Annotated in this window: 60 protein-coding genes and 2 pseudogenes; 27 read left to right on the forward strand and 35 right to left on the reverse strand. The window is 44.9% G+C overall.

The genetic code is table 11. The annotated features are described in order from the left end of the window. Window positions 1-327: 327 nt before the first annotated feature. The 7 genes and pseudogenes from T458_RS40830 (at window position 328) to T458_RS40860 (ending at window position 6,091) form a co-directional block, all read left to right on the forward strand. The gene (locus tag T458_RS40830; protein ID WP_023556831.1) at window positions 328-762 is read left to right on the forward strand and encodes a hypothetical protein; all 435 of its coding nucleotides are present in this window, start codon (window positions 328-330) and stop codon (window positions 760-762) included. Window positions 763-1,076: 314 nt separating this feature from the next. Beyond that, a complete protein-coding gene (locus tag T458_RS40835) occupies window positions 1,077-2,462 on the forward strand; it encodes a hypothetical protein (RefSeq protein WP_023556832.1) in 1,386 nt (461 codons plus the stop codon). An 88-nt stretch (window positions 2,463-2,550) separates the two neighbouring features. Further along, complete coding sequence (locus tag T458_RS40840) at window positions 2,551-2,874, forward strand: ArsR/SmtB family transcription factor (protein WP_023556833.1); 324 nt, start codon at window positions 2,551-2,553, stop codon at window positions 2,872-2,874. Window positions 2,875-2,895: 21 nt separating this feature from the next. Continuing rightward, window positions 2,896-4,194, forward strand: a complete 1,299-nt coding sequence (locus T458_RS40845) for an arsenic transporter (protein WP_023556834.1) — start codon at window positions 2,896-2,898, stop codon at window positions 4,192-4,194. Between the two features lie 32 nt (window positions 4,195-4,226). Continuing rightward, window positions 4,227-4,652, forward strand: coding sequence for an arsenate reductase (thioredoxin) (gene arsC, locus T458_RS40850; RefSeq protein WP_023556835.1), 426 nt, complete (start codon window positions 4,227-4,229; stop codon window positions 4,650-4,652). Window positions 4,653-4,714: 62 nt separating this feature from the next. Then, a pseudogene (locus T458_RS57600) lies at window positions 4,715-4,857 on the forward strand (ArsI/CadI family heavy metal resistance metalloenzyme); the annotation flags it as partial. A gap of 110 nt (window positions 4,858-4,967) precedes the next feature. Further along, a protein-coding gene (locus T458_RS40860; RefSeq protein WP_144083851.1) for an IS3 family transposase occupies window positions 4,968-6,091 on the forward strand; the annotation gives its coding sequence in 2 pieces (ribosomal slippage) (window positions 4,968-5,217 and window positions 5,217-6,091; 1,125 coding nt in all). 114 nt (window positions 6,092-6,205) lie between these two features. Here the strand turns inward: T458_RS40860 and T458_RS40865 are convergent. The 5 genes from T458_RS40865 to T458_RS40880 form a co-directional block, all read right to left on the reverse strand. Further along, the gene (locus T458_RS40865) at window positions 6,206-7,252 is read right to left on the reverse strand and encodes a flavin-containing monooxygenase (protein ID WP_023556838.1); all 1,047 of its coding nucleotides are present in this window, start codon (window positions 7,250-7,252) and stop codon (window positions 6,206-6,208) included. Window positions 7,253-7,318: 66 nt separating this feature from the next. After that, complete coding sequence (locus T458_RS40870) at window positions 7,319-7,606, reverse strand: ArsR/SmtB family transcription factor (protein WP_023556839.1); 288 nt, start codon at window positions 7,604-7,606, stop codon at window positions 7,319-7,321. A 418-nt stretch (window positions 7,607-8,024) separates the two neighbouring features. Beyond that, the gene (locus tag T458_RS40875) at window positions 8,025-9,215 is read right to left on the reverse strand and encodes a M28 family metallopeptidase (protein WP_171819384.1); all 1,191 of its coding nucleotides are present in this window, start codon (window positions 9,213-9,215) and stop codon (window positions 8,025-8,027) included. Between the two features lie 44 nt (window positions 9,216-9,259). Then, complete coding sequence (locus T458_RS57195; RefSeq protein ID WP_023556841.1) at window positions 9,260-9,433, reverse strand: hypothetical protein; 174 nt, start codon at window positions 9,431-9,433, stop codon at window positions 9,260-9,262. Between the two features lie 73 nt (window positions 9,434-9,506). Continuing rightward, the gene (locus T458_RS40880) at window positions 9,507-9,836 is read right to left on the reverse strand and encodes an ArsR/SmtB family transcription factor (protein WP_023556842.1); all 330 of its coding nucleotides are present in this window, start codon (window positions 9,834-9,836) and stop codon (window positions 9,507-9,509) included. Between the two features lie 365 nt (window positions 9,837-10,201). On the opposite strand from T458_RS40880, the gene T458_RS40885 reads away from it, so the two are divergent. The 5 genes from T458_RS40885 to T458_RS40905 all read left to right on the forward strand — a co-directional run bounded on the left by T458_RS40885 (window position 10,202) and on the right by T458_RS40905 (window position 16,062). Further along, complete coding sequence (locus tag T458_RS40885; RefSeq protein WP_252989851.1) at window positions 10,202-10,666, forward strand: MarR family winged helix-turn-helix transcriptional regulator; 465 nt, start codon at window positions 10,202-10,204, stop codon at window positions 10,664-10,666. Between the two features lie 67 nt (window positions 10,667-10,733). Then, on the forward strand, window positions 10,734-12,134 hold the full coding sequence (locus T458_RS40890; protein ID WP_023556844.1) for an NAD(P)-binding domain-containing protein: 1,401 nt from the start codon (window positions 10,734-10,736) through the stop codon (window positions 12,132-12,134). A 242-nt stretch (window positions 12,135-12,376) separates the two neighbouring features. Continuing rightward, the gene (locus tag T458_RS40895; protein ID WP_023556845.1) at window positions 12,377-12,868 is read left to right on the forward strand and encodes an arsinothricin resistance N-acetyltransferase ArsN1 family A; all 492 of its coding nucleotides are present in this window, start codon (window positions 12,377-12,379) and stop codon (window positions 12,866-12,868) included. 15 nt (window positions 12,869-12,883) lie between these two features. Then, window positions 12,884-13,093 (forward strand): hypothetical protein, encoded by a 210-nt coding sequence (locus T458_RS40900; protein ID WP_023556846.1) that lies wholly within the window; start codon window positions 12,884-12,886, stop codon window positions 13,091-13,093. A 251-nt stretch (window positions 13,094-13,344) separates the two neighbouring features. After that, a complete protein-coding gene (locus T458_RS40905) occupies window positions 13,345-16,062 on the forward strand; it encodes a TrlF family AAA-like ATPase (protein WP_023556847.1) in 2,718 nt (905 codons plus the stop codon). Window positions 16,063-16,066: 4 nt separating this feature from the next. Here the strand turns inward: T458_RS40905 and T458_RS40910 are convergent, their stop codons facing one another. Continuing rightward, entirely contained in the window at window positions 16,067-16,267 is a 201-nt protein-coding gene (locus T458_RS40910) for a hypothetical protein (RefSeq protein WP_023556848.1), read from the reverse strand. Between the two features lie 612 nt (window positions 16,268-16,879). Between T458_RS40910 and T458_RS40915 the strand changes: the two genes are divergently transcribed. The 5 genes from T458_RS40915 to T458_RS40930 all read left to right on the forward strand — a co-directional run bounded on the left by T458_RS40915 (window position 16,880) and on the right by T458_RS40930 (window position 22,658). Beyond that, entirely contained in the window at window positions 16,880-18,031 is a 1,152-nt protein-coding gene (locus T458_RS40915) for a DEAD/DEAH box helicase (protein WP_023556849.1), read from the forward strand. Between the two features lie 60 nt (window positions 18,032-18,091). Continuing rightward, complete coding sequence (tnpA, locus tag T458_RS58040) at window positions 18,092-18,454, forward strand: IS66 family insertion sequence element accessory protein TnpA (protein ID WP_084567915.1); 363 nt, start codon at window positions 18,092-18,094, stop codon at window positions 18,452-18,454. Beyond that, on the forward strand, window positions 18,444-18,800 hold the full coding sequence (gene tnpB, locus T458_RS40920) for an IS66 family insertion sequence element accessory protein TnpB (protein WP_023554885.1): 357 nt from the start codon (window positions 18,444-18,446) through the stop codon (window positions 18,798-18,800). The genes tnpA and tnpB overlap by 11 nt, the downstream gene beginning before the upstream one ends. Before the next feature lie 96 nt (window positions 18,801-18,896). Further along, the gene (gene tnpC / locus T458_RS40925; RefSeq protein WP_023554886.1) at window positions 18,897-20,432 is read left to right on the forward strand and encodes an IS66 family transposase; all 1,536 of its coding nucleotides are present in this window, start codon (window positions 18,897-18,899) and stop codon (window positions 20,430-20,432) included. Window positions 20,433-20,516: 84 nt separating this feature from the next. Further along, window positions 20,517-22,658 carry a DEAD/DEAH box helicase gene (locus T458_RS40930; protein WP_144083853.1) on the forward strand — a complete coding sequence of 714 codons (2,142 nt, stop codon included), beginning with the start codon at window positions 20,517-20,519 and terminating at the stop codon, window positions 22,656-22,658. Between the two features lie 630 nt (window positions 22,659-23,288). On the opposite strand, the gene T458_RS40935 is transcribed toward T458_RS40930, so the two are convergent. Then, window positions 23,289-23,756 (reverse strand): NUDIX hydrolase, encoded by a 468-nt coding sequence (locus T458_RS40935; RefSeq protein ID WP_023556851.1) that lies wholly within the window; start codon window positions 23,754-23,756, stop codon window positions 23,289-23,291. Window positions 23,757-23,954: 198 nt separating this feature from the next. Here T458_RS40935 and T458_RS57790 point away from each other — a divergent pair, with 198 nt between their 5' ends. The 3 genes from T458_RS57790 to T458_RS40945 all read left to right on the forward strand — a co-directional run bounded on the left by T458_RS57790 (window position 23,955) and on the right by T458_RS40945 (window position 25,533). Beyond that, entirely contained in the window at window positions 23,955-24,077 is a 123-nt protein-coding gene (locus T458_RS57790; RefSeq protein ID WP_023556852.1) for a hypothetical protein, read from the forward strand. A gap of 517 nt (window positions 24,078-24,594) precedes the next feature. Next, the gene (locus T458_RS40940; RefSeq protein ID WP_023556853.1) at window positions 24,595-25,134 is read left to right on the forward strand and encodes a hypothetical protein; all 540 of its coding nucleotides are present in this window, start codon (window positions 24,595-24,597) and stop codon (window positions 25,132-25,134) included. 6 nt (window positions 25,135-25,140) lie between these two features. Further along, window positions 25,141-25,533 (forward strand): hypothetical protein, encoded by a 393-nt coding sequence (locus T458_RS40945; RefSeq protein WP_023556854.1) that lies wholly within the window; start codon window positions 25,141-25,143, stop codon window positions 25,531-25,533. Window positions 25,534-25,639: 106 nt separating this feature from the next. Here the strand turns inward: T458_RS40945 and T458_RS40950 are convergent, their stop codons facing one another. Further along, window positions 25,640-26,992, reverse strand: a complete 1,353-nt coding sequence (locus T458_RS40950) for a sensor histidine kinase (RefSeq protein WP_023556855.1) — start codon at window positions 26,990-26,992, stop codon at window positions 25,640-25,642. Further along, window positions 26,989-27,675, reverse strand: coding sequence for a response regulator transcription factor (locus T458_RS40955; protein ID WP_023556856.1), 687 nt, complete (start codon window positions 27,673-27,675; stop codon window positions 26,989-26,991). Before T458_RS40955 ends, T458_RS40950 begins: the two co-directional genes overlap by 4 nt. A gap of 248 nt (window positions 27,676-27,923) precedes the next feature. On the opposite strand from T458_RS40955, the gene T458_RS40960 reads away from it, so the two are divergent. Next, the gene (locus tag T458_RS40960) at window positions 27,924-28,313 is read left to right on the forward strand and encodes a DUF6220 domain-containing protein (RefSeq protein WP_023556857.1); all 390 of its coding nucleotides are present in this window, start codon (window positions 27,924-27,926) and stop codon (window positions 28,311-28,313) included. Between the two features lie 86 nt (window positions 28,314-28,399). Here T458_RS40960 and deoD read toward each other — a convergent pair whose 3' ends face one another. The 8 genes from deoD to T458_RS41000 form a co-directional block, all read right to left on the reverse strand. Beyond that, window positions 28,400-29,107: a purine-nucleoside phosphorylase gene (deoD, locus tag T458_RS40965; RefSeq protein ID WP_023556858.1), complete on the reverse strand. Its 708-nt coding sequence runs from the start codon at window positions 29,105-29,107 to the stop codon at window positions 28,400-28,402. A 147-nt stretch (window positions 29,108-29,254) separates the two neighbouring features. Further along, window positions 29,255-30,040: a glycosyltransferase family A protein gene (locus T458_RS40970; protein WP_023556859.1), complete on the reverse strand. Its 786-nt coding sequence runs from the start codon at window positions 30,038-30,040 to the stop codon at window positions 29,255-29,257. Continuing rightward, window positions 29,988-30,833 carry a DUF4350 domain-containing protein gene (locus T458_RS40975; RefSeq protein WP_023556860.1) on the reverse strand — a complete coding sequence of 282 codons (846 nt, stop codon included), beginning with the start codon at window positions 30,831-30,833 and terminating at the stop codon, window positions 29,988-29,990. Before T458_RS40975 ends, T458_RS40970 begins: the two co-directional genes overlap by 53 nt. 157 nt (window positions 30,834-30,990) lie before the next feature. Next, a complete protein-coding gene (locus tag T458_RS40980; protein WP_023556861.1) occupies window positions 30,991-32,235 on the reverse strand; it encodes a D-alanyl-D-alanine carboxypeptidase family protein in 1,245 nt (414 codons plus the stop codon). A 74-nt stretch (window positions 32,236-32,309) separates the two neighbouring features. Next, a complete protein-coding gene (locus tag T458_RS40985) occupies window positions 32,310-33,125 on the reverse strand; it encodes a GTP pyrophosphokinase (RefSeq protein ID WP_023556862.1) in 816 nt (271 codons plus the stop codon). Window positions 33,126-33,143: 18 nt separating this feature from the next. Then, window positions 33,144-34,022 (reverse strand): M23 family metallopeptidase, encoded by an 879-nt coding sequence (locus tag T458_RS40990; RefSeq protein WP_023556863.1) that lies wholly within the window; start codon window positions 34,020-34,022, stop codon window positions 33,144-33,146. A gap of 88 nt (window positions 34,023-34,110) precedes the next feature. After that, window positions 34,111-34,368: a hypothetical protein gene (locus T458_RS40995; RefSeq protein ID WP_023556864.1), complete on the reverse strand. Its 258-nt coding sequence runs from the start codon at window positions 34,366-34,368 to the stop codon at window positions 34,111-34,113. Window positions 34,369-34,598: 230 nt separating this feature from the next. Further along, on the reverse strand, window positions 34,599-34,799 hold the full coding sequence (locus tag T458_RS41000) for an alpha/beta-type small acid-soluble spore protein (protein WP_023556865.1): 201 nt from the start codon (window positions 34,797-34,799) through the stop codon (window positions 34,599-34,601). Window positions 34,800-35,049: 250 nt separating this feature from the next. On the opposite strand from T458_RS41000, the gene T458_RS41005 reads away from it, so the two are divergent. Then, entirely contained in the window at window positions 35,050-35,925 is an 876-nt protein-coding gene (locus T458_RS41005) for a 5'-3' exonuclease (protein ID WP_023556866.1), read from the forward strand. Between the two features lie 62 nt (window positions 35,926-35,987). On the opposite strand, the gene T458_RS41010 is transcribed toward T458_RS41005, so the two are convergent. The 4 genes from T458_RS41010 to T458_RS41025 form a co-directional block, all read right to left on the reverse strand. Next, a complete protein-coding gene (locus tag T458_RS41010; protein WP_023556867.1) occupies window positions 35,988-36,401 on the reverse strand; it encodes an NUDIX domain-containing protein in 414 nt (137 codons plus the stop codon). Further along, entirely contained in the window at window positions 36,398-37,561 is a 1,164-nt protein-coding gene (locus tag T458_RS41015; RefSeq protein ID WP_023556868.1) for an MFS transporter, read from the reverse strand. Before T458_RS41015 ends, T458_RS41010 begins: the two co-directional genes overlap by 4 nt. Window positions 37,562-37,677: 116 nt before the next feature. Beyond that, window positions 37,678-39,387, reverse strand: a complete 1,710-nt coding sequence (locus T458_RS41020; RefSeq protein ID WP_023556869.1) for a vWA domain-containing protein — start codon at window positions 39,385-39,387, stop codon at window positions 37,678-37,680. Window positions 39,388-39,399: 12 nt separating this feature from the next. Next, complete coding sequence (locus T458_RS41025) at window positions 39,400-40,707, reverse strand: AAA family ATPase (protein ID WP_031305766.1); 1,308 nt, start codon at window positions 40,705-40,707, stop codon at window positions 39,400-39,402. A 275-nt stretch (window positions 40,708-40,982) separates the two neighbouring features. On the opposite strand from T458_RS41025, the gene T458_RS41030 reads away from it, so the two are divergent. Both T458_RS41030 and T458_RS41035 read left to right on the forward strand, forming a co-directional pair. Further along, complete coding sequence (locus tag T458_RS41030; protein ID WP_023556871.1) at window positions 40,983-42,371, forward strand: membrane protein; 1,389 nt, start codon at window positions 40,983-40,985, stop codon at window positions 42,369-42,371. Between the two features lie 111 nt (window positions 42,372-42,482). Then, complete coding sequence (locus tag T458_RS41035) at window positions 42,483-43,508, forward strand: YkvI family membrane protein (RefSeq protein ID WP_023556872.1); 1,026 nt, start codon at window positions 42,483-42,485, stop codon at window positions 43,506-43,508. Between the two features lie 8 nt (window positions 43,509-43,516). On the opposite strand, the gene T458_RS41040 is transcribed toward T458_RS41035, so the two are convergent. Beyond that, entirely contained in the window at window positions 43,517-43,945 is a 429-nt protein-coding gene (locus T458_RS41040) for a hypothetical protein (RefSeq protein ID WP_023556873.1), read from the reverse strand. On the opposite strand from T458_RS41040, the pseudogene T458_RS41045 reads away from it, so the two are divergent. Further along, window positions 43,931-44,323 (forward strand): annotated as a pseudogene (locus T458_RS41045) (SDR family NAD(P)-dependent oxidoreductase); the annotation flags it as partial. The gene T458_RS41040 and the pseudogene T458_RS41045 overlap by 15 nt on opposite strands. A gap of 290 nt (window positions 44,324-44,613) precedes the next feature. Here the strand turns inward: T458_RS41045 and T458_RS41050 are convergent. The 10 genes from T458_RS41050 to T458_RS41095 all read right to left on the reverse strand — a co-directional run bounded on the left by T458_RS41050 (window position 44,614) and on the right by T458_RS41095 (window position 52,753). Continuing rightward, window positions 44,614-45,339 (reverse strand): hypothetical protein, encoded by a 726-nt coding sequence (locus T458_RS41050; RefSeq protein ID WP_023556875.1) that lies wholly within the window; start codon window positions 45,337-45,339, stop codon window positions 44,614-44,616. A gap of 85 nt (window positions 45,340-45,424) precedes the next feature. Beyond that, entirely contained in the window at window positions 45,425-46,039 is a 615-nt protein-coding gene (locus T458_RS41055; RefSeq protein ID WP_023556876.1) for a hypothetical protein, read from the reverse strand. 16 nt (window positions 46,040-46,055) lie between these two features. After that, complete coding sequence (locus T458_RS41060) at window positions 46,056-46,640, reverse strand: matrixin family metalloprotease (RefSeq protein WP_023556877.1); 585 nt, start codon at window positions 46,638-46,640, stop codon at window positions 46,056-46,058. Between the two features lie 262 nt (window positions 46,641-46,902). Beyond that, complete coding sequence (locus T458_RS41065) at window positions 46,903-47,259, reverse strand: DUF488 domain-containing protein (RefSeq protein ID WP_023556878.1); 357 nt, start codon at window positions 47,257-47,259, stop codon at window positions 46,903-46,905. A 74-nt stretch (window positions 47,260-47,333) separates the two neighbouring features. Beyond that, complete coding sequence (locus tag T458_RS41070) at window positions 47,334-48,050, reverse strand: ABC transporter ATP-binding protein (RefSeq protein ID WP_023556879.1); 717 nt, start codon at window positions 48,048-48,050, stop codon at window positions 47,334-47,336. Further along, a complete protein-coding gene (locus tag T458_RS41075) occupies window positions 48,043-48,813 on the reverse strand; it encodes an ABC transporter ATP-binding protein (RefSeq protein ID WP_023556880.1) in 771 nt (256 codons plus the stop codon). Before T458_RS41075 ends, T458_RS41070 begins: the two co-directional genes overlap by 8 nt. Then, window positions 48,813-49,772 carry a branched-chain amino acid ABC transporter permease gene (locus T458_RS41080; RefSeq protein ID WP_023556881.1) on the reverse strand — a complete coding sequence of 320 codons (960 nt, stop codon included), beginning with the start codon at window positions 49,770-49,772 and terminating at the stop codon, window positions 48,813-48,815. Before T458_RS41080 ends, T458_RS41075 begins: the two co-directional genes overlap by 1 nt. A gap of 18 nt (window positions 49,773-49,790) precedes the next feature. Beyond that, on the reverse strand, window positions 49,791-50,657 hold the full coding sequence (locus tag T458_RS41085; protein WP_023556882.1) for a branched-chain amino acid ABC transporter permease: 867 nt from the start codon (window positions 50,655-50,657) through the stop codon (window positions 49,791-49,793). Window positions 50,658-50,752: 95 nt separating this feature from the next. Then, window positions 50,753-51,937 (reverse strand): ABC transporter substrate-binding protein, encoded by a 1,185-nt coding sequence (locus T458_RS41090; protein ID WP_023556883.1) that lies wholly within the window; start codon window positions 51,935-51,937, stop codon window positions 50,753-50,755. A gap of 177 nt (window positions 51,938-52,114) precedes the next feature. Further along, the gene (locus T458_RS41095; RefSeq protein ID WP_023556884.1) at window positions 52,115-52,753 is read right to left on the reverse strand and encodes an NAD(P)-dependent oxidoreductase; all 639 of its coding nucleotides are present in this window, start codon (window positions 52,751-52,753) and stop codon (window positions 52,115-52,117) included. Window positions 52,754-52,895: 142 nt separating this feature from the next. Here T458_RS41095 and T458_RS41100 point away from each other — a divergent pair, with 142 nt between their 5' ends. Further along, window positions 52,896-53,336 (forward strand): Rrf2 family transcriptional regulator, encoded by a 441-nt coding sequence (locus T458_RS41100; protein WP_023556885.1) that lies wholly within the window; start codon window positions 52,896-52,898, stop codon window positions 53,334-53,336. A gap of 16 nt (window positions 53,337-53,352) precedes the next feature. Here T458_RS41100 and T458_RS41105 read toward each other — a convergent pair whose 3' ends face one another. Next, window positions 53,353-53,913: a pyridoxamine 5'-phosphate oxidase family protein gene (locus T458_RS41105; protein ID WP_023556886.1), complete on the reverse strand. Its 561-nt coding sequence runs from the start codon at window positions 53,911-53,913 to the stop codon at window positions 53,353-53,355. Between the two features lie 114 nt (window positions 53,914-54,027). Next, the gene (locus T458_RS41110) at window positions 54,028-54,945 is read right to left on the reverse strand and encodes a DMT family transporter (RefSeq protein ID WP_023556887.1); all 918 of its coding nucleotides are present in this window, start codon (window positions 54,943-54,945) and stop codon (window positions 54,028-54,030) included. A gap of 159 nt (window positions 54,946-55,104) precedes the next feature. On the opposite strand from T458_RS41110, the gene T458_RS41115 reads away from it, so the two are divergent. After that, window positions 55,105-55,968, forward strand: coding sequence for a TrmB family transcriptional regulator (locus T458_RS41115; protein ID WP_023556888.1), 864 nt, complete (start codon window positions 55,105-55,107; stop codon window positions 55,966-55,968). Between the two features lie 48 nt (window positions 55,969-56,016). Here the strand turns inward: T458_RS41115 and T458_RS41120 are convergent, their stop codons facing one another. Then, the gene (locus T458_RS41120) at window positions 56,017-56,448 is read right to left on the reverse strand and encodes a VOC family protein (RefSeq protein ID WP_023556889.1); all 432 of its coding nucleotides are present in this window, start codon (window positions 56,446-56,448) and stop codon (window positions 56,017-56,019) included. Between the last annotated feature and the right edge of the window lie 110 nt (window positions 56,449-56,558).

The following is a 56,558-nucleotide window of genomic DNA, read 5'->3' on the forward strand; positions in this document are numbered from 1 at the left end:
AGGCATTTTCAGCATCCTTTCCATTCTCCTTCGCTAAGTTGTCCCAAACCTAACGGTAGGAGGAAGTATTGATGCTGACAAGTGCCTTTTTTGTATTTGTGTTGAGCATTTTTACGCTGCAATATTAGTCATTTCTATTGTGCAAAAAACATGGGGTCAAGTAGGGGAGCGGGGAGGACCGTTTTACAGGGGAAGATGTTGTAGATTGGCAGATGAGTTAAGCTAACGGGCAGTAATCTTTAATAAAAGGTGTTTGACTATTGTTTGCTGAATAAACTTAGGTGTGACTGGCAAAGTATGAATTTATCTAAAGATGAGGATGTTTAAATGGCAAAATTAAAGGTGCTAAGTAGTATTGGTCATAATCTAATGCACAGCTATTTGAGTTTGATGAATTCATATGAAAGTGACTATATAGTGAGTCATTTATATCAAATTGCTAAGAAACATAACCATCCAACAATCATAATTGATGTACTTAATAGAAGGATTGAACCAACCTTCTTTTGTGTTGATGTCATTAAACAATCACTAATAGTATTAGAAAGGGATTTCCATCGTTTACTTCAGTCAGATAAGCTAACAATTGATTATATAAAATCAGTCAAAGCAGAAATTAATTTTGACCTATTAAACCCAAAGATTGGGGTTACAGGTCATGAATTAGAAAGATATGCTTGCCTTGTTGAGATTGTTGATTTAAATGGAAAGAGCCATTCAACTAATGTGAAGGAATGGTGGCGTTCAGGTATAAGTGGATAAAAATTAAGAATAAAATATTATTCCGCTAACGGGTTCGTTAGTTCAATGAGGTAGTCTACAACTTTATTATTCGAATTTAACTTATGAAACAATACAATACGACATCGAGTCTAAAACTATTTATAAATATCTTGGCAATTAAAATGACCGGGATTCCTTGATAGATAAGGAGTGCCGGTCTAATACTTTATTATCACTGAACAGCCGGTTGCAAAAAGCAGCCGGCTTTTAATTATTTTCAAAGTATAATGAACACTCTTTTTTGGCAAAAATGAGTTAATAACTTAAATAAATCTTTAATCGGGGGAAATGGGATGTCACTATCAGAGCGAAGAGTCAGTGGACACTATACATGGAACAAAAATTGGGTAGATGAGTATGAGTCACCGTGGGGGATTATCGAAAAATTTCGATACGCAAATAATGTAACATGGAAGGAACTTAATTTACTTTTTCAAAGAAAAGATGTTACTACGAAAGGTGAGCGACTAATGTTTAGTGATTTATCTTCATGGAAGTACGTAGATGAGATAGCTTTAGAAAAGGTCTTTGGCTTTTCGTTAATAAAACACTATTCGAGGCTAATTCTGAATTTGACTCGTGGATTTACTGTATTACCGGATCTCGCACACCAATATTTGAGGGAGAATTTATCCTTTTGCAATATTTGCATAAGTTATGGTTATCATAGCTTGTTTCATCAATTTATATTATTGGATACTTGTCCTTTTCATCTTTGCAAACTATTATACCATTGTCCCTCATGTAACAAGAAACTTGAATATTATCGTTCAACCTTCTCTGAGGGACCGTTTCAATGCAATTGCGGCTACTCATTATTAAAGCATACTACACAAACGGGATTCCCCTGGAGCATTCATATTGTACGAAAAATCGCATTACCTGATCTTAAAAAATGGATCGAACATAAAGAAGGCTCAAAGTTTTTGTATACCCTCTATTTTTTCGAGCCAAATTTTTTAAAAACCGACAATCAAGTGTTAAATAAATTTATATCAGTATTGGATCAAAGAACACAACGATTGGATGAGAGACACGAAGTGTTATCACATCGCTTAATTTCATCGGAGAAGGCTGATATAGGAGCGAAAGATATTCTGGGGAATGAGCTATATTTAGAAACACGACAAATTTTTAAATCTATCGCTAGGTACTATCGAAACACGATTTTATTTAAACATAAGAAATGTATCAAGCGTTTAGTAAAGATGTACCCAGATAACCAGATATGCCCCTTCGCTTATGCATATGTCCATTGGCGCATGAATATCGAAGGTATCCCAAATTATTGGCAGGTTGATAACAGTTTTAGATGTAATAATTCCACAATGTTTGATCATTTCTATTCAAAACCAGATAATACATCGTTATTTACTCTGTTCATGCAGTGGACAAAATCACCTCCCTTTATTAACAATAAAATAGCTATGAAATGGGGGGTTAATCATGTAGCCGTACAATTACTCACTCATCATTTTAACACTTGGTTAAAAATTGCCAATAAGTTTGCTCCCCAAAGAGGTATCATACTTACAAGAGAGCATTCATATAAAAACATGCCGTTTTTTACTATTTCTTATTCAGAAAATGGTTATAAACAAGTTGGATTTCATCTGTGGAAATCACTAGAGGAGGACAATAGGAATACTCTAACGCAATTGAATTGTCCATTTAGGTAAGGTTAATAAAAACTTTACAAACCATCACTTGAAATAACCATATGGTTATAATAGCATGGGGTTATTCAAAAGGAGGCAAAAAAGTGACATGGACACCAAGCAATTAGTCAATACATTAAAAGCACTTGCTGACCCCACCCGATTAAAGATCGTCAGCTTGTTAAATCACCGAAGCTGCTGTGTTTGCGAATTGGTACCCATCTTTGGGATATCGCAGCCCGCCGTGTCTAAGCACATGAGCAAGTTAAAAAGTGCAGACTTGGTGCTTGAATCAAGAAGAGGACAATGGGTGATCTACTCGCTGAATCACGAGCGTTTGGAACAAGTACGCTTTGCTTTAGGAAGTCTTCCCGATTACTCAGACGAGTTTGAAAGGCTAGCGGAACAGGGCCTTCTCGTTACCTGTGAATAGTCAAAGGAATGGAGAGAGAGCATGTTTTCAGTATGGATTGCCTTTCTGATCTTTGCCGTGACGTTGACTTTTGTCATTTGGCAACCAAAAGGACTTAATATTGGTTGGTCGGCAACAGGTGGAGCCATTTTGGCCTTAGTTTTTGGCGTTGTCAGCTTTGCCGACGTTGTGACCGTAACGGGAATCGTTTGGAATGCAACGCTGGCGTTTGTCGCCATTATTTTGATTTCGCTGATCTTGGACGAAATCGGATTTTTTGAGTGGTCAGCCTTGCACATGGCCAGGTTAGCCAGAGGAAATGGCCGACGGATGTTCGTCTATGTGGTCCTGCTGGGAGCAGCTGTAGCTGCTTTCTTTGCAAACGATGGTGCGGCACTCATTTTGACACCGATTGTTCTTGCACAAGTGCGCGCACTGAAGTTCCCGGACAAAATGATTTTGCCTTTTATCATGGCCAGTGGTTTTATCGCGGATACCACGTCGTTGCCATTGATCGTGAGCAACTTGGTCAACATAGTCTCAGCAGACTTTTTTGATATCGGATTTGTTGAATACGCGACCAGAATGATTGTACCTAACTTTTTCTCGCTAGGTGCAAGCTTACTCGTTTTGTATCTATATTTTAAAAATGATATTCCCAAACAGTATGATTTGTCTTCGTTAAAACAGCCTCATGAAGCCCTAAAAGATGTTCGTCTTTTCCGACTCTCCTGGGTCATTTTGGGGGTTCTGCTGACAGGTTATCTTCTGAATGAAGTGATTGCCATTCCGGTATCCGTCACAGCAGGGATTGCTGCCATTATCTTTATCCTAGCTGCACGGAGTAGTAAAGGTATTGAGACAAGAAAAATCATAAAAGAGGCGCCATGGGCAGTCGTGGTCTTTTCCATTGGCATGTATGTGGTTGTTTACGGTCTGCGAAATGTTGGGTTGACCGACATGCTTGGACAATTGATTCAAACACTTGCCGACCAGGGATTATTTGTAGCAACAGTAGGTATGGGATTCCTGGCTGCCATCCTTTCCTCGATCATGAACAACATGCCAACCGTAATGATTGACGCTCTGGCCATCCAGGGAACGGATACCACGGGAATCATCCGAGAGGCGTTAGTCTATGCAAACGTTATCGGAAGCGATTTGGGGCCAAAAATTACACCTATTGGTTCACTTGCAACATTGCTCTGGCTGCATGTCTTGTCACGTAAAAACGTGACTATTACGTGGGGACAATACTTCAAGACAGGGATCATCCTGACCGTCCCTACGTTGCTTATTACTCTAGTTGGCTTGTATCTGTGGCTGCAAATCGTCGCATAAAATCACATTCAACATAAAGGAGACAGAATTACATGGAGAACAAACCACTTGTCTACTTTCTTTGCACCGGGAACTCTTGCCGTAGCCAAATCGCCGATGGTTTTTTGAAAGCGCTGGGTGGCGATCGTTACGAGGTGAAAAGCGCGGGTTTAGAAGCTCACGGTCTGAACCCTCGGGCCGTTCAGGTCATGAAGGAGGCTGGAGTGGACATCAGCACTCATACATCAGATGTGATTGATGCTGAGACATTAAATCGTGCTGATTATGTCATTACGCTTTGTGGGCATGCAGATGAACATTGCCCTGTGATTTCCAATAAAAACGTTGTGAAGTGGCATTGGGGCTTTGACGACCCTGCGAAAGCAACGGGAACCGAAGGAGAGATCATGACTAGTTTCCGTGCCGTTCGTGATTCCATCAAAGAACGTATTGAAAAATTTCTTGCTGAAGGCAAGTAGGTGAATGTAAGTCCTTATGCTAGTGATGAGGAGCGACTGCGGCAGGCAATTTGCGGACCATCGATGAGATAGGCACCACTTGCTGCTACGCTGTTCAAGACAAAGTGTGGGTATACGATCCAGACGGAAGTGCGTGGGAGATCTTTATACAAAGGCCGATTCTGAGTTTGAATCAGCGGGGGAACAACGCGATATCTCCTTATGAGTGCATCGCCTACTAGGCCTGTATCCATTTGAATCGGCTACACTGAATTGGACAGTTCTCTTAAGGTCTAGTAGATTAGAAACAAATCGAAAAAGGACGGAGAGAATGTCATGGCTAAACGTGAACGTCGAACATTTACAGATGAGTTTAAGCAGCAAATGGTTCAACTTTATGAGAACGGCAAATCACGTGCTGATATTTTAAGAGAGTATGATCTGAGTGCATCTGCATTTGATCGTTGGGTAAAACAGAGTAGAACCACCGGTTCGTTCACAGAAAATGATAATCGTACGGATGAACAAAACGAGCTCCTTCAGCTTCGTAAGGAAAATCAACGGCTGAAGATGGAGAACGATATTTTAAAGCAAGCGGCGCTGATCTTCGGACGAAAATAATGGTAATCCAGCAAAATGCTCATAAGTATCCCATATCGGCCATGTGTAAGATCCTCCAGGTCAATCGGAGTACCTATTACTACGAGAATAATGAGCAATCATCTGTCGATGATGAGGTGGAACAAGCAATTATCCGTATTTTTGAAGAGAATCAGCGCGTTTATGGAGCAAGGAAGATCAAAGCAAAACTTCAGGAAGAGGGAATGACGGTTTCCAGACGACGCATTGGGCGTTTGATGAAGAAAAACGGCCTGGTCTCGGTCTATACAGTTGCCCAGTATAAACCATACGTGTCTTCATGTAACGAATCGCTGATCCAAAACGAACTGAATCGCGAGTTTGCGAAAGAAGCACCACTGGAAGCCGTTGTGAGTGACTTGACCTACGTTCGGGTCGCAAACAAATGGCACTATATTTGCCTGCTCGTCGACTTGTTTAATCGGGAGATTATCGGTCACAGCTGCGGAAAATTCAAAGATGCCGCCCTTGTTTACCAAGCATTTGCAAGCGTAAAAGGAGATCTGCGTCAAATCCAGCTTTTTCACACGGATCGTGGCAGTGAGTTTAAAAATCTTACGATTGATGAAGTGATCAAAACATTCAAGATCAGACGTTCTTTGAGTATGAAAGGCTGTCCTTATGACAATGCAGTTGCGGAAGCAACATTTAAATTGGTCAAAGCGGAGTTCGTAAGAAATCGCAAGTTTGAATCGCTAGCTCAGTTAAAGCAAGAACTGGGTACATACATCAGATGGTTTAATGAAACAAGGATTCATTCCACATTAGGATATCTGAGCCCATTAGCGTATAAAGAAGTGGCACTTAAGAAATCTGTCTAGTTTGGTGTTGACAATCCAATTTGGCTCTTGGAAAAAGTAAATTCATCATGTCCCTCGTAAAAGAAAGCGACCATGCATTCGCATGGTCGCTTTGCTTGAGAAAAACCATAACGGTTAGCTATTCTTCATTTGCTTTACTACATACTTCGCATCTCCCCCGACCCCACGGAGTGTAGCCGATGCCAGAGATCGCTGCCAGGGGAGACCAACATAAAACAGTCCGTCTACAACTGTACTGATTCCCTTTTTATGAAGAGGAAATCCATTTTCGTCTAAAGCATGAAGCGAGGAAACGTAATGGACGTTCGGACGATAGCCAGTGGCAAAGATAACAGTATCTACTTGTTCTTGCGTACCGTCTGACCAAACAACGCCTTCTTTCGTAAAATGGGTAAACATTGCTTTTCGATTTGGTTTTTGATGCTCAATGACTTTCTGATATTTCCCTGTATCAAGCACACCTTCAGGTTTTGACTGAAGCAGCCATTTTCCAAAACCGGATTGGTCGATCCCAAGTACTGTGACCCAGAAGTGAACATCCTTACCGAGAAGTACTTGCGGTTTAAAGAGAATGGGCGAGCGTGTGGCAATGGTAACGTCCGCATCTCCTGCCAACTCGACTGCAATTTGGACAGCAGAGTTACCAGCTCCAACGACTATAACGCGTTGATTTTGGTAAGGATATGGGTTTTTATAGTCCTTCGAATGGAGAGTGTTACCTTCAAATTGTTCAATCCCAGGGATAAGAGGGATAAATGGTCTGCTAAATCCACCTGTTGCAGCTATTACGTTTTTTGCTTTTAATACCTCCCCTGATCCAGTGGCAACCAAAAACAAATCGTCTTCTTTTCGAATTTCTGTTACAAAGGTATTGGTTTGAATCGGTAAGTGGAAGTGTTGGGCGTAATGAACTAAATACGATACAACCTCATCACGGCTAGGGTACCGGTTAGGATCTCCCGGAAAGGGGAGACCAGGCAGGGATGAGAAGCGAGCAGGTGAGAACAAGGTTAGGCTGTCATAATACTGTGGCCATGAGCCAGCAGGTTTATCGGTAGCTTCGAGAATGCTAAAATCAAGCCGCTCTTGTTGAAGGTGGTAACCTGCCGCCAAACCTGCCTGACCAGCGCCCACGACAATACAATCAAAAATATGGGTCAAGTTAATCAATCCTCTCGTTAAATCGTTATATAACGATATGTATCGTAAAATGATTGTTGTAAGGATTCACTTACAACAATTGAGTAAATAGGTGTTGAGCTGTTGCATGGTTGCCAGTATCTGCTCTCGATTCGGGGAATAATAAACCTCTTTGCCTTCCTTCCGGGAATAAAGCATACCGGCTCTTTTAAGAATAGCGAGCTGTTCGGATGCAGTTGATTGACCAATCTCAACCAATTGAGCAACTTCGTTAACGGTAAGTTCTTTTCGATCCGAAAACAGAAACATGATCTCCTGTCTTTTTTCACTAGCAAGCGCCTTTAAAAAAGATTGTACTTCACTAAACTGTACCAAAGACGGAACATCCCTTCAGTTCGTTGTATCGACATTTAACGATATAATATTCCTAATCTCAGTTGTTGTCAATTCCAATCATCGTTGAAGATTCACTGTGTGGGATATCCGCCTGTTTCAATGTAATAAAATGCGGGAATGAAATCCTGCATTGCTTTTGTAATGATTGTGGTGATCTACAAAAGCTAAGTTCAACTTAAGCTCATCAGCAGCAAGAAGTACTTATAACTTTAGTATCTGTAGTGCAGCACGAAGAGCTGTTCTCTTGTGCTTCAGTACTGCAGCATGATTCTGCACCTTTTACTTGACTCTGAGCGCTAACCTCCTTGATTTCAACTCCACAGCAATTTCCATTCGCGGAACTATCGTTTACCAATTTTTTGATGAAGTTTGTCATCTTACATTCCTCCTAGTGTTTTTATTTGATCCCCGTAAGTATGGGGGAATCAATGAGTTTATTTACAATCTCATAGGTAACAGCGAATCCTTTTTCAATGGGCTTGAGATGGAGATTATCTGGGTTATCGTTCAAGGTGTGAATACTCGTCGAATCAGGTAATGTTGGTTTTTGACCTAATCCGATCGTGGGTATCCCCTTTTGTATAAAAGCAACAGCGTCATCTCCTCCGGCAATCCATCGAACTTCAATCCCGTGATTCTTGATAACATCAGCAGCCAGTTCGGTTAACCAGTCGGTCGAGGCGCTATGACCGGTTCGAAGTGCAATAAGTTCTTTCTCGAAGCCTAAACAATCGAGATTTATGACTGCTGACAACGGAACGGGTGGGGTTAAGGCAAGCTTCTTTGCACCCCACAACCCAGACTCTTCTCCGGTTAAAAAAGCGACCAAGATGTTGCAGGGAAGGGGGGGTTCACGTTGAGCGAGTTTTCTGGCAACCTCTAGCATGACGGCAACACCGGATGCATTATCAATGGTTCCAGGGAATCGGACTCCCTGTGGATCATCACCAAGGTGATCGTAATGGGCGGTTAATGCAATCGTATACCTTGAATCAATGCCGGGAAGGATTCCAAGCACATTTTGACAAGGACGCGTCTTTATTTCTAAGGGGAGTTCAATGGCAACAGGAAGCCCCCTTTGGTCCGCAAATTTATGTGCAAGGGATCGCCGGATTCGAAGTACCGGCAGTTTGCTTGTCTCAGATCCAAAAACTGTTTTGTGAAACGACTCTGGTTCCCCGGTTTCAATAAGGAGGGCAGCAACGCCCAGACTAGCGGCATATTCTATCGTGCCTTTTACATCGAAATCATTGGGACGTTCAGGGATTAAAACAACTTTTCCAGCCAGATCTTCTGGTAATACGTCATCTCCATCGCGAATGGTGAGTAGATCCCCGGTGACAAATCCACCAGATGAAAATGGAGCGTATTCAGCAAAGTCTATTCGATGCAGCAGTTCGTTACCTACAATGACTAATCGAGCAGGAGAGACAAGTCTGGAAGCAGGTACATCTACATTTGTGAAAAATTCATATTCACCTGCGGGGGAGAAGCCAGCTCGGTTCAACGAGGACGCTAGGAAAACTGCTGCCTTTCGAGCTCCGTCCGTTCCCGAGAGGCGACCTGAAAAATCAACGCTGCTTAGCATGTATATATCTTGTAATATCCGCTCTGTTAATGGGGCCATCATCATTAGCACGTTGCGCACTGATTCTGCTGAACATTGATGCCCGTTGTTTGTTGACGTGGTGCCGCCTGTTTTGCGTCCTCTTCACGACGGAATTGCCAAGCCTTCAGAGAGATGAAATTCAGTTTTCTTTTTTGTTCTTCATAAAGCATCTGAGCCAGCACATCATGCAAGATCATACAAATCAGCTCCTATATCAATAATATTTGATGAATATATCAAAAAAAATTGATTATGTGTTGAAAAAAAGAACTAGCAGCAGCTGTTGCGACGGAAGATGCAGCAAAGTTCTTCAGAGAGAAGGTGGTTCACTTCGTCTGGATTCAAGGAGTAGTAATTCATGGTACCCTCTGTCTCTTTGATAATCAGGTTTGCATCCAAAAGGATCTTCAAGTGGTATGAAAGTTTGGATTGGGCCATTTCGACAATCTCCGTCAAATCACATACGCAAACTTTCCCTTTCTGAGTTAGCTCATACATAATCTGAAGTCGCTTTTTATCTGCAAGAGCTTTGAACTTTGCTTCGTACTTCTCGAAGAGGGCATCGTTATTGGTATGTAGGATTGGCAGCTCTTTTATCATGTTCGTCACCTTCATCAATTTTTCTTGATGGTCATACTATACACCTCGTTTTTCCAAAATACAATGGGCAAAATAAAAAAACATTTTAGTTTCTGGACTTTACTTCGCCGGATTGGAAGGTCAGCGGTCCGTTACTTCTGCTACATTAAGGGGGAGCCAGATACAAAATACGTTGTATAACATGTAGATCATTATCTGAAAAAAAGTATGTAATCATCCTTCAGACAGATAAGGAGATGAAATGATTAATAACATCGAAACATGAACAAATCACGTTTGAGCTCTCTAACGAAAAAGAAATCGAAAAATTTCACAAGACAATAGTTGCATTTATCAATTATTGTCTTGTAAGATGAATTCAGGTGATGATGATGAAACAGTTGGCTCAATACGTTAACGTTAGAGAAATATTTCAGGTATTAGTAAGGCGCTTTGGAGTTTTACAAAAGGATGGGGCACAATGCTGTGGTATTTCCGTTGTCCAAAGTCATATTCTATACGAGCTCCAAAAGAGGCCCAACATTTCCTTGAACGAACTCTCTGACATCTTATCTATCGATACCAGTACACTAAGTCGCCAGGTTCATTTTCTTGTAGAAATGGAGATGGTAAACCGGTTGCCTGATCCGAAAGATAGGCGGTATATTGTACTCTCGCTAACGCAAAAAGGTGAAGAGCAACACAAAGAAATTGCGGAGTACATGGAAACGTACATCTTGAATGTCTTTAATCAAATTCCTGCAGAAAAGCACGATCAGGTGTTAGAAAGTCTTCAATTGGTAAATGAAGCAATGCGGAATAGCGCAGATTGTTGTACCCCTCCTCTATAACCTAGAGGAGTTTACTTAACAGATATAGTTGCAAATATCAATTATTTAAAAAGGGGACTAATGCAAAATGAAATTACCTGTAGCGATTATCGGTGGAGGCCCAGTCGGGTTAGCAGCTGCGACACAACTTATTGATAGGGGAGAGTCATTTGTAATTCTGGAAGCAGGAAGTCAAGTAGGGGCCAGCGTTTTGGAATGGGGACATGTCCGCATGTTTTCGCCTTGGGAATATAACATGGATAGAACTGCTGTTACGCTGCTCTCAAAACATAAATGGGACGCACCGAATCCAGATGACATACCAACAGGGAAGGATCTTGTAGAAAAGTATTTGCAACCACTGGCGGCCCTTCCTGAAATTTCTCCATACATTCATCTCAACAGCAGAGTCATTTCCGTTGGTAAAAAAGACATCGATAAGATGAAAACAAAGGGAAGAGACCAGGTACCTTTCGTAATACATTATGAACAAAATGGTCAGCAGCATACTCTTGAAGCTAGAGCTGTCATCGATGCATCTGGAACATGGAAACATCCTAATCCCGTTGGATCTGGAGGAATTCTCGCTAAGGGTGAAGCAGGGGCATCAAAACGTATTTTTTACGGAATTCCTGACGTATATGGAAAACATCGTGATCGATATGCAGGAAAGAAGGTCTTAGTGGTAGGGAGTGGCCATTCTGCTATCAATACGATTCTCGAGTTGAATCGTTTGAAAAATGAAGTGCCATCCACTGAAATTTTGTGGGCGCTGCGGAAATTAAGCATTCAGGAAACGTACGGTGGAGGCGACGCTGACCAATTGCCAGAACGTGGAGCTCTAGGAACTGCCATTAAGAAATTAGTGGAGAGCGGACGCGTAACCGTATATACACCGGTTCAAATTCAGGAGATATCAATCCAAAGTGACGTTCTTCACATTAAGGGAATGACGAACGGTGAACTGTTCCAATTGGAAGGCATCGATGAAATCATCACAAATACCGGTTCTCGACCTGATACTCAATTCTTACGAGAAATTAGATTCCAAGTAGATCCTGCAATCGAATGCGTTCCTGCATTAGCAGACCTCATTGATCCTAATATTCATAGCTGTGGAACGGTAAGACCACATGGTGAAGCTGAGCTTCGTCAAGCGGAGAAGGATTTCTATATTGTGGGAATGAAGAGTTACGGGCGCGCTCCAACCTTTCTCCTTTCTACAGGCTATGAGCAAGTGAGATCCGTAGTTGCAGCGCTTGTCGGGGATTGGGACGCTGCGAAAAGAGTAGAACTCCAACTACCAGAGACAGGGGTATGTAGCATTAACAATGCCGGGCTAACTTTGCAGGAAGATTCGTCTTGTTGCGCACCAACACCTGTAAAATCGAACAGTTGTTGCGGTGTGGAGCCCCAAAAAGAAAGCGCACAGGAAATAGCATCTAGCTGCACGCCGCAGCCAGTCAAATCGTCGAATTGCTGCGGATAAGTAAGCCAGATCACTCTTTATTGGAACCAAGTCAAATAACTCCCCTGTCTTTACAGATGGGGGATCTTTTATAAGCGAGACACAGGAGGAAGAAATTCGAAAGGGATCAGACATTACAGAGTCATGGTTCATTACTTCTGCAAGGAAAAGGAGTAAACCGGGTCCCAAAGAATGTAAACAGGAAAGTCATTATTACGAGCATTAATTTACCGATAGTAGACTAGCCTGGAGGGAAACAGCTCATGAACCTTTCTATTCGAAAAGCAAACGAAGAAGACCTTGAAACCATCTTATCCATATACAATCAAGGCATCGCAGATCGAATCGCCACTCTGGAATCAGAGGAGAAGGATTACACCTACATCCGAAAATGGTTTGATGAGCATCAGGGACGATACGCGGTACTTGTCGCATCTTTGGGAGACCACGTTATCGGATGGGCTTCCCTTAATCGCTACTCCAACAGAAGTAGCTATGATGGTGTTGCCGACTTATCCATTTATATCGAACGATCTTTCAGAGGAAAAGGAGTTGGGAAGGTTCTTTTAAAGAATCTCGAGGAGGTTGCTCGATCCCAACGATTTTACAAAATCCTATTATTCACTTTCCCATTTAACGGTTTGGGGCAAGGACTTTACAAGAAATGCGGGTATCGGGAAGTTGGTGTGTTTCACAATCAGGGTATCTTGGATGGAAACTTTGTTGATGTGATGGCTATGGAAAAAATACTTTGAGGAGGTGGAGAAGTAATGAAAGTAAATAGGGGGAGTGTGCTTAGTAAGGAATACTTTCTCGCCTACCTAACGCACGTTATGCGTGTTTTTCAATGTAATACGGAAGAGGCGAAGGGGATTACAGTGGAACGCCTTTTTCGAGGGGACTTGAATGCCTTTGGTGGAGGAACACGTGAAAACTTTACAAAAGCTTTTGATGAGTTAGTTGGGAATCCGGATTCTTAAAATTAGCACTAGGAAGGATAACCAAATAGGGCGGGCCTATATTGGCTATCGCCTTTTTTAACTTTAAGAGAATGAATAAGTACATTTTTGTTGTTGGTTATAGCTGTTTCATTAAATTAATACTCAGTACAAAACAAACCAAAGAAAAAGAAAAGGATTGTTCTTTGTATAGGTCTTTAACCTCTGATTAATAGACATAATTACAAAAAAAGGTGTAAGATTTAGGAAATACTGACGAAAGAGGTAACTTTATGGATATTAATGGAGCAAAATGGTGGAAATTTGATTTTCATACGCATACCCCTGCGTCCTTTGATTATGGTAGAGGTGACCACGCTTTAGCAAGCCTTACTCCTAAGCAATGGCTTTTGGAGGTTATGAAAAAAGAAATTGATTGTGTAGCTGTGACTGACCATAATTCTGGTGCCTGGATTGATATTCTAAAATCAGTGCTAAAAGAAATGGAACAATCCCATATTGAAGGCTATAGACCATTAACTATTTTTCCTGGGGTAGAGATTACAGTACATACCGGTATACATTTATTGGCGATATTTGATCCATCTGAAACAAGTGAAACAATTATAGAGCTACTCGGTGCTTGTGATTATGAAGGAAAAAAAGGATATTCCGATGGATGCACAACAAAATCTTTCAATGAAGTAGTTGAAGAAATAACCAAGAGAAAAGGTATTGCAATACCAGCACACGTTGATCAGCCAAGCGGTCTGTTTCTTGTACATGAGGGGAATACTTTACGTAGTAGTCTTCAAGTAAATGGATTATTAGCTCTTCAAGTCTGTGATAAATCATTTACGAAACCACAAATTTATCATGAATCAAATTTAAATTTATCAGAAGTGGCAGGATCAGATAGTCATCATCCAGATCAACTTGGTACATCATACACCTGGGTTAAGATGGAAAAACCAGATATTAATGCTTTAAAACTTGCCCTTCATGACGGAGATGACGGAGTAATCAGGTTTGATAATTGTCCTCATAATCCTAACGATTTAGACAATCGATTTTTCATAAAAACAATTGAAATAAAAAATGCAGCCAAAGCCGGAAGAGGAGGACCACTAAAAATCCCGTTAAGTCCCTGGCTAAATACCATAATAGGGGGGAGAGGTTCAGGTAAATCAAGTATTATCGAATTTTTGCGTTTAGTATTAGATCAAAAGGATACTTTACCAGATAAATTAAAAAACGATTTTGAAAAATTTGCCCAGATATCTGAAGGTCGTGGAAAACAGGGTATGCTTACGGAAGACACAGAAATAAGGGTAGAAATGAAAAAAGATGGACGGGATATTGCTCTTGTTTGGAAAAAAAATTTAATTAAAGAAGAACACAAAAATATGCATGGAGATTGGGAGGAGCAAGAACAGAGTAATATTATCGGAAAAAGATTCCCTGTCCGGATGTTCAGTCAAAAGCAGTTATTTGAACTTACACATGAACCTAAGAGTTTAATGCATCTTGTCGATGGAAAACTCGACAAATTGAGTTGGGAAGAGAAAAGAGAAGAATTGGTTAATCAATGGTTAGAATCACGCAGAAAAGAAAGAGAAATCAATTCAAAATTAAAAAATAAATCAAACATAAAATTACAACTTCAAGATACGCATGCAAAGATTCAAATATTCGAAGCTTCTGGACACAAAGATCTCTTAACAGGATACAGAGAGGTACAAAATATCTCTCATGAAATCGATGAAATGTTGAATAACGTAAAAGAAATTAGAGATTCTGTAACCAGTATTGTCCCTTCATTCGACTTGCCTAATATCTCAGAAGTTTTATGTAAAAGCTTAGATCAAACTTCTCTAATGATTATTAAAAAGAAGTTAAATGAGTTTGCCCAAATAAGAATGAAAATGGAAGCAATTAATCATGAAATAAGTTCGTATGTTGACCAATTTGAAGAAGACCTTAAACAAATTCCTTTTACAGTAAAAAGGAATGAAACAATTCACAAGTATGAAGAATTAGTTCAAAGACTCCAGGAAGCAGGCGAAAAAAATCCCGAAGCATACAGTGAATTAGTGTCGTTAAAAGAAGATTTAGAAGCAAAAATAAAGGAAATAGACACCATTGAAACTGAATACGAATCTCAGAAACATGAATCTAAAAGATTGTACCAAGAGATTGTCCAACATCAAAAAAAGCTTCGTGAAGAAAGGTCAAAAATAATTGAACGCTGGAATGCAAGTAATGAAAATATTAGATTATACCTTGATGAATTGGGTGACATCGTCCATGGTGAGGCTTCATTTAGGGAATTAATTCGACGACCTGGTAAAGAATTTACAAAAGATTTATGTGATCGTGACAAGGATGACAATCCCCAAGGTGGCTTCTTTAATGATCTACTATCAAAACGTGCTGAAGAACGATGGACCTTAAGGGAAACGTTTATCAGACAGATTGTACAAGGAGAAGACGCAACATCAAATTTCAGTAAACCGTTTTTGAAACATATCCAAAACATCTCAACAAATACACCTGAAGACATCGATCGAATATGTACTTGGTTTCCTGAAGATAAGATCATTTTGAAGCTATTTAAGGAAGGACGCGAAGAGGATATAGAAACTGGATCTGCTGGTCAACGAACCGCTGCGATGCTTTCGCTACTTCTTTTGCTGGACGATAGCCCGCTGATAATTGATCAACCTGAAGATGATTTGGATACAAAAAGGATAACGGATTTAGTGGTTAGTGGATTAAGAACATTTAAAGCAAAGCAACAGATAATTGTTGTCACCCACAACCCTAATATCCCTGTAAATGGAGGTGCTGAAAATATTATTCAGATGAATTATGCAAGAGGTTTAATTAGAACATTGGCGCATGGAGCTCTTCAAAAAAACGAGGTTAGAGAAGCAGTATGCGATGTCATGGAGGGAGGGCAGAGAGCATTAAATAATCGTTATTTTAGAATCTCCAAAGCACTACAATAATTTTTCAAATTAACTTATATACTTTGATTGGTGTGGAAAACGCATGTGTTATTTCTAATTTGTCTGGCTTATATGCCAAATAAAGATGAGGCATATCGTTGTAGTAGTTTTTTGCTTTTTCAAAAGTATCCCAAAGGGAAATAAACAGGATTCGCCCATCTTTTCGTAGTAGTTCAAACTTTTCTTTGCTCAAGATTTGAAACATATTTTCACCCTCTCTAATGATTTATTTGATGATATTATGAGATGCCTTTATTTATTACAACCTAGATTTTTTGGGGGTAACAGGAGCTGCTTTGAAGTACAACGTCACAAAACTACTGCCTATGCAAACGTTATTATATCAATGGTTTTACCATAATAAGGACGACAAAATTATACCTCCTTATTATGCATGCGACACAAATATACTTCGATTAAGATACAGCCCGTCACAAAAGTACTTTCTTAATAAGCAGTAGAGACTGTTTGACAAGGTAGGACATTTAAAAATACAAAATCAAGCGATGGCCGATACTCAAGTGTTCATTACAGGGAATCGGCCGTTGAATTTTAAGAGATTAAAAACGATTGAGAGGGTACTTTACTTAGCTCAAGATGAGTTAGAAGTAATCGATTAGGGAATAAGGCTACCTAATTGCCCATTGAAACAGAATGCAACCATTGGAGTGAGATGACGATCTATTTCGGACGTATCACCATAAACATAGTAAAAAATTATAGAATAATGTCAAAATATATAGAATTATGTTATATTCCTCATAAAGACTGGGAAATAAATCTTATATTACATTTATTAAAGAAGAGGTGTACGGAAATGGAAACGATCGAATTAACTCTTCCAGCCATTTACACCATTGATGTCACAATTCATAAAAACAAAATAAGACAACTTTTAGTACCAGAAGAAAAGGGAATATTTCTAGTTAGTAATTACAACGAAAATAGGGTAAAGGGATACCTTTTAACGAACGAAACAGGGGAAAAATTACTGGCAATAACGAATTCTGCTCAAGCTCCTGAATCCTTCGAAAAAGCACTTAAGTTGAATGGTAATTTACCATCACTAGGTAATTTGAAATGGATCAAGCATCCCAGCCTCAATCAAGATATGAACGATCGTAGTATTGACAATTGGGTACACGCCCGAAATTCTTGGGTGGGGAGTTTTCTTTTTAAGAGTGAGTTGAAAGAAAATGGATACATTTATCAAGAGGGCCTTCGACCACCACAAATAGGGGCAATTCACGCTACATTATCCCACTGGATAGTATCAGATAAGCCTGCAACTATTGTCATGCCAACGGGAACCGGAAAGACTGAAACCATGCTGGGTTTACTAGTGGCTAACAAGTGCAGAAAACTGCTCGTCGTGGTCCCTACTGACCCATTAAGAAACCAAATTGCTGAAAAATTTATCGGCTTCGGCGTATTAAAACAGTTCGGTGTAATTTCCGACCATGCTCATTATCCAGTAGTCGGGGTGTTAATGCATAAGCCTAAAACTTTCCACGAAGTTGATGATCTCTTTTCTCTTTGCAATGTAGTGATCACTACGATGAGTATAGCTGGAGGTATCGCAACTGAACTTCAAGATAGGATGGCGTCCCACTGTTCTCATTTATTTATCGACGAGGCCCATCACATTGCAGCTCCAACTTGGGCGAACTTTAGGGGGAAATTCAAGGAAAAGCACATTGTTCAATTTACTGCTACTCCCTTCAGAAATGACGGTAAGCATATCGATGGGAAGGTTATCTTTAACTATCCATTAGAAAAAGCACAAAGGGAGGGTTATTTTAGAAAGATTAATTTTTATCCAGTTCTCGAATTTTCTAGTGAAATGTCTGATAAGACAATTGCGGAACGAGCAGTTGAGCAATTAAGGAATGATTTAAAGAACGGGTATGACCATTTATTAAGTAAGCGTCTAATAAGACAGTGGATAGAAACCTCCCTAAAACTATAGGACAATCCTCTCAAGTAAAGTTTTTAAAGTAAAGTTGAAAAACTTGAAAGGGGTTTAGAGTTGGATACCAGGGAAGTCACTACCCAATATCGTTTCAACCAGTGGACTGAGATCGTCCGTAAATGCCGCAGTAGTGGCCAGACAGTCGCTGTGTGGTGTGCTGAGAATAACATCAAACCATCAAGCTATTATTATTGGTTAAGAAGGATCCGTAAAGCCGCCTGCGAAGCGCTTCCGTCACTTAGTGGAAACAATCCAATCGTTCCAGTACATATTCCAAACCACGCAGTTGAAACTTGCTCTTCGGATCAAGAATCATCGGATATTGTCTTGCGTTTTGGGGCTGTAACACTGGAGATTCGCAACCATGCATCAGCAACATTGATCGAAAACACCCTGAGGGCACTGCAACATGTTCGGTGATATCTCGAAAGCAGATAAAATCTATATTGCTTGTGGGTATACCGACATGCGAAAGTCCATTGATGGACTCGCCGCCATTGTCCAGCAGAACTATCAGTTGAACCCTTTCCAGAACAGTCTGTTTCTCTTTTGTGGTAGGCGACGTGATCGGTTGAAAGCACTCTGTTGGGAGGGAGATGGATTTGTTCTCCTTTACAAGCGATTGGAAAACGGAAGTTTTCAATGGCCAATGAATGCCGAAGCCGTTCGCTCTATCACCTACCAGGAATTTCGCTGGCTTCTCGAAGGCTTATCCATAGACCAACCGAAGGCCGTGAAAAAGATCAATATTACCGCCTGTATGTAACAACAAAAAATCCCGCAAATACGCATGGTTACTGGGCTTTTTCACACTTTTATGCTATAATGGGTAGAAGTAGAAAACGCTAAAGGAACGGGTATGATGAGCGCTGCAGATCAGATAAAAACACTCGAAAAACGCATATCCGATTTGGAGCAGGAAAACAAACGTCTCCATGATTCCGTTGAATATCTGACGCGAAAGCTCTTCGGCAGAAGTACGGAGAAGACATCGTCCCTTTCTTTGGGGCAGATGTCTCTTTTTGATGAAGCAGAAACCCAATCGGATCCGGTAGCAGCAGAGCCCGATCTCAAGCAGGTAGAGAATTACCGACGAAAGAAATTCAAAGGTCAGCGGAAGGAACTCCTGAAGGATATCCCACACGACAAACGCCTCTGTACCCTGGTTAAAGAAGACCGCTTTTGTGAAACATGCAACACCGACCTTGTGTCGGTTGGCGAAGAGTTTGTCCGCACGGAAATCGAGTTCATTCCAGCCCAGGTTAGGGTCATTGACTATTACCGTGAAACCTTTGAGTGCCGCACCTGTCGTAAGGATGGGAAACCCTACATGGAAAAATCACCGATGCCTGATCCGGTGATTCAGCATTCCATGGCATCCGCCTCCACAGTCGCATGGGTGATGCATCAGAAGTTTGTCAACGCCCTTCCCCTTTACCGTCAGGAAAAGGAGTGGAAGTCACTAGGTGTGAACCTAAGTCGTGCCACCATGGCCAACTGGATACTGGCCGCATCCCGCGACTGGTTGATGCCATTGGTGAAGCTCATGCATCAGAAGCTCTTGCAAGAAAACTATTTGCATGCGGATGAAACCACCGTCCAAGTAATGAATGAAGAAGGACGGAAAAATACTACTGACTCCTACATGTGGGTATATAGCAGCGGCCAGCATGGCAAACACCCTATTCGAATCTTCGAGTATCAGCCTGGCAGAAGTGGCAAATACCCTCAGGAATTCCTAAAAGGGTTCAAAGGGTACCTTCATTCGGATGCATACGCGGGGTACAAAAAGATTACAGGTATCAAAAGGTGCCTTTGTTGGACGCATCTTCGGAGGAAATTCGTTGATGCTCTTCCGAAAGATATACATCGGCCGGAAGCCACCCTTCCAAGCCAAGGCATTACATTCTGCAACAACCTCTTCGAGATTGAAAAGAAGCTCGTGAATCTCTCTAGCGAACAACGTAAATCGGAGCGTCTGAAACAGGAAAAACCCGTTTTAGAGGCTTTTTGGGCATGGATCGATTCTACCAGAGGGAAGGTACTACCCAAATCCAAACTAAGCGAGGCTTTGACTTATGCTCTGAACCATAAGGAAGAGTTTATGAATTATCTTGAGGATGGCAACTGCTCCATTTCGAACAACCTTGCTGAAAATAGCATTCGTCCCTTTACCATCGGACGCAAAAATTGGCTTTTTAGCGGAAGCCCGAAAGGAGCTTCGGCGAGTGCAGCTGTTTATAGCATCATCGAAAGTGCCAAGGCAAATGGCCTACATCCATACAAATATCTAAATTTTATCTTTAAAAACTTGCCGGGCGTACAGTTCGGACAGCATCCGGAATTTCTTGAGGATTACCTTCCGTGGAGTCCAGAAGTTCAAGAAGCCTGCAAATAGGGCAAAACTCAGAGAGCAGAACTCAGTTTACACGAGTTTCTGCTCTTTTTCTATCCACCGAGTTATTTGACGCTTACTTTATTAATGGCAAGAGTAAACAACATAAAAAGAACGGAAGAGATTTTCCCTTTTTACTCTAAATATGCTGAGTTTCAACCTGTTATCATTCATAGCCGAATCAAACCAAGTGAGAAAACCCAAATCATTGACAAAATAAAGAGAAAAGAATCAAGAATCATTATTTGTGTAGACATGCTAGGGGAAGGCTTTGATTTACCTGAATTAAAGATCGCAGCATTACACGATATTCATAAAAGTTTGGGTATCACCCTACAATTTACTGGTCGATTCACGAGAACGAAAACCTCCATTGGAGAAGCGACACTTATCGCGAATATTGCGAACCAAGAGGTCAACGATCAGCTGATCAACTTGTATAGTGAGGATGCAGAGTGGAATGTTTTATTGAAAAAAGCAAGTACAGAGGTCATTAACTCTCAACTGGAAAATAACGATTTCTTGAACGGTTTCGCAGAAGGATTGATTGAAGAAATTCCTATACAGAACATTTATCCCAAAATGAGTACTGTCGTGTATAAGACTAAAGCAACAAGATGGTATCCAGAAAGGATAAAGGAAATCTTCCCATTAGATCAGGAGTTGCTCTATACTGTACATTCCGAAAAGAACATCCTTGTTGCGGTTATAAAGAGTATATCACCTGTGAGTTGGGGCGATATTCAAGAGATCACGAATGTATCTTGGGATATTTATATTGCATACTGGAACCAGTCTTCAAACTTGTTATTTATTAATAGTACGATGGGTGGAATACATCGCGAGCTTGCGGAAAGCATAATTGATAGCCCCTTGTTAATTAGTGGTGAAGAGGTCTTTCGATGCTTTTATGGTATCAACCGAACGATTCTCCAAAATGTTGGGTTAAATGATGCTTTTCAGGGACCTGTTCGATTTACCATGTATGCCGGAACGGACATTGAGCAAGGTTTAACAGAGGCTCAAAAGAGAAATACCTTTAAATCTAATATCTTTGGTATTGGATACGAAAACGGAGAAAAAACGAGCATGGGGTGTTCCTATAAGGGGAAAATTTGGTCGAAAAAAATAACGACTCTTTCAGAATGGTTCAAATGGTGTGATGAGATTGGTTCAAAGTTATTAAACAATACAATCAATGTTGACACACTGTTAGAAGGAGTACTTAAGCCCAAAATAATTAAAGACCGACCAAATTTCATGCCAATATCTATTGAATGGCCAATGTCATTTACGATCGATCTCGAATCAAATATATTCATTGTAATCAATGAGGTAGAGTATCCTTTGTACCTGGTAGAATTACAGCTTGAAACTCCTTCAAGCGAAGGAAACCTGAGATTTAAGGTCTGTACCGAAAGCTTTGAAAGTCAGTTTGAGCTTGTATTTCATCCTGATATTGAGGGCAAAAATTATCAATATTCCCATTTTGGTTCTCTGCCTATCGAAATTCATAAAGGTTCAAAAAAGATGCCAGTAACAGAATGGTTTTTAGAAGACCCTCCCATTTTTCGATTTATTGATGGTTCCTATATGGAAAATAACATTTACGTGTCACCACATTCTACCGTCAGTTCTCCTTTTCATTTGGAGAAGATTATTCCTTGGTCGTGGGATTCTGTTGACATAACGAAGGAATCTCAGAAAGAAGAAAAAAGGAAAAACTCCATCCAGTATTTTCTAATCCAAGATTTGATAACGAAAGATTACGATGTAATTTTTGATGATGACAGTGCCGGTGAAGCAGCTGACGTCATCACGATTAAAGTAGAGGACCAGAGGATTAAAGTAGAATTTTATCATTGCAAATATTCGAGTGAGGAGCGAGCTGGTTCTAGAGTTTCAGACTTATATGCGGTTTGTGGACAAACACAAAAAAGCATTCGCTGGAAAGAGAGTATTTACGCTTTACTACGACATATGGAAAAACGCGAGGCGAAAAGAATAAAGGATGACAAGCCGACAAGATTTGAAAAGGGTGACTTGAAAAAAGTAAGTGAGATTCGGAAAATGGCAAAATTCTATCCATATGACCTCGAAATCACAATCGTACAACCAGGCTTATCTAAATCAAAAATGAGTGTAGAGCAAATGGAACTACTTAGCGCTACAGAAAATTACTTGCAAGAAACGTATAAAATTAATATGCGAGTAATTGCTAGTGAATAACTCCAGGAATGTGAAACTGGAAAAAACATACTTTCTGAATAAACACCGTTTCGAACGAAGACGGTGTTTTGTTTATTGGTCCTAATGACTCATTAACCGGACAGGATGTTACATGTCACTAATGGTGACCAAAATAATTATGATGTAAACAAATAAGTCATTCTCTAGTTTCAGTACATGAAAATACTATTTCATGTACTGAAACGAAAATCAAATCCCACTCTAGGAGAGGAACAAATACTATAGGTCTATTCTCAAATAACCACTTTAAATGAAGGGGAAAATTCATTGGTGTTACTCGACATGTGTAGATCTGTTTAGACATATGATTTTACATAAGGTTTTCAACATAATAATCTAACATGTTATAGTAGTATGTTTGTGTCGCAATTAATACGACACAAACATACTACTAAACGCTAAAATCAGAGCCGATTAGAAGTATGTTTGTGTCGCAAAATCATTTGGTAATATGTTTGTGTCGCTGATTGGTAGTATGTTTGCGTCGCCAGACAACACGCACACGTTTCATATCTGTTCATTACTTTTTCGTTTTGTAAGTTTACATAATATATATTATCGGACTCAACGAAAGCGGGCAATTCCAGCAGGGAGCATTACCCCCTGCAGCTAACGAATTACTGGTGTTTTGACACCCTGTATCCAATCCAGGATAAATGGAGCCTGGTGCGGATTTACATTGGACGGAATTTGCGTTTTTGTTAGAAACTCGAGCTGCACAGCTTCTTCATTTGTTTGAATCAATCCTTCATATGCGCTCACGTGAAAGATAATCTGGACGCTGAAGACCTTGTCGCCGTTTGCATATTGGGCAAATCCGTTTTTCCCGGAATAAATCCCGAATAACGCAAACTGCTGGATGCGGAGATTGGTTTCCTCAAAAACTTCACGTTTTACGGTCTCCTCGAAGGTTTCCCCGATTTCCATGATGCCACCTGGAATACCCCATATATCCGGATTTTCTTTTCGCTGCAACAAAATACGCCCTTCCTGATCTTCAATGATGGCGCCGCAGCCTACAGTAAGCAAGGTTTCATGGCCAATCAGCCGTCTCATGGTCGTAATATAGTCATTCATCTTGTCGAACCTCCATTGGTAATACTCTTGGTTTCGATATTGGGGGTAAAACTCCTTTGTGGCGACCTTCAAGATGCATACTATTACTTACATAGAAAATATTTTTAATAATTTTGAAATTTCTGTTTACAACATCCTATTTTTCATATATACTAAAATTAAGATAACTATACTCAAAATATCCCGGAGGTCGTTCCTATGGCAACCGTACAAGCAAAATCGAAAACAAACACGAATACCCTAACGATCAAAAAAAGACGAACCTACGAAGACACGCTCAATAACCTGGCTCACTACCTGGAAAATAATAAAAAGAAGTAAAACGAAAAGAGTGCCAAAAGGCGGCACTCTGCTTCGTCGTGTAACCGAGTAATTTTCAAAAACCTCCTCTATTCACTCCCCGTTGATGCCAGCCGCGGCTATTATTGCAGCGAAAGTCTCCAAGTCCAAGCAGCCTCTCCTGCCGTGTACAAGCCTGGTACCGCGCTTCTGTCGATCTCATCGGTTCGAATTCCGCCCTATCCCGTCGACCTTTTTTTGCAGTCTCCCATCACTTTTTTATCCTTCACGGCAAACATCGAGTCCGCTCACATTCGACATCATCTAATCTACACCACTCATGTATCGTTCACTTTTCCACGAATTGCAGTGCTTCCTTCCCCGCTCGGTCTGCGCGTTGGAACCCTTCCTGGCTCAGATAATATCACGCTAACCGCAAAGGTTCGTCATAAGTTCACAACATTCTTTTGTTACAGTAACAAGCATCCGGAAAATGTATGAGAAAAGGTTATCAGCATCGGCATCACTATTAGTAAGGGGTTAGGAGATGGTTCACTTTATGGCTTATAGACTAAGTCAGAAGAAAAAAAGTTTGCTAATCGCTATACACGTTATTGCCTTGGCAGCGTGGATTGGCGGAACATTGGGGATGCTGCTGCTGGGCATTTATTTGTATAGTGCGGAAAATGCAGCACAGCTTACCTATACACTTGCCAGCATGGAGATCATAGATGAAAACTTGCTTAAGTATCCAGCACTGATGACATTATTGACAGGCATCCTACTCTCCCTATGGACACAATGGGGACTTGTAAAGCATTACTGGGTCTTTGTGAAACTGGGACTTACCATGATTACGATTTTGATTGGAATTTTCTTTCTGAATAAGTGGACCGCCTCTTTGGCGGATTGGGTTGAGGATCTGGGATTTGCAAGCTTGCAGGATGGGGGATTTCATTCGACATGGTTGAATATGGTTACAACATCTAGTTTCAATTTATTTTGTCTATTGTTCATGGTATTCATCACTTATTACAAACCTTTCGGAAAGATCAAGAAAAGACGAGCCGCAAACACGTCAAATAAACTTGGGAGCTGACCTACTATGAAAATCATGGATACGATCCGATCGAACTTCGCATTCATTCTTGGACTAGGTGCACTAGCGCTTATTCGACCGATTATGAAAATAACCGGGGTCATGGACCTCATCGGCCAACAATTCGGGAGCATACTCATGACGCTCCTCATTTCCTTGGCATGGCTGATAATCGTCCTGGTAAGAAGAGTCCCCAATCCTATCGCTATCCTTGTTGGCGCGGGTTTAAGTTATGCGTTATTCGCCATTGTACTTAGCGGCATCTTATCTCCTATCCTCAACGGGGAATTACAAGGTCCTTTGACCAATCCGCTGGCTCTTATAAGCGTCTTTGCGACAAACGCGATATGGGGACTCATTACTGGCTCCATAGCTCAGTTTCTGCGTCGTAAAAGGTGATTACAAATTCATCTGACCGTTGGGATCTCATTCTCCTCCATGCTGCACCGGTTGCACTTACCCCATTTCATCCGCATTGGGTGAAATGGGGTAATTAGGTTTCTATTCAGGAGATCGGCAACTTCACCGTAAAGGTAGTCCCCTTCCCTCGCACGCTGCTCGCCTCTATACTCCCCTCATGCAAACGAACCAGCTCTTGCGAAATGGCTAGTCCAAGACCCATGCCGCCCTTATTGCGCGTACGAGCCTCATCTGTGCGATAAAAGCGGTTGAAAAGCAGCGGCAGTTGATCCGCGTCGATCCCTTCTCCGGTGTCGCTTACCTGTATCAGCAGCTTGCCTGTATCTGTCTCCCCCGCTCCAGTCTCGACTCTGACTTGAACCTTTCCGCCCACTGGGGTATAGCGCACAGCATTCACCAGCAGATTGAGAAAAACTTGCATCATCCGATTGGGATCTACCTCGACGAGTGGTATATTTGGTGCCGAAAGTAGAGTAACACGAATGAACTTATGCTCTGCATCCAATTTCACACGTTCGATACATCGCTCCAAAAGGTCCGGAATGGAGGTCCATTTTTTCTCCAGATGAAGCTTCTTTGCTTCGGCCAACGATAATTGATGCAGGTCATCGACTAGCTTCGTCAAGCGGATACATTCGTCTTGCAAAGACAACAATCTCTCGGGCTCAATCAAACGCCCTTCTTGCTGAAGCTGATCCAGTTTTCCCCGAATGATCGTCAGAGGCGTGCGCAATTCATGGGCGACGTCCGCTGTTAAATTTTTACGTACCTTCTCGGCTTGCGCCAACTGGGTAGACATCAGATTAAAGGCATTTGCCACCGTCGCGTATTCATCCTTCGTTACAACTGGCACTTGAACTCCCAATTCACCCTGACCCAATCGATCGATCCCGGTAATTAACGCGCGAAGTGGAGCCGTAAGACGTTTGGATAAGAGAAAGGCAACCCATAGGGACAGGATGACAAACAGGATCATCCCAACCAAAAGAACGAATATGCCCGAGCCTCTGATGCCGTAGTGCAGCTTCGCACTCTTGGCCACCTCAGCGTCGTAATAGACGAGAATAGCAATTGTATTGCCTTCCCACCTCAGCTTTTTGCGTATTCCTAACCCCAGCATCTGCTCGACGTCCACATATCCCGTCTTGATCAACGTACCCTCGGTGTCTTTCGCAAGAAGCGCATAGCCTACATCTTCCATTTGTTCCACGCCCGGGAGTTTGACGTCCAATTGCTCGACTCCAGACCACGATTCCCCATGCTGAACATAATAATCCAAAAACATTTGGCTTAGTGCATTGATTTGAGGACTTCGATCATCATCCAATACCCCTTTGAGAATACCTGCTATCACGAACTGCGTCATCAGCCCATAGACAATGCCCATACCGACGATAAAGGAGGCAATGGTAAAAAATAGCTTGCGCCTCACACTCATGTTCGGTCACCGAAGCGATAACCAAAGCCGTAAACGGTTTGGATATAGACCGGATTGGCCGGATCGTCCTCGATCTTTTTGCGCACGCGACTGATATGCGCATCGACTGTTCGTTCATCGTTCAAATAATCATCCTCGAGTGCGGCCTGTAACAGCTGCAGTCGACTGTATACTATGCCCGGCTTGGCAGCGAGTGTCAACAACAATCGATATTCTGTCGGAGTCAATGTAATTTCTTCTCCTCGTTTCCACACGCGAAGCTGAGCTTCCGAGATGGTGAGCTCTCCGCGGATCATCTCGACAGAGGCTTCGCCATGTCCTTCGAGTCTACGCAGGACAGAACGAATACGTGCCACCAATTCCCGTAACGAAAACGGCTTGGTGAGATAATCGTCGGCCCCCAGCTCAAGACCGATGATTTTATCGGTTTCGTCCGTGCGTGCTGTCACCATAATAATCCCCATATTGCCTGTTTTGCGAAGTTCGCGGCACACGTCAATGCCGCTCATTTCCGGAAGCATCCAGTCCAGTACCACAAGAGACGGCCTTTGTTCCTTTGCTTTTTGCAGCGCTTCCCTCCCGTTAGCCGCAGTAATGATTTGAAACCCTTCCTGACGCAAGAAGGGCTCCATAAACTCCAGCACCTTCTCTTCGTCATCCACTAACAGCAAAGTATGTGGCATGGTATACTTCCTCCTCTTCCTAGCTCCTCTATGAATCCACATTATACGTAAAAGAATCTTCGCAGGAAATGACCTTTTTCACATTTCATGGAAACCGTATATCTTCGTCATAAGTTCACAACATTTTGCTGTTAGTATCAGCTCAAGAACGAGGTTTCTCCCATGATTGCTGCCGGTAGCCGGCGCATGGTTTGCTTACCGGTTGGCTCGTTGAAAATCTTAAATCTATAAAAGGTGTGATGAGATTCATGGAGACCGAAACACTCAGTAGTTTTACCCGCGTATCAAGAATTGTTTTTCTTCTTTTGTCCTTTGTTTTGGCCATCTGTATCCTTTTGCAAACGTTTTTGGCAGGTGCGGCCATCTTTACAGATCCGTCCATTTGGCGTTACCATGTCAACTTTGTGCATTTCTTCGAATTCGTTCCCCTCTTCATGCTGATTTTTGCTTTTTGCGGAAAGCTGCCAAAAGGATTCAAATGGATCAGTGGTGCATTATTGCTGCTCCTTTTCGCACAATACGCAACCGCACATATTCCATCAATCTCTGCCATACACCCCGTTGTCGCGCTCGTTTATTTTTGTCTTAGCATGCTTGTCGTTCAACAATCATGGAGGTTCTGGAAATCTTCTCGCTAATCGGACTGGCTTCTGGTGGCGCTTGGAAAAGCAACGACCCGTAGGATTTTTCCTGCGGGTCGGCTAGATGATCATTTGATCCTATGCTATTGGTTTAAAGCAGCTTCCAAGGCCACCTCGATCATTTCATGAAATGTTGTTTGACGCTCATCAGCGGAGGTCTCTTCCCCAGTCAGGATATGATCGCTTACCGTGAGGACGGAGAGCGCATTGCGCTTGTATTTTGCAGCCAAGGTGTACAACGCTGAAGATTCCATCTCGACCGCCAGCACTTGATAGCTAGCCAGCTTTTTGTACAGGTCCAGGCTTTCGCGATAAAAGCTGTCGCTTGTGAAGATATTCCCGACCTTCACAGGGAGGTTGCGGGAAGTGGCCGCCATGTAGGCTTTGTGCAGAAGATCAAAATTGGCCGTGGGGGCGAAGTCAATTTGGTTGAACAACAGGCGATTGGTTTGCGAATCAGTGGATGCGCTCATCGCGAGGATGACATCTCGGACCTTGATGTCCTCTTGAATCGCACCGCATGTACCGACTCGGATGAGATTTTGCACATCGTAGGATTGCATCAGTTCGTTGATGTAGATTGAAATAGAAGGAACACCCATCCCGGTTCCTTGCACGGAGACGCGTTGGCCCTTGTAAGTTCCGGTAAAGCCGAGCATGCCACGCACGTTATTGTAGCAGGTCGCTCCCTCGAAAAAGGTTTCGGCTATGTATTTGGCACGCAATGGATCTCCTGGCAACAGGATTGTTTCTGCGATTTCTCCTGGCTTTGCTCCGATATGTACACTCATGTGGATCTGCCCCTTTTCTATTGGAAAAAATAAGTCATACTAACATGGTACTACAAAATACGGGTCAAGGAAAATGAAACTGGTAATCAATTGCCAGGCTGTATCACAGAAAAACCGTTGCCTCAAAAGGAGACAACGGGCGAAAGTTTACCGTTCTTTTGTTCCTTCTTCGATTGAGGCGACATAGCGTACAGCCTCCAGATGATCGCCTAGCAAAAGCTTTTGTTGCTGCAATGACCCCAACCGTTTCTTTCTTCCACTGTGCCCTTTTTTCTTCAGTAATTGGTCGGTGGACTGCAGTAGACCGGTCGACTCGACCCGCAGTCGGTTCTTAACAGCGATGGCATGCGCCAATGGGGGAATGAGCAGATGACGGACACCGATGCGTTCTGCTGCTGTTCGAGTGATCGCAAAGGGCAGATCAATCATAGAGGTCGTCAATTTCGACTGATCGAGTAACAAATTCAAATAGCTTCTTGCTGCTCTTGCAAGATCGGGTGGATGCTGATTCTCCCGCAAGGCCACATCCAGACCGTGATAGCAGGCCGATACAAAGCGCTGAAGCTCCTCGGCTGGGATCACGGTCCCACCATCCAGGAACAGCCAGACATCCCCTCTCGCCTCCCTGGCACCAATAGAACGCCAGACATCCCGCCCGAGGAAAAAAGGATAGACAAACGCCGTGGTCACCTCAGATTCACGGGACAAAATGCTGTCGATCGTCGAAGGGTTGCTGCCATGGACGATCAGAAGGATTTCTTTCGGGTACAAACGCTCGATTTGCTCCAATTGCTGCTTAATCGTTCTTTCGTCCTGACACACCTCGACGATGACGCTTAGCCGTTCCAGATTGTCGAGAACGTGAGGCTTTTGCTGCTTTTTAGCCCCTTTTTTTGGGGGACGAGTCTGCTTTTTTTGATTTGTGTGTTTCACCCCACTCCCCCTCTCGCATGCTTTCCCAATCCGAAGAACGATAGACGGAGCGAAAATGAAGATGGCCGGGTACCTGAAGCAATGGGCGAAAGCGTCCTCCGTCCCATAAACCGCCCCTGTCCCCATGCACCTCCATCCAGGTATTCAAAGCCGAGGTGTGATCCGTTAAAAATCGCTTAGAAGCGACCTTCATTCCTGGTCGGCATTGGCCGCGCAAAACAGAGACTTTCATCTTTTGAAGGAACGCTTTTATCTGAACCACTGGCGGAGATGAACTGGCAAATTCTAAGGTTTCCATAGCATACCGACTCAGTGCAAATGGGGCATCGTACAGAGAAGCCGAACCCAGCTCACCTCTCCCCGCGACATGATTAAGCAAAGATTGGGTCATTTTTCGCGATGAAGTTCTCGTTGGCAAGCGAGAGTCACGGCAAGCTGTCATAACGACATCTCCGCCTCGCCTGATTACCTCTACATAAGCATCGAGTTGCGTGGGTAAAAGCAATGGACGGTCATCGAGAAACAGAAGAACCTCCCCGGCAGCTTCCCTACTGCCGATCCTGCGGCATTCTTCTACGGAAAAGCTCTCGTCGACTGAAATCACGTTCCCCCCAGCCTTCTCTATTTTTGCACGTACGTCGGGAGAAAGCAGTGAATCTGGGCAGATCATCAGCACTTCGGTTGAGAAGGCGAGCTGCCTCGCTGCCCGAATGAGTGCGAACAGCCTACGATGCACGGCGAACACGGGAAGGATGACGGACACATCTGGACCGTTCTGGTTTCCTGCGATCATCCGCATTCCTCCTCGCATACTCTACTCAGGCTTACTTATTTGTACAGTACGCAAGATTGGGTGAAAGGGACACGGCACATGTCTTTCACCTGAGTCCGGGTGGAAAAAGAAAAAAGTACAAAGCGACGGCCAACACCATCGGTTTGTACTTTTTTCGTTACTCATATACTTTGCGATGCAAGTCGCGATTGCGCATACGACGTTTTCGTTTCCTTCTGACAATCGTAAAACTGATTAAAAACAGGTTAAAGCCTAACCAGACGAACAATAACGCATAATACCAGCCGATCGACGGTGTCGTCTGCTCATCTGGATTTTCGGCTCCTGCAGCCTGCACCTGTCTTCCTTTTTTCGCAGCAGGTGGGTCAAGGCGGTGGAGCGGATACGATACAGTCAAGGGACCAGCTGCTATCTCCAGAACGTCATCAGCAGAGACATGTTCGTGCGCCTCTTCCCCGACAGGTACTGTAGCAAATACATCCTCCATGGGAGAATAGCGCACGCGGGCTTCTCCGTTTTCCGTCTGCTCTGTTACCGTATAGATTTTGCCTGACTTCGCGATTTGTCTGGTCTCGAAATGTTCAAAGCCATAATCCAGCATCTTCGTGATGTCTTTGTACGCAAGGTTGCTGGTTGACGTTTTCATCGTGACGGCGATGAATTCGGTATCGCCCCGCTTTGCAGAACCTACCAGGGTATGCATCGCTTGATCCGTAAACCCATTTTTAATCCCTGTAGCGCCCTCATAATCGCGAATCAGCTTGTTGTGATTGATCAGCTCAGATTTCCACTCCGCTCCATCCCATGGCAAGCGATTGGTTCCGACGATTTTGCGAAAGGTCGGATTCTTCATCGCGTAGGCCGCTATCTTGGACATATCCGATGCGGTAGTATAATGTTCGGGATTGTGCAGTCCGTGCGCATTCGTAAAATGCGTTTCGCTGACTCCGACGGTCTCTTGTAAAAAATGGTTGAGCTCCTCGGCAAAAGCCTCCGTACTACCGCTCATATGCTCGGCAATCGCTGTCGCCGCATCGTTGCCGGAATGCATCAAAAGTCCGTATTCCAGCTTCTCCATCTTCACTTGTTCGCCTTCGCCCAGATAGACGCGAGTCCCTTCTTCGTATCTGGCGTTTTTGGATACCGTGACGATGTCTTCCGGGTTCCCTTTTTCGATCGCATAGATCCCGGTAGCAATTTTGGTGATGCTCGCTGGGTACAGCTTGGCATGCGGGTTTTTCTCATACAGGACTTGTCCTGTCTTGGCGTCAATTAAAATAGCGGATTCCCCGTTCAATGCCAAGGAAGCGGTGTCGAGATCCCCTTCTGCAAATGCTGCAGGAAGAGGTTGGCTCCATAAAAGGATGACCACTACAAAAAGGTTCGTCAGTAGAAATCGCATGATTGTTTATATCCTTTCCTTACGTGTCACTTTTTATCGTTTCTCACCTGCTATTTTGTTTTTGTTTGTACCTTTTACCCCAGGCGTTTGCCCAACAGATCATAAATCATTTTAAACTTTGGATTATCCTGGAATGCTTCTTCGAAACCATGCACATGCTCTTTGTACAAAGCGGCTGCCGCATCATAATCCTGTTTCACGTACAACGAGAAAATCTCTTCTAATTGTTCCTCCAAACTCAGGTCCACCGGCGGCGGGGTTAATATTTCCTGACGCAGGCTGTTCATGAGGACGTCGAGCTGATGCGTGATCACGGATGCCTCATTCAATTGCTGGAGTACATCCTTCGGGATATTCCCGGCGTACTTATAGCGAAGCTCATGCTCGTTCGTCGCCCAAAAGTTCATTCCGAGTGTACGGATTTGGATTTCACAAAACAAGGTGATTTTCTCACTGCCATGATACACCGTATACGATACGATCATATGGATGCTTCGATAGCCGGATGGCTTCGGCGTGGCGATATAGTCCTTGATGTCGTGGACGACGATATCTTCCCTCTCCTGCAAAAGCTGCTGTACTTCACGCACGTCATCCACATAACGGCAGACAACTCGCAGACCGGCGATATCGTTCACTTCCTGAGCCACCTTTTGCGGCCACTGTTCATCCGAGAAGTCGATTCCTTTTTCCTTTGCTTTATTGAGCAGGCTCTCCACTTTTTTGACTCTCCCGACTACAAATTCGATAGGAGAGTATCGGCCGCTCTTTTGAAAACCATACTTGATTCCTTTCAGCTTTAACTTCAGCTCATCGACGGCTTGTTCGTACGGTGCCAAAAAATGAACTAAATTGTTCAGTACCTTGCTCGGCACATGTGTTCCTTTCATGAAAAAAGCACCTCCTGCTTACTTCCAGAGGAAGGGCGAAGCTTCAAAAAACGGCTGCGGATTGACGTAGGTATTACCGATCAGCATACCGTAATGCAAATGGGGTCCTGTCGAAAAACCTGTCGTCCCCATCAGACCGATCACCTGTCCCTGCTTCACTTCTTGTCCTACTTCCGCTTGCAGCTTGGACATGTGGGCATAAATGGAGAACACATTCAGCCCATGATCAATGATAATGGTGTTTCCTGTCAAGTAAATCGATTCTGACAGCACAACCTTGCCGTCATTGCTCGCCATGATCGGCGTTCCTTCTTTATTGGCAATATCAATCGCGGCGTGTCGATTGGCAGGTACGCCATTCACCACCCGCTGGTAGCCGAACGGAGTCGTCAAACGACCTGTCGTCGGTTGAATGAACGGCTTGGTAAAGTAAGGAACGGGAGAAGATTGGGACCTAGCCGCTTCTATTTTCTTCTGGTCGGCGTTGATTCGATTGGTGTCTTGGCGCATGCTGTTCATTTGTTTGCTCACGGTTATCGAATCGATAGCAAATGTTTTTGCCTTTATCTCAAGTGGTGCCGAATACCGCTTATCCGCTGCTTCCACCATATAGGAACCCGGCTTTGCGTTGAACGGAATCGGAATAAACCGGACATACTCTCCTTGGGAGGGTTTTAAGTGATACGTCTGAGAAAAGAGCGTGACCGACTTCGATTGCTTGCTTCTCACCAGGATGACATCCCCAGGATAGGTGACAGCGGGGCTCACTGCGATGGAAACCTGCTGTTGCTGCCAGTGTGTAGCCGTTTCCTCAATGACATGCTGGGCCACAGAGCCTGTCCCATTGCTAACGGTCATCGTGGCAAACAACAGAAAATTGAGCATAGACTGTAACATACGCGCTCCCTCCCATTTTCCAGTATATCAAAAGTGAAGGGAATTGAAAAAGAAAAAGAAGGCTGCACTGCTAGCCTTCTCCATGCCCTTACAGTTTTTTCGTGTAGTCGGCCATCATGTCCATGATCGATTGAACCCCGCTCAATACCTCGCTTGCACGCTTTGTCTTTTGAGAAATCGTGCCGAAATCCAAACGCCCCTTTTTCCGGTCTGACCAGCGCTTAAACAGCTCATCTGCTGCCGCAGGATTGCTTCGCACAGACTGAACGCGGGAAGCATCTTCCGAAAGCCAGGCTTCAAACTCCGGATGCTCGCGCAACAGGCGCTTCACTTCTTTTCGTTTCATCCGGGGACTCTCACTCCTTTCAAAGGTGCAAAGAATGGTTTCCTGTTCGTTACACCATATGACTAGTCCGCGGATGTGCTTGTGTGTTTGCACCGTACTTATTGAAAAAGGCGTATGGTTGGGCTGTCCGTTCATAGGAAAAGGGGCCCCCGTTGAGGCCCCTTCGCGCATCCACGTATTCAGTTTTGCACCTGTTGAAAACCGTGGTGCTGCTAATTCTTTGTCCGCTTTTAGCGGGCCAGTTGTTGTTCTGCGAAGCTCACCAGACGCTTAGTAATTTCTCCACCAACCGAACCGTTTTGACGAGAAGTAGTGTCTGGTCCCAGATTTACACCAAACTCTGCTGCGATCTCATACTTGAGTTGGTCCAGAGCTTGGTTCGCTTGAGGAACTAACAGGTTGTTGCTGTTACCGCTGTTGTTGTTCGCCATGATTGATTCCTCCCTAAGCGTTTTTTCTCCTGTGACGTTACCCTTCAGCCTAGGCTTTTTGTGTGAGGGTCAGGAGATTTTTTTGTACAAGAGATGAGTTGTCCTCACCTCTTGTGGTACTATCATTCCTCCGTCGCTGCCAAGCATACGTGTTTTCCAATAGCAATTTCTGTAAAAGCGCATTGACCCTCGCATTGACCCTATTGTGCTATAATGTTTGGGACAAGTTCGTACGAGAGGAGTCACGTTTGTGAATCAATCCAAAATCCTGCTCATCGACGGCATGAGCTTTTTGTTCCGCGCGTTTTACGCTTCCGCATGGTCAGGCGGGTATCGCCAAACTTCAGATGGCATCTACACGAATGCCGTGTATGGCTTTACCAAAATGATGCTCGATTATGCCGACCTCGTGCGGCCCACACATCTGGTAGTCGGCTGGGATGTCGCTTCCCGTGAATCACTTGTGCGCAGTCAATGGTATGACGGGTACAAATCAAATCGACAAGCGCCCCCTGAGGAATTGGTTCCTCAATTTGATCTGGTCAAAGAAGTGACCGAAGCTTTTGCTGTTCCCAATCTCGGCTGCCCTGGCTTTGAAGGCGACGATATTCTCGGGACGTTAAGCGAGCAGCTGTCTTCGGAAGGGCATCAGATTGTCATCGCAACCGGCGATTACGACAGCCTGCAGCTCGTCTCGGAACAGGTAAGTGTAAAAATACTGAAAAACGGCGGCAAGCATGAACATTACACGCCGCAAAGCCTCTTGGCTGTCCGTGGAATCGTGCCGGAGCAGGTAGTTGATGTAAAAGCTCTGATGGGCGACACTTCGGATTGTATTCCAGGCTGTCCTGGCATTGGTGAGAAGACGGCGACCAAATTGATTACGGAGCATGGCAACTTGGACAGCCTCTATGGCAACCTCACTGCTTGCACTCCGAAAATGCGAAGCAAGCTGGAAGAGCATCGCGACCAGGTGTACCTCAGCCAAAAACTGGCGACGATCATTCGCGATGTACCGATCGAGTATACCTTGGAAGCAGCCAGATGGGAGTACGACTCTGCTGTGGTTAAAGAGAAGTTTGAACAACTGGAGTTTGGCCGCTCCCTCGTCACCCGGGTCGGCTAACAGCGAACCCCCTGGCATAGCGCCATCTCTGGCTACGCTAGGGGGTTTTTGATACATAAAATTTAGTTTTCTTCTTTGTCTTCAATCCCGTAAGATGCGTTCCTGTCCAACAGTTCACGTATGTTCCCTAAATAAGGCATAAGTGCCTCGGCTTCCAAAAGGGGCTTCCATTCGATTCTTTGTATTTCTGCGTCTGTTGTTCCCAATGCGCCCCCTAAAATCTCCCCGCGAAACGTGATGAATGTGGCGTGTTCCTCGCCAATCACCTTCTCTCTTATGTGAATGACTGGGCCGATCTCGACATCCAGCCCTGTCTCTTCCTTTACCTCACGCACGGCCGCATCAATTAACATCTCTCCGTGTTCACGTTTCCCACCAGGAAGACTCCAGAATCTCTCATTCTGAACAGTGAGTATTTTTTCCGTAGTCTGATCGTACAGAAGCACATATACCACATCCACATGAGTCACGATCATTTTCCCAGCTCCTCTCCCTCCCTTTTATTTCCATACATCCGAAACATGACCAGACCAAAAAGCAAGCCCGCAAATGACAGAGAGGCCATTGTCAGAAACAGCACCTGACCGCCAAAGGATTTATAGATCACGCCGCCTACATAAGACGCCAAAATCCCGGAAACACCGAAAAACAAGAGCGCCAGCACCGTTTGACCCGTTGCCCGCCACTCTGCAGGTACGATCCGATACAAGTATTGAATCGCCGCTGAGTAGAAGACGGGAAAGGTTACGATTTGCAGAATTTGCAAATACGCCAGCAGATGCGGATCCGTAAGAAAGGCGGAAATCAAAAATCGGAGGAAGAAAAACACAGCTGCAAACGTGATATAGAACATTTCCTTCCCCTTGCGCTGCCACCAGAAGCTGACAGCAAAAACCAGAATCTCGCTTCCTGCCGCCAAAAACCAGGCCTGTCCAACCAATTCGGGACTTCCGCCCAGCTCCCGGATGTAGACGCCGAGGAACGTATCATTCATCCTTGTCGGGACCGAACAAAGAAAGACCAGCAAGAGGAACAGAAGGGTCTCCTTATGGCCCAAAAACTGTTTGAGGCTGCTCCAGGTTACGGGCTTCCCGGTAACGGGGGCATCCGGCATCAGCCAGATGATCACAAAACCGAGGATCCCGATCCCCGCAAAGAGCAAGGCGAGGCTGTTGGCCCCAAAATAGGACATGACGTATCCCGTTATTAACGAAAAGAACGCATATCCCGAAGCGCCGAAGGTACGAATCGAGCCATAGCTCACGCCTGATGTCTCCGAAATGGTGAAATTGAGACTCTCCGTCAACGGGTCGATCGGCATGAGGAAGAAATAGAGCAGCATCGCGAAGACGACAAGCTGCAAATAGCTGCTGGAGTCATAAAGCAAAAAACCGAATGCACTGGAAAAAAGCAGCAATAAGAGCATCACCTTGCGGATGGTTTTGGTTTTGTCGCTAATCATGCCCCATAAAGGCTGGGTGAACAGCGTGACAAAACCGCCTGTCCCAATAATAAAGCCGATCTGGGCAGGGTTTAAGCCCTGATCATCCAAATAGACAGGAAGAAAGGCGACAAACATCGCCAGCAAGGAGAAGTATAAAAAGTTAAAGATGCGTAAAAGTCCTGGCGCTCGCAAAATAACTGATCCCTCTCGTCTATTTTATAATAAGGAAAACAAAGCCACGTCATTGTAACACGGCTTCCCGAGAAAAGAAACAAACTGACACTCATCCGTTGCAAGTGTCAGTCCGCTTAATGAAAAACATCCAGCAGCATCTCCGTGCTAGCCTCATCAGTCGTCTCCCAATTGGCAGCGAACCGAACCTGGTGGGATACTGCCAGGATGTCGTATGTCTGAACCAGGTGCTGGCGGGCTGAACCCACAATCAAGCTGTGCAGACGAAGCTGCCTGCTTTTGCCCAGTTCCGCCATTCGCTCGAGAACATAAGGCGAGATGCTCCCGATTCCATCCGTAACCATGACGAAATCAGCACCACGAAAAGCCTTGTTCTGCTCAAGCAGTTCCATGCCCCTTTTTATCGGTGCATCAAAATGGGTACCGCCGCCATACGCCATCTGTGCAAGAGCGTAAAAGGCAGTCCAGTCCGGTTTCCGGTGGTAGAGGATTTGTTCGCGCAGCTCTCCCTTGGCTCCAAACAACAGGAGAACAAAATCGCGTTTTTCCAGCATGGAGAGTGCGGCAAAAGTCATGACGAAAAGCTGTGCAAGACGAAGCTTGCCGCCGCGCATCGAATGCGAGGTATCCAGCATGCAGATCACAGGCCCTTTCGGGGGTTCCTCCACCCAACCGGATGCATCATAGGTCATCAGCTTTTGATCCATCCATTTCAGAAAAAAATACGACTCGTAATCAGGGTCAGCCAATAGGGCTGCTTCGGATGGGAGCATGCGGGCAATGTCGGAGGATTGACGCAGGTCGTAATACTCCTCGGGTATCTGTCGTTTGCGGATCTCTCGCCTTTTGACACGGAAGTGATGGACCTGGCGACCAACCTCCTGCAAGAACTGAATCAGATCGGGGTGGCGCTTGAGTTTTTCCACCCATTTCAGATACTGTTCGAAGCTTTGCCTGCGAAGCCTGCCCAAGTCATGCCCCCAGCTTCGATTGGCGAACTGCTGGCTTGCTGCAATCAATTCCTCGACAAACAGGCTGTCGACATCCTCCTGGGACAAAGAGGTTTTCAAGGCCTTCTCCAGCCATTGCCCCAGCTCCTGTTCAAATGCCTGAATCGTTTCTCTCTCCTGCCTGTCCAGCCGATCCATCTGCTTTTCGCGCTGTCCCAGCTCCTCCTCCAGCTTTTTCACCTTTTGCAGCAGCTTGCTGCGGCGTGTAAACTGAACGCGCATCTCTTCGCGAAGCTCCTCGATCCGCTGTTTCAAGGCATCGATTTCCGCCTGGACGAGCGGCTTCGTATCCCTTGCCTCTTGTTTTTCCTCCACGATCCGCTTTCCCAGCTGAAGGGTATAGCCGACCAATTGAAGCTGCGCTACCTGCTTTTCCGACAGCAGTTCCGAGATTTGTGCCTGCTCTTGACCGTCTTGTCCCTGCAGCATGGTTAATCCTGCGAGCATCGGCGTGACGGTTTGCTCCTTTTCACGCTGCTTTACTTCCGCGGCGAAAGTCTCGGTCAGCCAAAGCAGAGCCTTTATCGCGGTCTTAAAAGCAGCACTGTCTCGACCAACGGTTCGCGGATGTATCATTTTCGTGAAATACTGCTTCATCAGAGTTCGGATCATCCACTTGTGAAAGGGAGTCGCTTCCTGTGTCTGATCGATCACCGGTTTCGGGAGATAGAAGACGAAAAAGAAATCTGCCAACAGCTCCAAATCAAACCAGGACGCTTGTTGACCCGCCTGTTCGACCCATTCCTTCGCGGTGCGGGAGGAAGAGAGATACGTCTCAAAGAGATAGCGATCTACCTGGCTGGTGCGAACAATCATTCCCCACACCTCCTACAGCGTATAATCGTAGTCCGTCCCCGGAATATCCTGGTCAAAAATGGTCCGGTAGGTACGCTGCAACTGCTGCAAAATCCGTTCTCCCTCAATCCGCAAATACGCAAATTTCACCGTGTATTTCTCGACGTTGTGAATCAGCCTGTTCTTTTCCAGGATAAAGGCATGGAGGTCTTTCTCTCGTTTCTGCCACTCCTGCAGGCGATTGCGCAATTCCTGAGCAGTCTGGGTCAATTGCTCCCTGCTTGCCTCCAGTAGTGTCCGGCTCTTCTCCATGGCCTCTTTGCCCAGCTTGGCCCCTACCTCTTTTTTAAACTGGAAGGCATGCAGCTCAGACTCCTTTTCCTTCCACTTGTCGGCGATCTGGGAATAATGGCGCAAGGGAAGCTCATCCTCCAGCTCTGCCTTCAACATCTCTGTGAACTGCTTTTCATACAGCTCTCGCATCACCGGGAGATCTTCCGGCACGTCCCACATCATATGCGGGGTATAGACAGTATCCCAGATGGTGACTTCCTCACGGCCATGCAGGGCGGCAGAGGTTTTCCAGATCGTGGCGATCTTTTTCAAGCGGCGGTCTGACAAGCGGTATTCCTTTTCCTCCAGGCCTTGTTTGATCGAGAACAGGAAGTAGACCAAGGCTCCTGGAATTTTGACGTCTGCGGCTGCCTCCTGAATATCACGCACGTCGTAGAGCGAAAAGACGACAGGCATCGCGGTATTCGGCATGGTCAGCATTTTTTCGTAGCTGGCAGCATGCTGCAGGTATCCGACCTCGTAGCGGATCAAAAAACGGTCGTACAACGCAGACAGTTGTTCGTCATCCTCAGGCAATTCATTGGAGGCAGCGATCAAAAACTGGAGCGGGACCGGTTGCTTTTCCCGGCCGTTGAAATAAATCCGCTCATTGAGGATCGAGAGCAACGAATTGAGAATGGCGCTGTTGGCTTTAAAGATTTCATCCAGGAAGACAAATTGCGCCCCTGGCAAATAGCCGGACGTTTTGCGCACGTATTGATCCTGTTTTAATTGCTGCAAGGAAACCGGGCCGAATATCTCATCCGGTGTCGTAAAGCGAGTCAATAAATATTCAAACCAGTGTTCGGAACCAAAAAGCTGGGAGATGCCCCGGGCGAGCTGAGATTTTGCCGTGCCAGGAGGTCCGATCAACAGAACGTTTTCGCCGCTCATCATGCCGAGCAGCAGCAGCCGGATCAATTCGCTCCGTTCCAGAAAACGGCGTTCCAGCAGCTCGATGGCTTGATCCATTTTACGTAGAATGGGTGTAGGTGTTGGTGTGTGCATCTCAGCTGGCAAGTCGTCGCAACGCAAGGAAAACAACGACACGCCACTTCCCCCCTCGTTCTGATTTCCAGTTGTGATTCAGTTTCATTGCGGCTGCTCCACCATAAGGAGCATCGATGGTTGTTTTCTTATAGTCGCATAACGCGGATGAAAATGCCAGTTTTCGCGTCAGGATCAACGGTTTCCTGCTTTTGTGCGTTCACCCAAGTCTGATTTTTCGCATATCCTGTTGTCACAAGTACCTGCAACGGATGACAGACAAAGGAGGGCACAAGATGGGGATTGAACTTGCCTGGCTGCATGGTGTATATGTGTTGTTCGTGCTCGGGATTATTCTCATGATGGTTTTGCGGCGTGACACCAGCCTGATCAGCATCGTCGGCATCGCCATCCTCGGTTTTACCGCCACAGGCTCTGTCATTGCATCGGTCGGTGGAATTTTCGGTAGCTTCATCTACGCGATCACAGAGCTTTTGCCCACGATCCTCGTCATCTGCATCATTGTGGCTATGAGCCATGTGCTGACAGATACGGGCGTGAATGAAACAATGATCCGGCCCATGACGCATCTTGTTCGGAACGCTACGCTTGCGTATTGGGTGATTGGGATCGTGATGATGATCATTTCCTGGTTTTTCTGGCCGTCTCCTGCAGTTGCCCTGGTCGGGGCCGTCATGCTGCCTGTCGCAATACGCGCGGGACTCCCGGCGATCGGTGTCGCCGTCGCCATGAACTTATTCGGACACGGTATCGCGCTATCTGGCGACTTCGTCATCCAAGGCGCACCATCATTGACAGCCAAAGCTGCCGGCATTCCGGTATCCGACGTGCTTCATGCGAGCATCCCGCTGGTGATTGTCATGGGTCTCGTCACGACTATTACGGCCTTCTGGTATTTGCGAAAAGACATGAAAATGGGTCTGGTTGCCCCGGCATCCGAGCATATATTTAGCGCGGATTCCTCCGTCAAAGCACCACTTCGCCCTGGTGTGAGAAAAACGTTGGCCTTCCTCGTGCCGCTTCTCTTTCTCCTAGACGTGATCGCCATGTTCGCTTTTGACCTTCTCGGCGGCGAAGCGACAGCCCTGGTAGGCGGGACTGCCTTGTTGATCCTGATCGTCTCTACCATGCTGGCACATAAGGAAAAAGGGCTGGAGCAGGTCACCACCCATTTGATTCAGGGATTTCAATTCGGCTTCAAAGTATTCGGCCCCGTGATCCCGATCGCAGCTTTCTTTTATATGGGCGACAGCGGTTTCATCTCGGTCTTCGGGGAAGTACTGCCTGCCGGTTCACAAGGCATTGTCAATGACCTGGGCGTAGCCTTGGCGCACACGATTCCTGTCAATAAAGAAGTGGCTGCCCTCACGCTGACTTCTGTCGGCGTCATCACTGGGCTGGATGGTTCCGGCTTCTCTGGGATCACGCTCGCAGGCTCGATCGCACAATTATTTGCAACTGCGCTCGGAAATGGAATTGCTACACTGACAGCTCTGGGTCAAATTGCTGCGATTTGGGTCGGAGGCGGAACCTTGGTTCCCTGGGCATTGATCCCCGCAGCAGCGATTTGCGGTGTTGACCCGTTCGAGCTGGCACGGCGAAATCTCTACCCGGTCGTCATCGGTCTTCTGGTCACCACGATTTTTGCCATGTTTCTCTTATAACAACGAAAAAAGGCGGATGGGAATCGTATCTCATCCGTCTTTTTTCGTCTGTTTTCGAACAAGCTTCATACAATTTCTAGTACAAACCATCTGAAAGGAACGGACCTGGTTATGAATTCTTGGAAAAAAAGCATTCAGATTGCAGCAACATACATCGGCACCGTGGTAGGAGCCGGATTTGCCAGCGGGCAGGAGATCATCGCTTTTTTCACCCTGTACGGTCACGCAGGGACATTCGGGATCCTGCTCTCCACAATCCTCTTTGTGTGGTTGGGCTATAAAATGATGTGGCTGGCTCATCAATTGCGCACTCCGTCCTATGAGTCGTTCAACCAGCGTTTGTTTGGCAATATCGCAGGGCGGGCTATCAACCTGTTCGTGTTTTTGACACTCTTTGGCGTCACTACCGTTATGCTGGCAGGGGCGGGATCCATTCTGGAAGAGCAATTTCAGATTCCCTACCTGGTAGGGAGTGCCGGGACTGTCCTGATCGCATTGCTCATCTTGCGAAAAGGTCTGGAGCAGCTAATGGCCGTCAATTCCATCGTCGTTCCAGCCATGCTTCTGTTTACACTCCTGATTCTGATAGACGGAAGCGCGACTCTCCCGCTATCTACGGAATTTCCTCATTTTGAAGGTTTGCTCTGGAAAAGCATCCTCTATATCTCCTTCAACCTCGCCATGGCGCAATCTGTCCTCATTCCCATCGGTTTCTCTGTCCGTGATCCGGTCGTACTGCTGCGCGGAGCTATCGTGGGTGGCATCTGCCTCGGATTTATGCTGATCGTCATCCACACCGCCATGCTCGCCAACTGGCAGGAAGTTCGCTACCTGGATGTTCCGATCCTGTTCATCACAGACGGCTGGAACAGATGGCTGCAATTGTTCTTGGTCTTCGTTCTGTTCTCCGAGATTTTCACTACCCTCATCTCCAATGTTTTCGGAATTGGCCAGCAGATGCGCGAACTTTTTCAGGTGCCTGAAACTACGTCGTACCTATTCCTGTTTGGAACGGCATTTGTCCTCTGCCTGATCGGGTACTCTGAGCTGCTGATGTTCCTGTACCCTTTGTTTGGCTACCTGGGGCTTGCCACCTTGCTGCGAATCACATGGCCGGGTCGGGCTTTGAGGCGGTAATCCGCTGTCTAGGGACGCAGATACGATAGCAGCATCTCCTTCAGCATCCGCTGCTGGATGTGGATCGCGATATCTTCCTCCAGATAGGAGATTGCCGATTTCAGGCTGATGTTATTGCCGAAGGTGCCATAGGCGTTGATGATGGTAATGATGGCTTCCTTGATTGGAATATCCTTGCGAATGGATCCGTCCACTTTTCCATCCTCAATGATTTTCATAAGGATGAGTGCAATCACCCTCTGGGTCTCGATATACTCCTCGATGCCGTCGAGGGGTTTTTTCGCGAAGGAGGCATAGCTTTCGAATGCTTCGCGAAATCTCGCTGATTTCCATACCTCTTCCTTTTCCGTAGGATGTCCCATCAGATAGTCCAAAACCTGTTCCAATCTCTCATAAGCAGAACCGTTGGTTGAGACGATTCCTTTCACGGTATGCAACTAGCGATTCCCTTGATGGAAAAAAACAACGGCGGTTCAATCGTAAACATCTCCTCCATCGCAGCTTTGACCGGAATGGCAGGAGCCGGCGCTTACACCGCTTCAAAAGGAGCTGTTCGCTCCATTACGAAAGCGGCAGCCGTCGATTACGGCAAGAAAAATATCCGCGTAAACTCGGTGCATCCTGGTTATATCGAAACACCAATGAGTGCGCCATCGATGGCGGCGTACAAGGATTACTTCCTGTCGCAAATCGCGTTGCCTGACCTGGGACAAGCGGAAGAGGTAGCCGCTGCCGTTCTGTTCCTCGCATCCGACGAAGCGAGCCATATTACGGGGATTGAGCTGCCCGTCGATGGCGGGGTAACGGCGAAATAAAGTACAAGGACAGCAAAAAAACTGCTTTTATCCATTCTACGGATAGAAGCAGTTTTTCTAGTATTAGGCATGCGTCTTACGTACTTTGTTCACGCCGCTAAAAGATCCTCTTCCAGATTTTCGCTGCCTCTAAAGCCAGTGTGTTACCTGGGTACCGGGACCGTACTCGTTAGCAAAAATATCAGACAACAAAAGTTATCCCGTCGCTCAAATATTGTATACCTTCGTGCAAAAAAACGCTACCGAGAATTGATAACCCCGTGTTTCATGAGAAGCGCACTAACGAGTCGTTAGTGCCGCGAAGTGAGCTTTTGTATTTGACTGAGCACAATCCTTTTGATCTCTTCATTGCCATAGGCGCCGGGAGTCATGACATTCTCTTCTGGCCAATAGGAAATGTCCAAACTTGATTGATCGGTCAGATGAAGTCTGAAAAAATACTTTTCGCCCTCCGTTTTTCCTTCGTTATAGATGTTTCGGAAGTCAGCAACACTTAATTTTAAAAATTCTTCTGTAAATCGAATGGTTGCATCATCTGAAAACAGGCCAATTTGAGAATGATCTTCGATGCTTCGCATACTAATGTACGCCACTTTCCCCTTTATATCAAATAGTTCTCCGATTGTTTTGGCTCTTGGATTTTTGAAAACTTCATATAAATCTTCCCCAACAAATAGTCGAAAGCTTTCCGAGTAACCTTTTGCTTGATAAATGCCTGTACCTTTCTCTGCCTGTGTTGCGTCACCGTTTTTCATCAAATATCCAGGACATACCATCCCGTTCATTTTGAACTTTACATCCCCTATTTTCTTACCTTTGGAAATATGAGCATTATTTGAATTATATACTTTGGTATATTTGATGTTATTTAAGAGCAAAGCAGGAGCATATTCATCAATTTTGTTAATGCATGGGCCACCATCATCGACTTTCGATTGCAACATAACCTGTTCAAACCCCTTACCAGAACTCCCCAGTAATGTTATTACCGTACCGATTATAATCCAAGTTTTCATTCACTGTCTCCTTTTTTATCTTTTGGCAATACCACGGTCGAATTCTATAAAAATCCGAAGGACTATGATATCCTCCGGATTTTTATTACTCCCAGCTATATTTATTCAATACTTCTTCTTTAAGTTGATTAAATTGCTGAACATGTTCACCAAAATAATCAACTTTAGCTAATTGGTCAAGATCAAAACTTGGCATTACCTTATTTCCACTTTTTTGAATATCATGATTGTATTTTCCTTGAAACAAACCAACTATCGCGTATCCATCAAGTCCATCTACAGGCTTTAAGAAGAGAGTGTATTTTCCTCGCTCGTTTAATAAAGTATAGCCATCAATCGTTACAAAAGTACTATCTTCATCTCGAATATAACCAGGCTCGTAAACAATAATATTCTCTTTTCCCTCAAGGTCCCCTTTTATGACTCTCTTTACTTCTACCATAGAATCAGAGCTGAATAGTTTTCCTTTACTTAAGTCTAATGGATTACTTTTTCTTTCACCAGTAAATACTCCCTGTACAATAATAGTTGCCTCCTTTTCTAGCTCAGCCAATTTTTCATACGGCTTCACCTGTGCATGAAATGAAATAATTTTCTCCTTACTACTTGCTTGTACTGATAATGAATTTATGGTGAACAGACCCAAACAGATTATTAATAATAGAGAAGCCGATAATATTGAAACTTTTAAGTTTTTCATTTAATCACCCCATTTTTTAATACTTCCATTTAAGATTACTAATATCCAAGCTAGACGGCTTAGTTATCGTTGTTCTTTCTGGATACATTAAAGATTTTGTATTGGTCAACTGATGCACTAGAGAATACACATGTCCGAATTCATGTGATACAACTTTCTGAATTTCTGTACTGGTATATCTTTCTCTTTCCATGTAATCTTGAAATAAAAAAATAGCTGCAGTGTCCCACTTTTCAGAAGTTTTAACTTCGTTACAATCAGACTCACTCCAATTACAAGGAACCATTACACCACCCATTCCATGGTATTTTGCATTTTCTTTATCTATCGCAACAATAACGTCTGCATCAAGAGCCCAATCTGCCTCCGAAAAACCAAAATTCAAACCAGATATAGAAGAGAAAGTCGACATTGCATTCTGAATTTGTGATCTATATGGATTATCTCTCAAATAGTAATATTTTAAATCACTGTACTTTGATTGTTTTTTAAAACCTCCCGACCAAAATGCATTTGCTCCAATTAAATCTGACGCATATACTGCTGAACTAAAGAGAAATACCAAAACAAATGAAGATATTAATACCCTCCACTTTGACATACACACATAACCTCCATTTACAATTATTTTACATTTAATACAATATATCACTTTATTTGATTTGTAAATATGTTTTCCAGAAAAAGTTTATTATTACAAAAATTATATATTCATCTTTAGCGCTTAATAACTTAAATTACCGTTGATAAATAAAGGTATATCGACTATTACTCTAGCTTTAAAACAAAAAAACCTTCTGGGTTGGTAGAATGGAAAGTTACAAAGTTAACCATCCCAAACAAAAAGGTGTGTTTACAACACTCTACATTGCCTCCAAATACCGCTTTAAAATCAAAGCATGATTGTAAGCCTCTTCCTTCTTTGCATACAAAAGCGTGATTCTCCCCTGCTCGGCCCATTTCCTGAGTTGCTCAACATAAGGCTGCACCGCGGCCTCTGACAGCTCTTGCCGGTACTTCGCTTCAAATTCCGCAAATCTCTCCGGTTTATGCCCGAACCACTTTCGCAACTCCGTACTGGGTGCCACCTCTTTCATCCAAAGCGTCAATTTTGCCTTTTCCTTCGCAATACCTCTGGGCCAAAGGCGGTCGACAAGGATACGCATCCCGTCTGCACTCTCTGGCTCTTCATAGATTCGCTTCACCTGTATATTGCTCACGATCTCACCCCTCGATTGAAAAAAGGCACTAACAAGTGTCAATACCTGTTAGCGCCAGATGCCATCTATTCTTATTATTCGTGCTTTCTTCCACCCAGATACGCTTCTTTTACCTTCTCATCGGTGAGCAAGGATTCGCCTGTGCCTTGGTAGACGATCTGTCCTGCTTCCAGCACGTAGCCGTAATCCGCGATTTTCAACGCTTGCTTCACGTTTTGCTCGACGATCAGAACGGTCGTTCCTTCCTGGTTGATCTGCTTGATCACCCGAAAAATATCGGATACCACGATAGGAGCTAAGCCCATGGACGGCTCGTCCAACAGAAGCAATTTGGGGCGCGACATGAGGGCGCGGGCAATCGCCAGCATTTGCTGCTGGCCGCCGGACATCGTGCCGCCCAACTGGGACAACCGCTCTCGCAGGATCGGGAACCAGTTCATCATTTTCTCCATGTCATCCTTGATGCCAGCCTGGTCATTGCGCTGGAACGCGCCCATCTCCAGATTTTCCAGTACCGTCATTTGTCCAAGAATGGCCCGTCCTTCAGGAACAAGCGAGAGTCCCGCACTGACCAGCTTGTGAGGCTTCCAGCCTTCTACGCGCTGCCCCAGGAAGGTAATGGTCCCTTGATCCGGGGTCAAGAGGCCAGCAATGGTTTTCATCGTTGTCGTTTTTCCTGCGCCATTGGCCCCGATCAAAGCTACAATTTTTCCTTCCTCTACATCGAGAGAGAGGTTGCGTATCGCTTTGATCTGACCGTATGACGTGCTTAAATCGCGAATGCTAAGCATCCTCTTCCTCCTCCTTACCCAGGTACGCCTCGATCACATCAGGGTGATTTTGGACTTCTTCCGGCTTGCCGTCCGCAATCTTGACCCCGAAGTTGATGCAAACGACTTTATCGCACAGATTCATGACCAAGCCCATGTCGTGCTCTACCAATAGAATGGTGATGCCCATGGCGCGGATTTTTTCGATCAGGTTCGTCAAATCCTTGGTCTCGCTCTCAATCATCCCGGCTGCAGGCTCATCGAGCAGCAGCAGCTTCGGCTCAGCAGCCAGTGCTCTGGCAATTTCCAGGCGGCGCTGTTGGCCGTATGCAAGGGTATCGGAGCGAACGTCTGCCACATTTGTCAACCCGACGAATTCCAGCAGTTCTTCTGCTTTGGCCAGGACAGCCCGCTCTTCTTTTTTCTGTTTGGGAGTATGCAACAGCGAGGACCAGAAACCTGCTTGCGAGCGGGTATGACAACCCACTCTTACGTTATCCAGGGCAGACATATGTCCAAACAAGCGAATGTTTTGAAAGGTTCGTGCAATGCCCAGCTCCGTAATTTTATGCGGCGGCATCTGATTCAACGTTTGTCCGGCAAACGATATCGTCCCGTTAGTCGGTGGGAAGATGCCCGTCGCCATGTTGAAGATCGTGGTTTTGCCTGCCCCATTAGGCCCGATCAGGCCGACGATTTCCCCTTCTGACACGGTAAAGCTAACATCGGTTAAAGCTTTAATCCCGCCGAAGGTTTTCCCGACATTCGTAAGCTGCAACAACATCATTCCACCCCTTTCGGCTGTTCATTTTGCTTCTTGGAACCACGGCGAAACAGCTTTTGCAGGGTATCGGAGCCAATCAGTCCGCGTGGGCGCACCGCCATGACGAGAACCATGATGGCACCGTAAAAGATCATTTTGTACTCAGCCAATCCACGCAATACTTCTGGCAACGCCGTCAAAGCAACTGCTCCGAACAAGGCACCCCAGACCACTTCTGTACCGCCGATAACGGCAAAGGAAAGAATCTCCACCACTTTGTGGTAGTTAAAGTCGGTTGGTGTGATCGCCGTAGTAATGTGAGCAAAGAGTCCGCCACAAAGCCCTGCCAGTACAGAACCGATGATAAAGGCGAGCATTTTGTAGTAATTTACCTGAATCCCCATGGCTCTTGCCGCTGTCTCATCTGCACGAATCGCTTCAAACGCGCGGCCCAAGCGGGATGAATTCAGACGAAGCGTCAAGAACAGCACAACGAGGAATAAAAGGAATAGGAAGACAAGTGTCGACAGGGATTTTATTACTGGAACTGAAAGACCCAGGGACTGCGAAGTGATCCCGACCGCCTTCATCCCGTCGTAGATATACGTTCCCAAAGATTTCAATCCCGTAATACCCAAGGCGCCATTGGTGATCTCCATGTTCAGCAAAATGACGCGAACCACCTCGCCAAAGCCAAGTGTCGCGATCGCCAGATACAATCCGTGCAGCTTCAATGTAGGGGCCCCGATCAAAAGAGCGATCAGTCCCGCCATCAGCGCGCCCGCAATAATTGCAACGAACATAGGGAGATCTGCGTTTTTGCTTAAAATACTGGTTGTATAAGCCCCGATGCTCATAAAGCCGGCATGGCCGAGCGAGAGTTGACCGGTGGCCAAGGTAATGAAGATACTGATCGCCAGGATACAGTTCAGGATAATAAAGGTGACTACCTGTATGTTATAAGGATTTAACCATTCCATCCTCAAATCAACTCCTTTCTAGGCTTTGCGGCCAAATAAGCCCTGCGGCCTAATCAGCAAAATGAGGATGATCAAACCAAATGCTACTGCGTCACGATACGAAGAAGCCCCGTAAGCAACGGTGAACACCTCAATGACACCCAAAATAAGACCACAAATCATCGCTCCGGGGATACTCCCTACCCCGCCAAGGATCAAAACAGCGAGACCTTTAAATCCAAGTGTCATCCCCATGGACGGAATGAGAGCAGAATATGTCATACCGATCAGCATACCTGCGATCCCGCCGAGACTGGAGGCTAGTACGACAGTCGTTACAATCACCATATTGGTGTTGATCCCCAGCACGCTTGCTGTCTCTGTGTTTTCTGCCGTTGCACGGATCGCTTTCCCCACTTTGGTCTTATTGATCCAGAAGTGCAGGACCACCATGAGAACAACGGCAATCCCCAGAATAATCAAGTCGACGACGCGAATCTGAACAGATCCCAATTGAAAGGCTTGGCTTCCAAACGTATCCGGGACTGCGCGGGAATCTGCACCAAAGAGTTTGTGCATGCCCTCTTCAAGCAAGGTGGCAAAACCAATCGTACTGATCAGCGACGCCAAGTGAGGGACGTTTTTCTTGCGCAAAGGGCGCATGGCAGTAAATTCAAGAATCAATCCAAGAATACCTGATACAACAATGGAAGCGAGAAAAGCAACCGCGATTGGCATATCAAAATTGGTAACCAAAATCAGACCGACGAAAGAACCAAAGATAAATACCTGCCCATGCGCCATGTTGATAATGCCAAGCACGCCGAAAATCAGCGTGTACCCGATCGCAATCAACGAATACGTACTGCCAACGGTCAGACCGTTAACAAGCTGTTGCAAAAACAAGCTCCTTCACCTACTTTCTTCAAAATGCGGGGAAAGGGATTGCCCGAATTCTATCAGGCAATCCCTTGGTTTGAAATAAGAGCTACTTTTTACGCTTATTCAAACGGTACAAACTTTCCGTCTTTCGCTTCAACGACAACAGCTTCACCGATCGGATTGCGTCCTTCGTCAAAGGAGAGCTTACCGGATACACCTTCAAAGTCCTTGAGTTTTGCAAGCTCGTCGCGCAACGCGTTGCGATCTGCTTTACCAGCACCCAGTAAGGACTGGGACATGATATACAGGCTGTCGTACGCTTGTGCCGCAAATTGGTCAGGCTTGGAGCCATATTTTGCTTCAAAAGCTTTTACGAAATTTTGCACTTTTTCATCCTGTTTCTCAGGGCTGAATGGTGTAGCAACGATCAGTCCTTCTGCAGCAGGACCGGCAATTTCAAATACTTTCGGATTATTGAAGCCATTTCCGCCTACGATGACAGAATTGATTCCCAACTCTCTAGCTTTTTTCACAACCATGGAACCTTCTTTGTACAGCGCGGATACCAGCAATACGTCTGGGTTCAATTGTTTGATTTTTGTCAATTGAGCGGAGAAATCAACATCACCGATGGAGAAAGTAGTCTCGCCCAGGTTTTCCAATCCCATTTTTTCCGCTGTCGCTTTCATGGTTTGGAATCCAGATACAGAAAAGTCATCGTTTTCTGCATAAATGAAAGCTGCTGTTTTGTAACCTTTATTCTCAATCGCCTTCTTCATTGCAGTAGGTACCGCGATCGATTCTGGCAAGGAGTTGCGGAATACATATTCCCCGATGTCATTGATGCCTTCTACGGTATTGGAAATCCCGAAAATCGGAGTTTCTGCCTCGTTGGCAACAGGACCAGCTGCAAGCATTTCACCGGAGAGTGTAGGACCGATGATAGCCACTACATTGTCTTGGTTGATCAGCTTGTTAACCGCGTTAATCGCGCTCTCTTTTTTACCGCCTGTATCTTCGTATTGAATCTCAATCTTCAATTTCCCTTTATTCGCTTCGTTCAGCTCTTCCAAAGCCAAATCCAGGCCTTTCTTTTGAGCTTCTCCATAAGCGGCGCTAGAACCGGAAAGAATGAAGACACCGCCGATTTTCGCGGTAAATTCTCCGGCGCTTTCGGCTGGAGCGGCAGTATTTGTCTCAGGTGTCTCTGCTGTGCCGCTTGGAGTCGAAGCTCCGCTCGAACAGCCTACCAACAGGCTTGTCCCCAACAGCGCCGACAGTAATGATTTGGTAATCCCCTTCATGATTAAGCCTCCTACTTTTATCTTTCTTAATATTTAGTAATGATAATGTAAAGTATAATAAAAGGCAATTATTCATTGACAGAAAACTACGAAAGATGTTGAAGAATGACGACCGGAGAGACAAAGACCAAAAAGACACTACAGCTAGTAGTGTCTTCTCATCGTTTTATTGGGCTGTTATTCGGCTTCCCCTACTACAGTAAATCGGGTATTTCGGTGTTCCGGATGCTCCAGCTCATCCACGACAGCAATGGCGTAATCAGCATAACTGATGTAGCTTTGCCCTTTCTTGTTCGTGATCAGGCGATCTTTCCCTTTTTGGTATGTGCCTGTCCGTTTCCCCTGAGGGTCAAAGAATGCTGCCGGACTGATGAAGGTCCACTCCACACTGGTAGACTGTTGCAGATCCTGGAGATTTTGTCCCTGATTGAAGGCGGTAGCATAATACTCTTTGGGAAAATCCGGTGTGTCCATGACGCGGGTGGCTTGCTCCTCATCGACGTACAAACTTCCGGCTCCGCCAACGACGACCAGTCTGGTGGATAAACCGCTGAGCGCCTCGATCAGTATACGCCCCGCCTTTACATGCAAGGTCTCTTGGCCAGGAGCCGCTCCAAATGCATTGACTACTGCTTCGAAAGCGCGCAGATCGTCCGCTTTCAAGTCAAAAATGTCCTTTTCGAGGACTTCGACTTGTGGATTCTGTACTTTTGCTGCGTCACGCACAATCGCCGTAACCTTGTGACCTCGGCTTACTGCTTCTTCCATGATGAGACGTCCTGCTTTACCGCTGGCTCCAATGATCGCGATCTTCATTCCATGTTCCTCCTGTATCCATCTACATTTAATTGTAACTAAATTGATTACATGTAATATAATAAGTTACAGGTTAATTATTTGTCAACGCCGATATGTTCGCTATAATGAACAAAGATGTCATAGAAAGAAGGCGAAATTGTTGTCGATCAGCAGTCGGTTTGCTGTAGCCATCCACATCCTCTCTCTCCTTGGAATCAACAAGGATCAGATCAATACTTCCGAATGGATTGCAGGCAGCGTCAACACAAATCCTGTCGTGATCCGAAAAATCACCGGATACCTCAAGAATGCCGGTTTGGTCCACGTTCGACCAGGCGTCGCAGGCGCCAGTCTAGCTCGTGATTTATCTGATATCTCCTTGCTGGATGTCTATAAAGCCGTTCAGGCTGTACCCGAAAATGAACTGTTTGGGATTCACGATCAACCCAATCCAGCCTGTACAGTCGGTCGAAACATCCAGCAGGCGATTGAACCGCTTTTTGTCACTGCCCAGCTCGCGTTGGAAAAAGCACTGGGCAATGTGACAATAGCGGACGTCGTAAGCAATATTCTGGAGCAGGAGCGGCAGCGTTCGAACTGATACATGCCGTTCCCGTCTATGCTTCCTCCCCTATTCTCTTTCCAAGCGGGGTCGTAATCCCATCCATGCTCACTGCATTTTTTTCCTTCCAATAGGTTTCCAAGCCTGTTGATCCTTTATTCTCGGCCCATTTGATTAACTGGTTCCGTTCCCCCTCGTAGGACAATAAAGGCATACTGAAGCCGCAGGAGGTTTTGACAGAGTGAATATCAGCCACGATGATTTGTCTGCTTCCTGGCACCAGATCAAATAGCGGGGCCAATTCCTCCCATTCCGCAGAGCCAGGCAAATAGACAGCTGCTGTACCGTACAACCGCAGAATCAACGGTTTTTCTCCAAAGGAAACAAACATGAATGTAATGCGGTTGTTCTCATTCAGATGAGCGCTAGTCTCATTGCCGCTCCCGGTCAAATCAAGATAGGCCACTCGATTTGTGGACAAGATGCGGAAGGTATCATACCCTTTTGGCGACAGATTGACATGACCTGTCGCAGCCGCCGTACCGACGAAAAAAAGAGGCTGCCCTTTCATAAACGCTTCATGCTCCGGCATGATGGATTCAAATACTCTGCCCATTCCCAACTCTCCTCTACGAACGTCGTTTTCTCTCTTTATACCATATTCTCCCTTAGGAACATTTTTTTCTACAAAAAAAGTCGTTCTCCAAGAACGACCCTCTAGAAAAGCCTATCATGCACGCTTTTCCCGCACACTTAAGATGACTCCAAAAATGATGATGGTTCCTCCGAGCAAATCGAATATGCGCAAAACTTCATGAAGGACTACGATTGAGAAAAGAACGCCGAAAATAGGAACGAGGTTCATCAGCGCCACTGCAGTACTAGAACTGAGGGTGCGCAGTCCATAGTTATACAACATAAATGCTGCAACAGAGCAGAAAATTCCAAGGTAGAGCAGGACCCAGAGTGACTCCGTGCTCGGCATCTGCCACCTGGATTGCTCAATGAAGGCAAGCGGAATAAATGCAAGCGTCCCTGCAATCGTTTGGTAAAACGAGACCGTGACCATCGAGTAATGTTTGACAACTTTACGTGTGATAAAGCTATAACCTGCAAACACAAAACCCGCTAGAATCAGGATTACATTGCCTGTCAGCTGCCCCGAGCTCTCCGCTGTGCTGCTGCCTGAGATCAAATACACTCCAAATACTGCCATTACGATCCCTAGTGACTTAACCATTGAAATTTTCACACGAAAAAAGATAAATTCCAAGAGTGCTGTTATCGCTGGATATGAAGCAACAATCAGCGCGGCGCTCGAAGCTGTTGTCAGCTCAAGTCCGATATTTTCAAGCGCAAAATAAAGAGTGGTTCCCAATACTCCGCTCAGCCCCATTAATCCGATGTCCTTCGGCGCGGGTCTTGCGAATTCTTTTCTCGCTAGCATGATCGCTCCTAAAATCATCGAGGCAATGACAAACCGTGCGGCTCCCAATGTAAGAGGCGGAAAGGAACTGTAAGCAATCTTCGTCCCTACAAATGAGGTGCTCCAAAGCAAGATCGCAATGATGACAGCGAGTAAGGAAAGGCTGCTATTTTTTTGAGCCTTTGTCAGGAATGCTTTCTGGATCTCATTTGAAGTATCCATGATGTACCTCCAAGGTATGAATATCGCCATTATTTTAGTTGCTACTTTGGTAGCAACGTATTTACAGATATAACATTGGCATTATTTCCTGTCAAGTGTAATAATGGGGAAAGAGAGCACATCGGACTTTTTAAAGAAGGGCGTCTAGGGGGTTCACAAATGAAATCAGAAGTCATTCGAATTCTGCAGGATTTGAATTTTACCGAATACGAAGCCAAAGCATACCTGGCTCTTCTGGATAAATCTCCTTTAACGGGGTATGCCATATCTTTGAACTCAGGTGTACCACGTTCTAAAATCTATGAAGTGTTAAACGGAATGGTGGAACGCGGCGACATCATGATCAGCCACGAAGATCCTTCGTTATATACGCCACTGCAGCCACAAGAGCTCATCAAATTGAAAAAAAGGAAACTCGTATCTTCATTAGAGGCTGCCGAAACTGCACTTTCCCACTACTCTTATGTCTCCTTAAATCGGGAAAACATTTGGAACATCACCGGCTGTGAAGCGATTTTGAGCCGTACCGCGGAAGCGATCAATCGAGCTACCGGACGTATTTTACTAGAGATCTGGACGGAAGAAGCCAAACTGCTAGAATCGGAACTGAGGATGGCGGCCGAACGAGGCGTCGAGATTTTGATTGTCGTATATGGTGAATTGCAGTTTGACTTTGCTCAAGTGTACCCCCATGATTCAAGTGAGGAGATTACGCAGGAATACGGCGGACGTTGGATTGTGGCTAGCATCGACGACCGGGAAGTGGTAGCGGGCGTCGTTTCTCTCGGAGCGGACAGCCGCGCCGCTTGGACTATGCACCCTGGTCTCGTCATGCCGATCACCGAGGTAATCATCCATGACTTGTACATTTACGAAATGATGCAGGCACACCGTGAAACACTGGAACATACATTTGGCCCCGATCTGATCGAATTGCGGAAGAAGTATAACATTGGGCCGTCTGGCTACAGTATGGCGATGAAGCTAGGGTTGGAAAACCCGCTTCCTAACAAAGGGATTTGAAGAAAAGCCGTATCTTCCCACAATGGGTTGATACGGCTTTCACGATGTTTATTCTTCTTTTCTACCTTCAGTATAGATTTGAAACGTAACACCGAACTTGTCTGTTACATCTCCAAAAGCTGGGCTGAAAAAGGTTTCCTGCAGCGGCATGTTGACCTTGCCGTCTTGTTGCAAGGCGTCGTAGAGTTTCTTCGCCTGTTCCACATCACTCACCTGGATACAAATGGTTACATTCTTCCCTACTTGAACGGTCTGCCCTGGGAATGTATCGGAAAACATGAGTTCCGACTCGCCCACTTTGAGCATGGCATGGGAGATGCGATTTTTGGCTTCTTCTGGCAAGGGATATTCCGGATTTTCCGGCATATCGCCAAATGCTTGCAAGAATAGAACCTGGGCATCCAATGCTTTTTCATAGAAATCGATCGCTTCCCGGGTATTCCCGTCCATGATGAGGTAAGGTGTCAAACGCAAGGACATGTATAAACAACCCTTTCTTCATTTGGAATTTGTTACTCTCTCACACTCTTATTATAGGATTCGAACACAGTGGAGATTTCTTTCAGATTGCTCTTTATCACGGCTTACAG

The organism is Brevibacillus panacihumi W25 (genome assembly GCF_000503775.1).
GTDB lineage: Bacteria > Bacillota > Bacilli > Brevibacillales > Brevibacillaceae > Brevibacillus > Brevibacillus panacihumi_A.

Excerpts from the sequence above, each read along its gene's own strand:
- T458_RS40830 (WP_023556831.1), top strand. The coding sequence starts at position 328 with ATGGCAAAATTAAAGGTGCTAAGTAGTATTGGTCATAATCTAATGCAC.
- T458_RS40835 (WP_023556832.1), top strand. The coding sequence starts at position 1,077 with ATGTCACTATCAGAGCGAAGAGTCAGTGGACACTATACATGGAACAAA.
- T458_RS40840 (WP_023556833.1), top strand. The coding sequence starts at position 2,551 with ATGGACACCAAGCAATTAGTCAATACATTAAAAGCACTTGCTGACCCC.
- T458_RS40845 (WP_023556834.1), top strand. The coding sequence starts at position 2,896 with ATGTTTTCAGTATGGATTGCCTTTCTGATCTTTGCCGTGACGTTGACT.
- arsC (WP_023556835.1), top strand. The coding sequence starts at position 4,227 with ATGGAGAACAAACCACTTGTCTACTTTCTTTGCACCGGGAACTCTTGC.
- T458_RS40875 (WP_171819384.1), bottom strand. The coding sequence starts at position 9,215 with ATGCTAAGCAGCGTTGATTTTTCAGGTCGCCTCTCGGGAACGGACGGA.
- T458_RS57195 (WP_023556841.1), bottom strand. The coding sequence starts at position 9,433 with ATGATCTTGCATGATGTGCTGGCTCAGATGCTTTATGAAGAACAAAAA.
- T458_RS40880 (WP_023556842.1), bottom strand. The coding sequence starts at position 9,836 with ATGATAAAAGAGCTGCCAATCCTACATACCAATAACGATGCCCTCTTC.
- T458_RS40885 (WP_252989851.1), top strand. The coding sequence starts at position 10,202 with ATGATGATGAAACAGTTGGCTCAATACGTTAACGTTAGAGAAATATTT.
- T458_RS40890 (WP_023556844.1), top strand. The coding sequence starts at position 10,734 with ATGAAATTACCTGTAGCGATTATCGGTGGAGGCCCAGTCGGGTTAGCA.
- T458_RS40895 (WP_023556845.1), top strand. The coding sequence starts at position 12,377 with ATGAACCTTTCTATTCGAAAAGCAAACGAAGAAGACCTTGAAACCATC.
- T458_RS40900 (WP_023556846.1), top strand. The coding sequence starts at position 12,884 with ATGAAAGTAAATAGGGGGAGTGTGCTTAGTAAGGAATACTTTCTCGCC.
- T458_RS40905 (WP_023556847.1), top strand. The coding sequence starts at position 13,345 with ATGGATATTAATGGAGCAAAATGGTGGAAATTTGATTTTCATACGCAT.
- T458_RS40910 (WP_023556848.1), bottom strand. The coding sequence starts at position 16,267 with ATGTTTCAAATCTTGAGCAAAGAAAAGTTTGAACTACTACGAAAAGAT.
- T458_RS40915 (WP_023556849.1), top strand. The coding sequence starts at position 16,880 with ATGGAAACGATCGAATTAACTCTTCCAGCCATTTACACCATTGATGTC.
- tnpB (WP_023554885.1), top strand. The coding sequence starts at position 18,444 with ATGTTCGGTGATATCTCGAAAGCAGATAAAATCTATATTGCTTGTGGG.
- tnpC (WP_023554886.1), top strand. The coding sequence starts at position 18,897 with ATGAGCGCTGCAGATCAGATAAAAACACTCGAAAAACGCATATCCGAT.
- T458_RS40930 (WP_144083853.1), top strand. The coding sequence starts at position 20,517 with ATGGCAAGAGTAAACAACATAAAAAGAACGGAAGAGATTTTCCCTTTT.
- T458_RS40935 (WP_023556851.1), bottom strand. The coding sequence starts at position 23,756 with ATGAATGACTATATTACGACCATGAGACGGCTGATTGGCCATGAAACC.
- T458_RS57790 (WP_023556852.1), top strand. The coding sequence starts at position 23,955 with ATGGCAACCGTACAAGCAAAATCGAAAACAAACACGAATACCCTAACG.
- T458_RS40940 (WP_023556853.1), top strand. The coding sequence starts at position 24,595 with ATGGCTTATAGACTAAGTCAGAAGAAAAAAAGTTTGCTAATCGCTATA.
- T458_RS40945 (WP_023556854.1), top strand. The coding sequence starts at position 25,141 with ATGAAAATCATGGATACGATCCGATCGAACTTCGCATTCATTCTTGGA.
- T458_RS40950 (WP_023556855.1), bottom strand. The coding sequence starts at position 26,992 with ATGAGTGTGAGGCGCAAGCTATTTTTTACCATTGCCTCCTTTATCGTC.
- T458_RS40955 (WP_023556856.1), bottom strand. The coding sequence starts at position 27,675 with ATGCCACATACTTTGCTGTTAGTGGATGACGAAGAGAAGGTGCTGGAG.
- T458_RS40960 (WP_023556857.1), top strand. The coding sequence starts at position 27,924 with ATGGAGACCGAAACACTCAGTAGTTTTACCCGCGTATCAAGAATTGTT.
- deoD (WP_023556858.1), bottom strand. The coding sequence starts at position 29,107 with ATGAGTGTACATATCGGAGCAAAGCCAGGAGAAATCGCAGAAACAATC.
- T458_RS40975 (WP_023556860.1), bottom strand. The coding sequence starts at position 30,833 with ATGATCGCAGGAAACCAGAACGGTCCAGATGTGTCCGTCATCCTTCCC.
- T458_RS40980 (WP_023556861.1), bottom strand. The coding sequence starts at position 32,235 with ATGCGATTTCTACTGACGAACCTTTTTGTAGTGGTCATCCTTTTATGG.
- T458_RS40985 (WP_023556862.1), bottom strand. The coding sequence starts at position 33,125 with ATGAAAGGAACACATGTGCCGAGCAAGGTACTGAACAATTTAGTTCAT.
- T458_RS40990 (WP_023556863.1), bottom strand. The coding sequence starts at position 34,022 with ATGTTACAGTCTATGCTCAATTTTCTGTTGTTTGCCACGATGACCGTT.
- T458_RS40995 (WP_023556864.1), bottom strand. The coding sequence starts at position 34,368 with ATGAAACGAAAAGAAGTGAAGCGCCTGTTGCGCGAGCATCCGGAGTTT.
- T458_RS41000 (WP_023556865.1), bottom strand. The coding sequence starts at position 34,799 with ATGGCGAACAACAACAGCGGTAACAGCAACAACCTGTTAGTTCCTCAA.
- T458_RS41010 (WP_023556867.1), bottom strand. The coding sequence starts at position 36,401 with ATGATCGTGACTCATGTGGATGTGGTATATGTGCTTCTGTACGATCAG.
- T458_RS41020 (WP_023556869.1), bottom strand. The coding sequence starts at position 39,387 with ATGATTGTTCGCACCAGCCAGGTAGATCGCTATCTCTTTGAGACGTAT.
- T458_RS41025 (WP_031305766.1), bottom strand. The coding sequence starts at position 40,707 with ATGCACACACCAACACCTACACCCATTCTACGTAAAATGGATCAAGCC.
- T458_RS41030 (WP_023556871.1), top strand. The coding sequence starts at position 40,983 with ATGGGGATTGAACTTGCCTGGCTGCATGGTGTATATGTGTTGTTCGTG.
- T458_RS41035 (WP_023556872.1), top strand. The coding sequence starts at position 42,483 with ATGAATTCTTGGAAAAAAAGCATTCAGATTGCAGCAACATACATCGGC.
- T458_RS41050 (WP_023556875.1), bottom strand. The coding sequence starts at position 45,339 with ATGAAAACTTGGATTATAATCGGTACGGTAATAACATTACTGGGGAGT.
- T458_RS41055 (WP_023556876.1), bottom strand. The coding sequence starts at position 46,039 with ATGAAAAACTTAAAAGTTTCAATATTATCGGCTTCTCTATTATTAATA.
- T458_RS41060 (WP_023556877.1), bottom strand. The coding sequence starts at position 46,640 with ATGTCAAAGTGGAGGGTATTAATATCTTCATTTGTTTTGGTATTTCTC.
- T458_RS41070 (WP_023556879.1), bottom strand. The coding sequence starts at position 48,050 with ATGCTTAGCATTCGCGATTTAAGCACGTCATACGGTCAGATCAAAGCG.
- T458_RS41075 (WP_023556880.1), bottom strand. The coding sequence starts at position 48,813 with ATGTTGTTGCAGCTTACGAATGTCGGGAAAACCTTCGGCGGGATTAAA.
- T458_RS41080 (WP_023556881.1), bottom strand. The coding sequence starts at position 49,772 with ATGGAATGGTTAAATCCTTATAACATACAGGTAGTCACCTTTATTATC.
- T458_RS41090 (WP_023556883.1), bottom strand. The coding sequence starts at position 51,937 with ATGAAGGGGATTACCAAATCATTACTGTCGGCGCTGTTGGGGACAAGC.
- T458_RS41095 (WP_023556884.1), bottom strand. The coding sequence starts at position 52,753 with ATGAAGATCGCGATCATTGGAGCCAGCGGTAAAGCAGGACGTCTCATC.
- T458_RS41105 (WP_023556886.1), bottom strand. The coding sequence starts at position 53,913 with ATGGGCAGAGTATTTGAATCCATCATGCCGGAGCATGAAGCGTTTATG.
- T458_RS41110 (WP_023556887.1), bottom strand. The coding sequence starts at position 54,945 with ATGGATACTTCAAATGAGATCCAGAAAGCATTCCTGACAAAGGCTCAA.
- T458_RS41115 (WP_023556888.1), top strand. The coding sequence starts at position 55,105 with ATGAAATCAGAAGTCATTCGAATTCTGCAGGATTTGAATTTTACCGAA.
- T458_RS41120 (WP_023556889.1), bottom strand. The coding sequence starts at position 56,448 with ATGTCCTTGCGTTTGACACCTTACCTCATCATGGACGGGAATACCCGG.